52 protein-coding genes and 1 riboswitch (1 of these 53 only partly in view) are annotated in these 57,671 nt (G+C 34.9%); of the genes, 44 read left to right on the top strand and 8 right to left on the bottom strand.

Going from position 1 to position 57,671, the window contains the following annotated elements:
• From AC5LWL_RS10490 to AC5LWL_RS10500, 3 genes are all read left to right on the top strand, one after another.
• Positions 1-1,431 carry the 3' portion of a spore germination protein gene (locus AC5LWL_RS10490; RefSeq protein ID WP_493434258.1) on the top strand. The gene continues 54 nt to the left of window position 1, outside the view, so the window shows 1,431 of its 1,485 coding nt (coding positions 55-1,485); its start codon lies beyond the left edge, outside the window; the stop codon is at positions 1,429-1,431.
• A 255-nt stretch (positions 1,432-1,686) separates the two neighbouring features.
• On the top strand, positions 1,687-3,012 hold the full coding sequence (gene lysA / locus AC5LWL_RS10495) for a diaminopimelate decarboxylase (protein ID WP_493434259.1): 1,326 nt from the start codon (positions 1,687-1,689) through the stop codon (positions 3,010-3,012).
• A gap of 719 nt (positions 3,013-3,731) precedes the next feature.
• Complete coding sequence (locus AC5LWL_RS10500; protein ID WP_493434260.1) at positions 3,732-4,106, top strand: GNAT family N-acetyltransferase; 375 nt, start codon at positions 3,732-3,734, stop codon at positions 4,104-4,106.
• A 225-nt stretch (positions 4,107-4,331) separates the two neighbouring features.
• Here the strand turns inward: AC5LWL_RS10500 and AC5LWL_RS10505 are convergent, their stop codons facing one another.
• Complete coding sequence (locus tag AC5LWL_RS10505) at positions 4,332-4,856, bottom strand: DUF309 domain-containing protein (protein ID WP_493434261.1); 525 nt, start codon at positions 4,854-4,856, stop codon at positions 4,332-4,334.
• Positions 4,857-5,364: 508 nt separating this feature from the next.
• On the opposite strand from AC5LWL_RS10505, the gene AC5LWL_RS10510 reads away from it, so the two are divergent.
• On the top strand, positions 5,365-6,135 hold the full coding sequence (locus AC5LWL_RS10510; RefSeq protein ID WP_493434262.1) for a segregation/condensation protein A: 771 nt from the start codon (positions 5,365-5,367) through the stop codon (positions 6,133-6,135).
• Complete coding sequence (gene scpB / locus AC5LWL_RS10515) at positions 6,122-6,706, top strand: SMC-Scp complex subunit ScpB (RefSeq protein ID WP_493434263.1); 585 nt, start codon at positions 6,122-6,124, stop codon at positions 6,704-6,706. The genes AC5LWL_RS10510 and scpB overlap by 14 nt, the downstream gene beginning before the upstream one ends.
• Positions 6,707-6,983: 277 nt before the next feature.
• Here the strand turns inward: scpB and AC5LWL_RS10520 are convergent, their stop codons facing one another.
• A complete protein-coding gene (locus tag AC5LWL_RS10520; protein WP_493434264.1) occupies positions 6,984-7,469 on the bottom strand; it encodes a hypothetical protein in 486 nt (161 codons plus the stop codon).
• 197 nt (positions 7,470-7,666) lie between these two features.
• Between AC5LWL_RS10520 and AC5LWL_RS10525 the strand changes: the two genes are divergently transcribed.
• From AC5LWL_RS10525 to AC5LWL_RS10610, 18 genes are all read left to right on the top strand, one after another.
• Positions 7,667-8,560, top strand: coding sequence for a superoxide dismutase (locus tag AC5LWL_RS10525; RefSeq protein ID WP_493434265.1), 894 nt, complete (start codon positions 7,667-7,669; stop codon positions 8,558-8,560).
• Between the two features lie 175 nt (positions 8,561-8,735).
• Positions 8,736-9,884, top strand: coding sequence for a D-alanyl-D-alanine carboxypeptidase family protein (locus tag AC5LWL_RS10530; protein ID WP_493434266.1), 1,149 nt, complete (start codon positions 8,736-8,738; stop codon positions 9,882-9,884).
• Positions 9,877-10,467 carry a nucleoside recognition domain-containing protein gene (locus AC5LWL_RS10535; protein ID WP_493434267.1) on the top strand — a complete coding sequence of 197 codons (591 nt, stop codon included), beginning with the start codon at positions 9,877-9,879 and terminating at the stop codon, positions 10,465-10,467. Before AC5LWL_RS10530 ends, AC5LWL_RS10535 begins: the two co-directional genes overlap by 8 nt.
• A 2-nt stretch (positions 10,468-10,469) precedes the next feature.
• A complete protein-coding gene (locus tag AC5LWL_RS10540) occupies positions 10,470-11,003 on the top strand; it encodes a spore maturation protein (RefSeq protein WP_493434268.1) in 534 nt (177 codons plus the stop codon).
• A gap of 489 nt (positions 11,004-11,492) precedes the next feature.
• Entirely contained in the window at positions 11,493-12,224 is a 732-nt protein-coding gene (gene rluB / locus AC5LWL_RS10545) for a 23S rRNA pseudouridine(2605) synthase RluB (RefSeq protein WP_493434269.1), read from the top strand.
• A 485-nt stretch (positions 12,225-12,709) separates the two neighbouring features.
• Positions 12,710-13,234: a thiol-disulfide oxidoreductase ResA gene (resA, locus tag AC5LWL_RS10550; protein ID WP_493434270.1), complete on the top strand. Its 525-nt coding sequence runs from the start codon at positions 12,710-12,712 to the stop codon at positions 13,232-13,234.
• A 16-nt stretch (positions 13,235-13,250) separates the two neighbouring features.
• A complete protein-coding gene (gene resB, locus AC5LWL_RS10555; RefSeq protein ID WP_493434271.1) occupies positions 13,251-14,861 on the top strand; it encodes a cytochrome c biogenesis protein ResB in 1,611 nt (536 codons plus the stop codon).
• 15 nt (positions 14,862-14,876) lie between these two features.
• Positions 14,877-16,055 (top strand): c-type cytochrome biogenesis protein CcsB, encoded by a 1,179-nt coding sequence (ccsB, locus tag AC5LWL_RS10560; RefSeq protein ID WP_493434272.1) that lies wholly within the window; start codon positions 14,877-14,879, stop codon positions 16,053-16,055.
• Between the two features lie 171 nt (positions 16,056-16,226).
• The gene (locus tag AC5LWL_RS10565) at positions 16,227-16,943 is read left to right on the top strand and encodes a response regulator transcription factor (protein WP_493436594.1); all 717 of its coding nucleotides are present in this window, start codon (positions 16,227-16,229) and stop codon (positions 16,941-16,943) included.
• The gene (locus tag AC5LWL_RS10570) at positions 16,940-18,706 is read left to right on the top strand and encodes an ATP-binding protein (RefSeq protein ID WP_493434273.1); all 1,767 of its coding nucleotides are present in this window, start codon (positions 16,940-16,942) and stop codon (positions 18,704-18,706) included. Before AC5LWL_RS10565 ends, AC5LWL_RS10570 begins: the two co-directional genes overlap by 4 nt.
• Before the next feature lie 255 nt (positions 18,707-18,961).
• Positions 18,962-19,510: an RNA polymerase sigma factor SigX gene (sigX, locus tag AC5LWL_RS10575; RefSeq protein ID WP_493434274.1), complete on the top strand. Its 549-nt coding sequence runs from the start codon at positions 18,962-18,964 to the stop codon at positions 19,508-19,510.
• Positions 19,485-20,654: an RsiX family anti-sigma factor gene (locus tag AC5LWL_RS10580; protein WP_493434275.1), complete on the top strand. Its 1,170-nt coding sequence runs from the start codon at positions 19,485-19,487 to the stop codon at positions 20,652-20,654. Before sigX ends, AC5LWL_RS10580 begins: the two co-directional genes overlap by 26 nt.
• A 648-nt stretch (positions 20,655-21,302) precedes the next feature.
• The gene (locus tag AC5LWL_RS10585) at positions 21,303-22,436 is read left to right on the top strand and encodes a glycerate kinase family protein (protein ID WP_493434276.1); all 1,134 of its coding nucleotides are present in this window, start codon (positions 21,303-21,305) and stop codon (positions 22,434-22,436) included.
• Positions 22,437-22,773: 337 nt separating this feature from the next.
• Positions 22,774-23,340 carry a M23 family metallopeptidase gene (locus tag AC5LWL_RS10590; protein WP_493434277.1) on the top strand — a complete coding sequence of 189 codons (567 nt, stop codon included), beginning with the start codon at positions 22,774-22,776 and terminating at the stop codon, positions 23,338-23,340.
• A 402-nt stretch (positions 23,341-23,742) separates the two neighbouring features.
• Entirely contained in the window at positions 23,743-24,780 is a 1,038-nt protein-coding gene (locus AC5LWL_RS10595) for a sulfate ABC transporter substrate-binding protein (protein WP_493434278.1), read from the top strand.
• Positions 24,781-24,808: 28 nt separating this feature from the next.
• On the top strand, positions 24,809-25,651 hold the full coding sequence (gene cysT, locus AC5LWL_RS10600) for a sulfate ABC transporter permease subunit CysT (protein ID WP_493434279.1): 843 nt from the start codon (positions 24,809-24,811) through the stop codon (positions 25,649-25,651).
• A 12-nt stretch (positions 25,652-25,663) separates the two neighbouring features.
• Positions 25,664-26,536, top strand: coding sequence for a sulfate ABC transporter permease subunit CysW (gene cysW, locus AC5LWL_RS10605; RefSeq protein ID WP_493434280.1), 873 nt, complete (start codon positions 25,664-25,666; stop codon positions 26,534-26,536).
• Between the two features lie 11 nt (positions 26,537-26,547).
• Entirely contained in the window at positions 26,548-27,594 is a 1,047-nt protein-coding gene (locus tag AC5LWL_RS10610; protein WP_493434281.1) for a sulfate/molybdate ABC transporter ATP-binding protein, read from the top strand.
• 493 nt (positions 27,595-28,087) lie between these two features.
• Here AC5LWL_RS10610 and serA read toward each other — a convergent pair whose 3' ends face one another.
• Complete coding sequence (serA, locus tag AC5LWL_RS10615; RefSeq protein ID WP_493434282.1) at positions 28,088-29,665, bottom strand: phosphoglycerate dehydrogenase; 1,578 nt, start codon at positions 29,663-29,665, stop codon at positions 28,088-28,090.
• A gap of 904 nt (positions 29,666-30,569) precedes the next feature.
• Positions 30,570-30,706, top strand: a riboswitch (FMN riboswitch).
• 166 nt (positions 30,707-30,872) lie between these two features.
• On the opposite strand from serA, the gene AC5LWL_RS10620 reads away from it, so the two are divergent.
• Positions 30,873-31,445, top strand: a complete 573-nt coding sequence (locus tag AC5LWL_RS10620; RefSeq protein WP_493434283.1) for an ECF transporter S component — start codon at positions 30,873-30,875, stop codon at positions 31,443-31,445.
• 134 nt (positions 31,446-31,579) lie between these two features.
• On the opposite strand, the gene AC5LWL_RS10625 is transcribed toward AC5LWL_RS10620, so the two are convergent.
• On the bottom strand, positions 31,580-31,828 hold the full coding sequence (locus tag AC5LWL_RS10625; RefSeq protein WP_493434284.1) for a ferredoxin: 249 nt from the start codon (positions 31,826-31,828) through the stop codon (positions 31,580-31,582).
• Between the two features lie 252 nt (positions 31,829-32,080).
• Between AC5LWL_RS10625 and AC5LWL_RS10630 the strand changes: the two genes are divergently transcribed.
• The 5 genes from AC5LWL_RS10630 to AC5LWL_RS10650 all read left to right on the top strand — a co-directional run bounded on the left by AC5LWL_RS10630 (position 32,081) and on the right by AC5LWL_RS10650 (position 36,937).
• The gene (locus tag AC5LWL_RS10630; protein WP_493434285.1) at positions 32,081-33,130 is read left to right on the top strand and encodes a YpbB family protein; all 1,050 of its coding nucleotides are present in this window, start codon (positions 32,081-32,083) and stop codon (positions 33,128-33,130) included.
• Positions 33,124-34,623 (top strand): RecQ family ATP-dependent DNA helicase, encoded by a 1,500-nt coding sequence (locus AC5LWL_RS10635; protein ID WP_493434286.1) that lies wholly within the window; start codon positions 33,124-33,126, stop codon positions 34,621-34,623. Before AC5LWL_RS10630 ends, AC5LWL_RS10635 begins: the two co-directional genes overlap by 7 nt.
• 4 nt (positions 34,624-34,627) lie before the next feature.
• Positions 34,628-35,248 (top strand): CPBP family intramembrane glutamic endopeptidase, encoded by a 621-nt coding sequence (locus AC5LWL_RS10640; protein WP_493434287.1) that lies wholly within the window; start codon positions 34,628-34,630, stop codon positions 35,246-35,248.
• A gap of 139 nt (positions 35,249-35,387) precedes the next feature.
• On the top strand, positions 35,388-36,245 hold the full coding sequence (locus AC5LWL_RS10645; protein WP_493434288.1) for a LysM peptidoglycan-binding domain-containing protein: 858 nt from the start codon (positions 35,388-35,390) through the stop codon (positions 36,243-36,245).
• Positions 36,246-36,478: 233 nt separating this feature from the next.
• Entirely contained in the window at positions 36,479-36,937 is a 459-nt protein-coding gene (locus AC5LWL_RS10650; protein ID WP_493434289.1) for a YpbF family protein, read from the top strand.
• A gap of 64 nt (positions 36,938-37,001) precedes the next feature.
• On the opposite strand, the gene AC5LWL_RS10655 is transcribed toward AC5LWL_RS10650, so the two are convergent.
• The 3 genes from AC5LWL_RS10655 to AC5LWL_RS10665 all read right to left on the bottom strand — a co-directional run bounded on the left by AC5LWL_RS10655 (position 37,002) and on the right by AC5LWL_RS10665 (position 38,178).
• Positions 37,002-37,571 carry a manganese catalase family protein gene (locus AC5LWL_RS10655; protein ID WP_493434290.1) on the bottom strand — a complete coding sequence of 190 codons (570 nt, stop codon included), beginning with the start codon at positions 37,569-37,571 and terminating at the stop codon, positions 37,002-37,004.
• A gap of 119 nt (positions 37,572-37,690) precedes the next feature.
• Positions 37,691-37,951, bottom strand: coding sequence for a spore coat protein CotJB (locus AC5LWL_RS10660; RefSeq protein WP_493434291.1), 261 nt, complete (start codon positions 37,949-37,951; stop codon positions 37,691-37,693).
• Positions 37,948-38,178, bottom strand: a complete 231-nt coding sequence (locus AC5LWL_RS10665; RefSeq protein WP_493434292.1) for a spore coat associated protein CotJA — start codon at positions 38,176-38,178, stop codon at positions 37,948-37,950. Before AC5LWL_RS10665 ends, AC5LWL_RS10660 begins: the two co-directional genes overlap by 4 nt.
• 708 nt (positions 38,179-38,886) lie before the next feature.
• Between AC5LWL_RS10665 and AC5LWL_RS10670 the strand changes: the two genes are divergently transcribed.
• The 12 genes from AC5LWL_RS10670 (at position 38,887) to rpsA (ending at position 53,554) form a co-directional block, all read left to right on the top strand.
• Positions 38,887-39,681 carry a metallophosphoesterase gene (locus tag AC5LWL_RS10670; protein WP_493434293.1) on the top strand — a complete coding sequence of 265 codons (795 nt, stop codon included), beginning with the start codon at positions 38,887-38,889 and terminating at the stop codon, positions 39,679-39,681.
• Positions 39,682-39,870: 189 nt separating this feature from the next.
• The gene (locus AC5LWL_RS10675; protein WP_493434294.1) at positions 39,871-40,455 is read left to right on the top strand and encodes a genetic competence negative regulator; all 585 of its coding nucleotides are present in this window, start codon (positions 39,871-39,873) and stop codon (positions 40,453-40,455) included.
• Between the two features lie 198 nt (positions 40,456-40,653).
• A complete protein-coding gene (locus AC5LWL_RS10680) occupies positions 40,654-41,994 on the top strand; it encodes a transposase family protein (protein ID WP_493432582.1) in 1,341 nt (446 codons plus the stop codon).
• Positions 41,995-43,602: 1,608 nt separating this feature from the next.
• A complete protein-coding gene (locus AC5LWL_RS10685) occupies positions 43,603-44,880 on the top strand; it encodes a Glu/Leu/Phe/Val family dehydrogenase (protein ID WP_493434295.1) in 1,278 nt (425 codons plus the stop codon).
• Between the two features lie 453 nt (positions 44,881-45,333).
• Positions 45,334-46,302: a YpdA family putative bacillithiol disulfide reductase gene (locus AC5LWL_RS10690; protein ID WP_493434296.1), complete on the top strand. Its 969-nt coding sequence runs from the start codon at positions 45,334-45,336 to the stop codon at positions 46,300-46,302.
• A gap of 35 nt (positions 46,303-46,337) precedes the next feature.
• Entirely contained in the window at positions 46,338-47,009 is a 672-nt protein-coding gene (gene prsW, locus AC5LWL_RS10695; protein WP_493434297.1) for a glutamic-type intramembrane protease PrsW, read from the top strand.
• Between the two features lie 257 nt (positions 47,010-47,266).
• On the top strand, positions 47,267-48,184 hold the full coding sequence (gene sleB / locus AC5LWL_RS10700) for a spore cortex-lytic enzyme (RefSeq protein ID WP_493434298.1): 918 nt from the start codon (positions 47,267-47,269) through the stop codon (positions 48,182-48,184).
• Positions 48,185-48,197: 13 nt separating this feature from the next.
• The gene (gene ypeB, locus AC5LWL_RS10705) at positions 48,198-49,547 is read left to right on the top strand and encodes a germination protein YpeB (protein WP_493434299.1); all 1,350 of its coding nucleotides are present in this window, start codon (positions 48,198-48,200) and stop codon (positions 49,545-49,547) included.
• Between the two features lie 345 nt (positions 49,548-49,892).
• A complete protein-coding gene (locus tag AC5LWL_RS10710) occupies positions 49,893-50,552 on the top strand; it encodes a flagellar brake protein (RefSeq protein WP_493434300.1) in 660 nt (219 codons plus the stop codon).
• Positions 50,553-50,718: 166 nt separating this feature from the next.
• Positions 50,719-50,895: a YpfB family protein gene (locus tag AC5LWL_RS10715; protein ID WP_493434301.1), complete on the top strand. Its 177-nt coding sequence runs from the start codon at positions 50,719-50,721 to the stop codon at positions 50,893-50,895.
• 452 nt (positions 50,896-51,347) lie between these two features.
• Entirely contained in the window at positions 51,348-52,025 is a 678-nt protein-coding gene (cmk, locus tag AC5LWL_RS10720) for a (d)CMP kinase (RefSeq protein ID WP_493434302.1), read from the top strand.
• A 389-nt stretch (positions 52,026-52,414) separates the two neighbouring features.
• Entirely contained in the window at positions 52,415-53,554 is a 1,140-nt protein-coding gene (gene rpsA / locus AC5LWL_RS10725; protein WP_493434303.1) for a 30S ribosomal protein S1, read from the top strand.
• A gap of 369 nt (positions 53,555-53,923) precedes the next feature.
• Here the strand turns inward: rpsA and AC5LWL_RS10730 are convergent, their stop codons facing one another.
• Positions 53,924-54,061, bottom strand: coding sequence for a YpzI family protein (locus AC5LWL_RS10730; RefSeq protein ID WP_493434304.1), 138 nt, complete (start codon positions 54,059-54,061; stop codon positions 53,924-53,926).
• Positions 54,062-54,165: 104 nt separating this feature from the next.
• Between AC5LWL_RS10730 and AC5LWL_RS10735 the strand changes: the two genes are divergently transcribed.
• From AC5LWL_RS10735 to AC5LWL_RS10745, 3 genes are all read left to right on the top strand, one after another.
• The gene (locus tag AC5LWL_RS10735; protein ID WP_493434305.1) at positions 54,166-54,774 is read left to right on the top strand and encodes a YphA family membrane protein; all 609 of its coding nucleotides are present in this window, start codon (positions 54,166-54,168) and stop codon (positions 54,772-54,774) included.
• Between the two features lie 392 nt (positions 54,775-55,166).
• Entirely contained in the window at positions 55,167-56,477 is a 1,311-nt protein-coding gene (gene der, locus AC5LWL_RS10740; RefSeq protein WP_493434306.1) for a ribosome biogenesis GTPase Der, read from the top strand.
• Between the two features lie 13 nt (positions 56,478-56,490).
• Positions 56,491-57,543: an NAD(P)H-dependent glycerol-3-phosphate dehydrogenase gene (locus tag AC5LWL_RS10745; protein ID WP_493434307.1), complete on the top strand. Its 1,053-nt coding sequence runs from the start codon at positions 56,491-56,493 to the stop codon at positions 57,541-57,543.
• Positions 57,544-57,671: the final 128 nt, after the last annotated feature.

The following is a 57,671-nucleotide window of genomic DNA, read 5'->3' on the forward strand; positions in this document are numbered from 1 at the left end:
GAGAAATACATGCAAGATCGAGTAGGCTTAGGAACAAGCTTTGATCTAGGTGTACGAAAATTAAAGGTCTTAAAAAAAGAACTTCAATTATACTATGTAAATGGGTTGTGCGACAGTGTATTGATCGCTGAGCTTTTGGAACAGTTGCTTTTTCTTAATGATTCAGATAGAAAGCCACAGGGTAAAAATATATTCGAAATGGTAGAAAATCAATTGGTCAACCAATCTGTTCAACCGATTAAAACAATGGATGAGCTTGTGGACCAAGTACTTTCTGGGCTGATTGTACTAGTCGTTGATGGCTACGAAATCGGTCTTGCTGTTGATGTAAGAAGTTATCCAGGAAGAACACCTCAAGAACCAGACACAGAAAAAGTGGTAAGGGGTTCAAGAGATGGTTTTGTAGAGAATATTATTATTAATACAGCGATAACAAGAAGAAGAATTCGTGATGAGAGATTACGTTTTGAAATAATGAAAATTGGAGAACGTTCAAAAACAGATATTGCCATTGGATATTTAAAAGATGTTGCAGATCCCGATTTAATCGAAATTATTAGAAAAGAATTAAATGCTATTGAAACCGATGGAATTACGATGGCCGATAAAACCATCGAAGAATTTCTTTTAAAACAAGGGTATAACCCTTATCCTTTAGTAAGATATACAGAAAGAGCAGATGTTGCGGCAACGCATATACTAGAAGGACATGTCATTATTTATGTAGATACATCACCAAGTGTTATTATTACACCTGCTACTTTTTTTCATCACTTGCAGCATGCAGAAGAATATCGACAAGCACCAGTAGTAGGAACATTTATCAGATGGATTCGTTTTATTGGTGTTATTGCTTCTTTGTTTTTTTTGCCATTATGGTTTTTGGTTACATTAGAACCATCTTTATTGCCGGAACAATTGGCGTTTATTGGCCCGAATGACCGGACGAATATTCCAATTGTTGTTCAATTGTTTATTGCAGATTTAGGGCTGGAGTTTTTAAGGATAGCGGCCATTCATACCCCCACCCCGTTATCAACAGCAATGGGTTTAATTGCAGCGGTTATGATTGGTCAAATAGCTATTGATGTAGGTTTGTTTGTACCAGAAGTTATTCTATATGTTTCAATTGCTGCAATCGGAAACTTTGCGACACCGAGTTATGAACTGGGAATTGCCAATAAAATTGTCCGATTAGCATTACTAATAGTTGTGGCTATTTTCCATACGCCTGGATTGATTATCGGAATTACATTATATTTGCTGTATTTAATTCATATACGCACATTAAATGTACCATATTTATGGCCTTTTATTCCTTTTTATCCAAAGGCATTAGCTCAAATAATTGTACGTCGAACGGTTCCAGGAAGCAAAATAAGACCAAGTCATTTGCATCCTCAGAATCGATATAAGCAGCCTACAAAATAAAAAAATAGGATTGAGAATTCAAGAATTTTATGATACATTTGTTTAATTAAGTGCGCTGTTATAAATAATGAAAAATAGAAAAGACAGCTCTCTTAAATGAAGGCTGTCTTTTCTTGTAAAGTTAGATTAGATATGCTTTGATTTTAGATTAGTTATTAACGAAAGAAGAGTTTGTGCATTCTGAAAAAATAAGAGTATCCCATTAATAAGGGGAGTATTCATTTATTGATAATATAGGAGAATAGAGGGGAAAAGATGCATTATTATGGGACGTCTACTGTAAATGAACTTGGTCATTTAGAAATAGGTGGGGTGGATACTTTACGATTAGTCGAAAAATTTGGAACTCCATTGTATGTTTATGATGTTGCGTTAATTCGAGAAAGAGCAAGAGGATTTAAACAAACATTTGAAAAAATGGGTGTAACAGCACAAGTTGCTTATGCGAGCAAAGCTTTTTCTACGATTGCAATGGTTCAACTGGCTGGGGAAGAAGGACTGTCGCTGGATGTTGTTTCAGGTGGAGAACTGTATACGGCAATTGCCGCAAAATTTCCTGTTGAACGCATTCATTTTCATGGCAATAATAAAAGCCGAGAAGAATTAGAAATGGCAATAGAGCATAAAATTGGATGTATCGTTGTAGATAACTTTTATGAGCTGCAGCTGCTTCAAGAGTTATGTGAAACCAAACAAGAGAAAGTGAATATATTACTTCGTGTTACTCCAGGTATTGAAGCACATACACATGACTATATATTAACAGGACAAGAAGATTCTAAGTTTGGATTTGATCTTCAAAATGGCCAAGCGGAAGAAGCCTTGTTAAAAGGAATGGACTCCCCATGGTTAAATGTACTAGGATTACATTGTCATATCGGTTCACAAATTTTTGAAACGACTGGATTTGTGCTTGCAGCGAAGAAAATTATAGAGCATTTAAAAAAATGGAAGCAAAATCATTGTTTTGAAACAAAAGTGTTAAACTTAGGCGGCGGTTTCGGTATTCGCTATACAAGTGAAGATCAGCCGATACAACCTGAAAATTATGTAGAAGTTATTATTAAAGAGGTGCAAAACCAAATAGCTGATTCTCAAATGAAAATGCCAGAGATTTGGATTGAGCCAGGAAGATCTTTAGTTGGTGATGCAGGAACAACTCTATATAAAATTGGTTCACGTAAAGAAGTTCCAAGTGTTAGAAAATATTTAGCAATTGATGGAGGCATGACAGATAATATTCGTCCTTCCCTTTATCAAGCAAAATATGAAGCTGTTTTAGCGAATAAGCCGTTGCAAAAAACGGATGAAGTTGTTTCAATTGCAGGAAAATGCTGCGAATCTGGGGATATGCTGATATGGGACCTTCCTTTGCCAAAAGCAAATGAAGAAGATGTTTTAGCTGTATTTTGTACTGGAGCATACGGTTATTCTATGGCAAATAATTACAATAGAATTCCAAGACCACCAGTAGTATTTGTAGAAAATAAAGAAGTGACTCTTGTAGTAAAAAGAGAATCTTATGAAGATCTAATTAAATTAGATTTGCCTTTAAGGGAATCAGCTATGATAAAAAACTAAGCATAATTGCTTAGTTTTTTTCGATTTTAGCCAAAAGGCTCCCATGACCCAAGGAACACAAGAGCTAGATGAGAATAAATAGCTTTTTAAGGGAAAAGCGAAGTGTATTCAGACTGCGGACTAATAATTGAGAGAGCAATCCGCTTTTCAGGGTAGATAGGCAAACAAAAATTTGCACCTTGAAGAATGAAAATAGGCTAGTGTGATTGAGTTTGTTGTTATGTTGAAACAAGGAGCAGCCAGCATACACGAAGACTCCCGCGGGAATGCGAGAAAGACGAGACCCCGCAGGAAAGCGAAGTGTATGCTGGCTGCGGACTTATCGAGAGAGCAAAACCCTCTTATCAGGATAGCCTATATAAGCAAAAAAAAGCCTGTATTATTGCGAAAAAATAATTGCACAACTAAGTAGCTTATTTCTTTTACTTGCATATTTATATATGGAAAGAAACGATAATACCGTTGTTACAGGAAAAAGAACTCCAAGCTGTCTTTATTGCGATAAACTTAACGTGATAGGAATCTTTGCTAATGATTTGAAATAATTCACACATAACATTATCATTGAAGTATAGTAATAAATTCTGTATGATAAAAGAAATAACATAATTCGTCAAAGTTAGCTTATTTATGATATATTATGCTTAAACTTGTTTGGGAATTTTGGAATATGGAAAAAATGATAAGTAAATATGTTTTAATAATAATGAGGGATATAAATGATCATTCGATATAAAAAAACATTTGAAAAAATTGCCATGGGCCTTCTTTCTTTTATGCCAGCTGAAAAAGATTTAAAAGTACTGCAGCAAACGATTAAAGAGTATGAAACAAATGAAAAATGGCAGCTTTTATTATGGAAAGATGACGAAGACATTATTGGTTTGATCGGAGTCGTCTTCGCAGATGAAGATACAGTCCGTATTCAACATATTTCAGTTAATCCATCACATCGACAACAAGGGGTCGGCAAAGCGATTGTACAAGGAATTAAGGATGTATATCCAGGTAAAAATATAGAGGGTAATGAGTTAATCATAAGCTTTTTGTCTAAATGTAAAGATGTTGTCGGACAAGAAAATATAAATTTATAAAAAAGAGGCCATCTTGTTGCTCGTTTCGTTTAAACAGAAAACGCAGCTATCAACGAGATGGTTCTTCTTTGTTTATTAAAAATTTTTGAACCTACTTTTAACCAGCAAGTTTCTACACCAAAAATGGAGGGCAATCGAGAAAAACAGCTTGGAGAATTCGAAAAGATACAGTAAGAAAATCGCCATTTCTTTATAAAGTCATTCATTTCACTTTATGCAAGTAAGTTATGTTTTGCGATTCTTTCTTTTGGCCAATATTGCAGCATCTCTTTCCTGTATGACAATACTGCGATCTCTTGTGAGATGTCGATGAATAATTTCGTTAGCAACAGTCCCTTTATTTTTCCATGATAACCCCATTTTATTGCAGTATTGTTGGCATTGCTTCTCCAATTCTGCATCTTGTAATGGCAGATCAATCATTTTGTAAGGAACCATGTTTTCTATTCTTTTTGTATTATTTTCTAATAATGCAAGTAATAATACAGAATCAATGCCGTAAGAAGAGAGCATCTGTGTATTTTGTTTGAATAGGGAGAAACTTTTTTTTATTGTTTTCAATGCTCCAGGATAATTTCCTCTTCTATGGTGATAACAAGAAACAGCCAATAAAATAAAAGCAACCCATATCGATTTCTTATTACCTGCTTCAACTTCTTTCCAATATTCTTCTCCAATTTCGTGACATTCAAAATAATCCCGATCCCCATGAAAATGAACTAAAAAAAGAATAAATTCTTTTGGATACATATTTTTTCACACTTTCTTTTATTAGTAATAACTCTAAAACAATTATTAAAAAATAGCAGAATAGTAACCACTCACTTATTCTAAAAAGAATAACTGTTATTCATTCAAGTTTCAACTATATAGTCAGTTTATCTAAACTCACATAGATTAGGAAAGTTAACGAAAACACCCATGCAAACAAGAAATAGCACGAAGGCAAATGAAAAGAAGTAGCTTCATGAACTAACTTTGAAGCAGGGAGCAGCTGGACTACACGAAGACTTCTATGGGATAGCGGGACAGGAGAGATGCCGCAAGGAGCAAAGTTCCGAGGAAGCCTGTAGATGAGCAAGGTTTTCTAATAAAATCGTCAAAAAAAGTGAAATAATAGCACTTCCAAGCCGAATGGATTATTTTTCTGTTGGATAACGCTTTTAAATCAACTATACTAGTACTAGCATCTTTCAAAGACATACAGAAAATGGTGGAATATGCAATAATGTAATTTTATTAGGATTTTGGTGAGATAATGCAATATAATGTGAAAATTGATAGTTTTGAAGGACCATTAGATTTACTTCTTCATTTAATTAATAAATTAGAAATAGATATATATGATATAAATGTAGCAGAGATTACAGAACAATATTTAGAGTATATCCATGCAATGACAGAGCTGCAGCTCGATATTGCTAGTGAATTCCTTGTGATGGCTGCAACCTTGCTGGCAATTAAAAGTAAAATGCTATTGCCAAAACATGAGGAAGAATTATTTGATGAAGATTTATTGATGGAACCCGAAGAAGATTCAAGAGATGATCTAATTGAAAAATTAGTAGAGTATCGGAAGTTTAAAGAAGCGGCAGGAGATTTAAAAGCGATGGAGCAAGAACGTGGTTTAATTTATACAAAACCACCTAGTGATTTATCAGATTTTGCAGTAGAAGCAGAGGAAGCTTCAAAAAAAGAATTGGATGTTACATTATATGATATGTTAGCTGCTTTTCAAAAGCTAATAAAAAGAAAAAAACTTCAAGCGCCTTTATCTACAAAAATTACACGTCAAGAAATTCCGATTGAAAGTAGAATGGGTGAAATATTACAGATTGTACGAAATAGAAAAGGGAAAATTTCCTTTGAAGAACTTTTTCCTATTCATGATAAAACCCATATTGTGGTTACTTTTTTAGCTATATTAGAATTAATGAAGCGCCAACAAGTATTTGTGGAGCAAGAGCAAAACTTTGCAAATATTTTTGTTATTGGAAAGGAAGTTGAACAAGCAATTGAAAGCGAATAAATGGAAAGGAATCATCGAAGGCCTATTGTTTGCAGCTGGAGATGAAGGACTTACAATAAAGCAGTTGACCCATGTACTAACAATGGAAAGCAAGGCAGCAGAAAGTATTCTCCAACAGTTAAAAGATGATTATGCAACAAATCAAGATCGAGGCATCACGATTATAGAAATTGCTGGTACTTATCAAATGGCAACAAAAAAAGAACATTCTATGTACTTGAAAAAGCTCGTAGAATCTCCCCATGCTTCCACCTTGTCACAGGCTGCGTTAGAAACATTGGCAATTATTGCATACAAACAGCCAATAACACGAGCTGAAATTGAAGAAGTAAGAGGAGTAAAAACAGAAAGACCGCTTCATACCTTAGCTGCTAAAGCGCTGATTAAGGAAGTTGGCAGAGCAGAAGGTGCAGGAAGAGCGATATTACATGGAACAACAAAGGAATTTTTAGACCATTTTGGCTTAAAAGACTTAAAAGAACTGCCTCCGCTTGCTGATAACGAAGAAGAATTTAATCAAGAAGAAGCTGATTTGTTTTTTGAAACATTTCAGCAAAAAATGGAAGAATAGTTGATAAGCATGGGATGAAGTGATAAATAGGAAGATGACTTTTTATCACTGGGTTCCAATGCAGGAAAAAGCATAAGGTTTTAGTGTGGATTCACATAAAACCACATGCTTTTTTTTGCTTTAGTGGATAAAAACTTTTAGTAAGATATAAAATTGGGTGTGAAAAAAGTAAAGAAAGAATGTGTTAATAGTAACGGATAGGAGAAGGGGAGAATAAGGAAAAAAAACTAATTATTCCTATTTTTTAAAAAGGACTATTAGCTGAATCCATTAAAATTTATTGTCTAGTTAAGCGTTGAATATCTGTTTCAACAGCATAGATTCTTTTATTTAATGCTTCCGTTTTATCATCAACATGCTTAGCGATTTTCTCTGTGTACTGACCAAGACTTTCGATGATATTTTTCTGGAATCGTACTTGTCCATCTTTAAGTTCTTTTAATTCTTCTGAAAAAGTATCGAACCGTTGTTCAATTCCGCTAAACCGTTGCTCAAATCTACCGAGGTGTTGCTCAACTCCGCTAAACCGCTGCTCAAATCTACCGAGGTGTTGCTCAACTCCGCCAAATCGTTGTTCAATTCCACTAAAGCGTTTCTCAAATCTACCAAGACGTTGCTCAACTCCACCAAACTGTTGTTCAAACCCACCAAGTTGTTTTTCAACTCCGCTAAAACGTTGTTCAAATCCATCAAACCGTTTATTTATCGGTTCCAGCTCTTCTTTTAAAACGGCACGTAACATTTCTTTTAATTCGTTACCCATTAATTATTACCTCCTTTTCTCTCATTTTAGCATGAAATGTTAAGCTATGGTGAAAGAATAAAGTTCTTAAAAGCTTTTCATATGAAAAATTAAATGTAGGCGAGGATTCGTCCAATTTCCCATATAAAATTAACATGTTCTTGTAAGCTTCATCATATCATTTAAGGAAGAGTACTGTTGAAATGAGGTGTCAAAGATTGAGCAGCTACAATGAATATGTGAAAGAAGTCTTAGTATGGAATGAACAATTAAAGAAATTATTAGAATCAGAACAAGTTCAAAAAGAAGAACATATTTGGAAAAATATTGATAACTTTTCTAATTTAATGGATAATGTGCAACGGAAACCACTTGATACGGAAGAACTGATTAAAATTCAACATGAAGCAGAAGAGCTTCATGAAAAAATGGAACGGTATTTTTCAGATCGACAAAATTTGGGTACTATTTATATCAATGAACCGATTGTTCAAGCAGGAAAACATGTTTTGCCAAAATTACCTTATGCTTATAATGCGTTGGAGCCTTATATTATCACAGAAATTATGGAGCTTCATCATAAAAAACATCATCAGTCTTATGTGGATGGATTAAATAAAGCAGAATTGAAGCTAGTGCAAGCCCGGAAAGATGGGAATTATGAGCTTGTTAAACATTGGTCTAGAGAATTAGCATTTCATGGTTCAGGGCATTATTTACACACTATTTTTTGGAATAATATGAGCCCAAAAGGTGGAGGAATGCCAAAAGGCGCTTTGCTGGAAGAGATAAAAAAGTATTTTGGCAGTTTTGAAGCATTTAAAAAACATTTTACAGAAGCCGCAAAGGAAGTAGAAGGGGTAGGATGGGCTATCTTGGTATGGTCGCCTCGAGCACGTCATTTAGAAATCCTTCAATCAGAAAGACATATGCTTCTTACCCAATGGGATACGATTCCACTCTTGGTACTGGATGTTTGGGAACATGCTTATTATTTGCAATACAAAAATAAAAAAGCAGACTATGTGCAAAACTGGTGGAATATTGTCAACTGGAAGGATGTAGAACAAAGGTTTATGAAAGCCAGTGAATTAAAATGGAGACCTTATTAAATGGAAAAATGCATAATAGTTCGTGCAATGCTAGTATTTCATTGAGAATGCTGGCGTTTTTTTTTGGAGATAAGAAAGCTTGTAAATTTTGCAGATAGATTTTGTAATATTGTCATAAGGCTACTTGTCCTGCATAAACATGTACAAACCACTTAAGGAGACGAGGTAGTGTTAAATGAAATTATATAAATCGATTATACTTTCTCTTATCACTTCCATTTTAATACTAGCTATTCCTCATAATACAAATGCAGCGATGTATGTAAGTGCCAATAGTGCGGTATTAATGGAACAGAAATCAGGACGGGTTCTTTATGAAAAAGATGCTAATACCAAAAGAAGAATAGCAAGTATTACAAAAATAATGACTGCTATTCTAGCAATTGAATCAGGAAATTTAGACAAAAAAGTGACCATTAGTGAAAATGCCGTAAAAGCAGAAGGTTCATCCATCTATTTAAAAGCAGGTGAGAAAATTCCTCTGAGAGATTTAGTTTATGGATTAATGCTTCGTTCTGGCAATGATGCTGCTGTAGCGATTGCAGAAAGTGTTGGTGGGAGCTTGGACGGTTTTGTTTATTTAATGAACCAAAAGGCAGAGCAGATCGGAATGAGCAATACACATTTCGAAAATCCACACGGCCTCGATGACCATGAAAATCATTATTCAACAGCATACGATATGGCATTACTGACTCGTTATGCCATGAATAATGATACATATAAAAAAATTGCAGGAACAAAAAATTACAAGTCAGCAAATCCGTCTGAGAAATGGGATCGTGTATGGAAAAATAAAAACCGATTATTAACAGAGCGTTATGAATATTCTACTGGCGGAAAAACAGGGTTTACAAAAAGAGCAAAAAGAACACTTGTCAGTACGGCAAAAAAGGATGGGCTTGAGTTGATTGCCGTGACATTAAATGATCCAGATGATTGGAACGATCATATCAATATGTTTGAAACGTCCTTTAAAAAATATAAATTGGAACAAGTAATTGAAAATGGAAAATTAAAAGAAATAAACAATAATTTTTATAAAAATAAATTATATATAAAACAAGATTATCAATATCCAATTACTGCAGAAGAAAAGAATTTGATTGAAATCGAATATAAGTTGGCAAATGTAAAAGCAGAGTGGAAAAAGGATGAAAAAAAGACTCCAGACATTGTTGGGCAAGTGCAGATCTATTTTGATGATAAAATAGTGGATACGATTCCTATTTATTATCAGCATAATAAGAAAAAAAATAAATCCTTCCTTGAATATTTTAAGCAAATGTTTATCGCCATTAATGGAGTGGGCAGTGATGGTTAATATTATTTGGGTGCTTCTTACTGTCATCGGAATAGTGTTTGCAATGTTTAATGGCACAATGGATGAAGTGAATAAAGCAGTATTTTCGGGAGCAAAGGAAGCTGTAACGATATGTATTGGTTTAATAAGTGTATTAGTTTTTTGGTTGGGAATGATGAAAATTGCTGAACAAGCGGGATTGTTAAAAAAGCTGACCAATTTATTTAAACCTTTTATCGTTAAGTTATTTCCAGAGGTGCCAAAAGATCATCCAGCGATGGGGTATATACTATCGAATATGATGGCAAATTTATTCGGACTAGGCAATGCCGCAACCCCCCTCGGTATTAAAGCGATGGAAGAGCTGAAAAAATTAAATGGCGGAAAAAACACAGCAAGCAATAGTATGATTACCTTTCTGGCAATAAACACATCTAGTGTGACATTAATACCGACCACTGTTATCGCAATTAGAATGAATTATCACGCGGCATCACCAACAGATATTGTTGGCCCGACTTTAATTGCGACTATTTTTTCTGCTATTAGCGGTATCTTAATTGATCGCTTCTTTTATTATAGAAGATTAAAAAAGGGTGAATAAGAATGGAATTTGTTTCACTAATATCATTATGGATGATTCCTTCACTTATTGGTTTTATTCTATTATATGGAACGTATAAGCGGGTTCCCACATATGAAAGCTTTGTAGAAGGTGGGAAAGAAGGAATAAGTATTGCTTTTTCTATTATTCCCTTTTTAATTGGAATGCTAGTGGCTATTTCTGTTTTCCGTGCCTCTGGTGCATTAGAATATTTTATGGGATTTTTAAAGCCGGTATTAACAATTTTAGGAATTCCATCAGAAATAGCTCCTCTAGGAATTATTCGTCCGATTTCTGGTAATGCTGCTCTTGGAATGACGAGCGATTTAATCGCAACATATGGTCCTGACTCCTATATTGGCAGGCTTGCTGCAACCATTCAAGGGAGTACGGATACAACGTTTTATGTGCTTACTGTTTATTTTGGTGCGGTGGGCATTAAAAAAATGGGCGATGCTTTAAAGGTTGGTTTATTAGCTGATTTAGTAGGTTTTATTGTTGCAATCATCGTTGTTACACTGTTTTTTGGAAAATGAACAAATGGTTCTTAATATAAAGTGTTGAACACTACTAAAGCGGTAGTGTTTTTTTATCGTTTTCCTTGAAAATAGGGTTTCGCACACTCTCAATGGATCCGCAGCCGGAATACACTTCGTTTTCCTGCGGGCGGGCGCCGAGCCTCCTCGGAGCAGCTCCTGTGGGGTCTCGCCTGTCCCGCTAATCCCATAGGAGTCTTCGTGTATGCCTGCTGCTCTCAGCTTATCAATTAACTTGTTGGTCTTGTTCGCAGTTAGTTTCAGTGCTTTTGTTCTTTTTCCATATTCTTTATAAAATAATTGATATGAAAAGACTTTCTTTGAAAATTCATGATTTTATGTCATAATTCAAAAGGGTAATATTAAAAAATTTGTTTTTAGCATGTACTCGTTAATTGATCAAAGAAGGCGAAATAAATATAAGCTCTCTTTTTGAAATATTGAATAAAGAATACAAAAAAACAATGGAAAAGCGTAGAGGTGACATAGATGGAAAGATTACAAAAAGTAATTGCACATGCAGGAATTGCATCAAGAAGAAAAGCGGAAGAATTAATAGTAGATGGAAAGGTAAAAGTAAACGGTGTGACCGTAAAAGAGCTAGGTATTAAAGTAACTCCTTCAGATAAGGTAGAAGTGAACGGGATACCTGTTGAAAGAGAAGAACCTGTTTATTTTATTCTATACAAACCAAGAGGCGTTATATCAAGTGTAAATGATGATAAAGGAAGAAAAGTAGTGACAGATTTCTTTTCTGAAATTGACGCAAGAATTTATCCGATTGGCCGCCTTGATTACGATACATCTGGAATAATCTTATTAACAAATGACGGTGAATTCGCCAATGTAATGATGCATCCAAAAGGAGAAGTCGAAAAGGTATATGTTGCAAAGGTAAAAGGTATTCCTTCTCGAGAAAAGCTGAAGCTTTTAGAAAGAGGAATCGTCTTGGAGGACGGCAAAACTGCTCCTGCAAAAGTAAAACTCCTTTCATTAGATAAGAAAAAAGGAACCTCTATTATTGAGTTGAAAATTCATGAAGGAAAAAATCGTCAAGTAAGAAGAATGTTTGAGGCGATTGGAACGCCTGTTATGAAATTAAAACGGGAAAGATATGCATTTTTAAATTTAAGTGGATTACAGCCAGGGGATGCGAGAGAATTAACAGCACATGAAGTGAAATTACTTCGAACAACGGCAAATACAAATAAGAAAAAATAATGAACTTTAAGAGGTTGTTTAAAAAGTCCGGTAAAAATGACACATCGAATTTCTTCGTTGTCTTACTTTTCCGCTTCTCACGTATTAATACCATACGTTCCGATGCTCAAAGTTAAGACGCCTCGAACTTCTCGGTCCTTTTTATCCTCCTTTTTGAACACGCACTTAAAAAAACGTTCATAAAACGTTCACAGATGAATGAATAGGATTACAATATCTACAACATATAAATGATATAATAGTGGCGAAAGTTACTTGGTCGTCTAGGAATTTATCAACGAAATGGGATTATAGATAACTTGGCGGTCGTATCCGCATCTAGGCTTTGACGTATAGGACGAAGACGTAAGGACCGTGGTGCCTGTTTTAGGTCAACGCCTGGGTTGCCCTATGCCTCTAAAAGGAAAAATCTCTTTTTGAGTCATGTGAACATCTTTCTTCGGGGCTGAGCAAGGCGACCCGAGCTTTTCTTATTGGAGGATTAGATGAGAAAGAAACGATTATTGCTTCGAACTGCTGTTTTACTGCTTTTATTTGCTGCAGCTGTTTACACCATTTACGCAAGTGTAACAAATAATCAAGCGGATAAAATTCAAATTGGTCAACAAGCCCCTGATTTTGTGCTTATTGACCAAAAAGGGAAGCAGCAAAAGCTTTCAAATTATAAAGGCCAAGGTATTTTCTTAAACTTTTGGGCTACCTGGTGTAAACCATGTGAAAAGGAAATGCCTTTAATCAATGAATTATATAATCAATATAAACAGCATAAAGTACAGGTATTCTCTATAAATGTCGGAGAATCAACACTCACAGTCAATAGATTTATAGAAGAATATGGTTTAACCTTCCCAACCATGATTGACTCTGATGAATCAGTACAAGAAGCATATGCAATAAATCCACTTCCAGTAACATTTTTGATTGATAAAAATGGGGGAATTATAGATATCTATACTGGAGAATTAACCGAAAAAAAAATTCAAGAAATGATGGAGAAAATAAAACCGTAAACTTTAGGTGAAAAAAATGAAAACAATAGATTGTAGCTGTGGTCATAATAATCCATATGGAACAGAATTATGTGGTGCTTGTGGAAAAAAGTTACTCGTACATGAGACAGAAAATATTGATATGAGATACGAAGGAAGCGCCCGTCGATCACAAACATATAATAAAAATATCATTGATAAAGTATGGAATTTTTTTTCTTCCGTTAAAGTTGGCGTCAGTTTCATTCTGATTGTTTTGTTAGCATCCATCATAGGGACTATTTTACCGCAGGAAATGTATATTCCTGCGGAGATATCAGCATCTGATTACTACAAAGATACCTATGGATGGTTTGGCAGTGTTTATTATTATGTAGGTTTTGCCAATTTGTATCAGTCCTGGTGGTATCTTCTGCTTATTATCGCCTTGAGCTGCTCGTTAGTAATTGCCAGTATAGACAGATTCTTTCCGTTATATCGGGCGCTAAAACAGCAGCGTGTGATTAAACATCCGAGTTTTTATCGTAATCAGCGAATTTTTTTTCGATTGTCCCTTTTAGAGGAGAAGCCCCAATTAGAGGCAAAGCTCGGCCAATTACATTATGATGTCAAAAAGGATAAACAGCATTTATTAGCTGAAAAAGGGCGATTTTCAAGATGGGGTCCTTATATTAATCATCTTGGTTTAATTATTTTTTTATTTGCTGCAATGCTGCGGTTTATACCTGGTTTATATATTAATGAAGTAATGTGGATACGAGATGGACAAACAAAACAAATTCCTGGAACGGCTGGTCAATATTATTTAAAAAATAATCAATTTATAGTGGAAGTATATGATAAAGACAAAGAAAATAAAGTTTTTGAGCAGGCATTAGAGAAAAGAACGGTTATGGCTAAAAACTTTCAAACAAAAGTCACATTATTCCAAGCAGATGCAAATACAATTGCTGGAGAAAAAGCGGCAATGCAAAAATTAAAAGAAGCAACAATTAAAGTGAATAAACCTTTGAAATTCGATGGGTATACTATTTATCAAGGTGATTACAAATTAAATGAGACTTCAAGCATTCGTTATAAAGTCATCGACAAACAAACGAAAACGGAGCTTGATTCGATCCAAATTAATGTAAATAACCCTCAAGATAGCTATACATTAAAAAGTGGACAAACTTTAAGAATTTTGGACTATTATCCGGATGTCATTTTAAATAAAAATGGTCAACCTACTACAAAATCAAAAGTTCCGAATAATCCTGCTTTTGTTTTTGAAATTAGCGTTTCAGATCGACAGGAGAAAGAGCTTTCTTTTGTAACATTAAACCAAACAGTTGCTTCAAATAAAAACAATCAATGGGATATTCAAATAGAAGAGATAAAGACCCAAAATGTATCCGCATTAACGGTGCGTAAAGATCCGATGCTGTATTTCCTGTTTATTGGAGGGATTATCTTTATGATTGGTGTGATACAGGGTTCTTATTGGAATCACCGAAGAATTTGGATACATTGGTCAAATAAGGAACTATGGGTTGCGGCACATACAAATAAAAATTGGTTTGCGTTAAAGCGAGAGTTAAGACTAATTTTTGGAGACAAGATTCATTTAGAATCTGAAGATCATACTACATATCAAAAAAGAACATGAAAGAGGAGGGACTAGATGGTCAACATAAGTAGTAATTTTTTATATGCCGCTTTCCTCCTCTATATGGTTGCAACAGTGTTTTTTGCAGGTGCGATAAAACAAAAAAGAGGGGTGAAAAATAAACCTGTTGCTAAATCAGCGAAAATAGGGATATACGTAACAATACTTGCATTTTTTTGTCATTTTACTTATTTTGTATTAAGATGGGTTGCATCTCGACATGCTCCAGTCAGCAACTTATTTGAATTTATCTGCTTTTTTGCATTAGCTTTAGTTGCTGCCTTTCTATTGTTAAGTAAAATCTATCGAACATCAGCATTAGGTTTGTTTACCTTGCCGCTTGTTATTATAATAATTGCATATGCAAATATGTTTCCAAATGATGTCGCACCTTTAATACCTGCCTTGCAAAGCTCCTGGCTGCAAATTCATGTTATTACAGCCGCACTAGGAGAAGCCATATTATCCATTAGTTTTGCAGCAGCATTTATTTACTTAATAAAAGGAACAAATGAAAACACTTCAAATAAAAGTGCAAAAGGTATTGAAGTGATTATTGTTTTATTTTGCTCGTTGATTGGTTTTATCTTGCTATCTTGCTTTTTTTCCGCCATCGATTATAAGGAATCTATTTATTGGGTTGGAAAAGACGGACAAAAAAATGAAATGGAGTATCATTTACCAGTCATTATCGGTCCAACTGAGAACCAGTTGGCAGCAAAAGGTGATATCAATCCAATTTTAACGGTTCCAGCATCTATAAATAGTAATAAATTAAACAGTGTTTTTTTATCAGTAGCAGTGGGATGTGTCCTTTACCTTCTATTACGGTGTATATTCAGAAAAAGGATTGGCACTGTTTTAAAACCTTTTGTAAAAAATATTTCCCAAGATCTGTTGGATGAAATAAGCTATCGTTCCGTCTTGATTGGTTTTCCCATTTTTACATTGGGGGCATTGATATTTGCGATGATTTGGGCACAAATTGCTTGGTCAAGATTTTGGAATTGGGATCCAAAAGAGGTATGGGCTCTTATTACTTGGTTATTTTATGCTGCTTTTCTTCATTTAAGATTAACAAAGGATTGGCATGGGGAAAAATCTGCATGGCTAGCAGTTATCGGTTTTATCATCATCATGTTTAATTTAATTGCAGTAAATTTATTAATGGTCGGCCTTCATGCATATGCTTAAGATATATGCCAAAAAAATACCGCTAATAAAGCAGATTTGGTTCTTTATTTGCCGCCTTCACGGTTGGAATCTGCAGCATAAAATAGGAGTTTTTTATAGAAAAGCTACTTGAATCATAAAACATGTATCTATGGAGTGTTCTATAGATAGTTTGTATAGGAGGACTTTATGATGGAGAAGGAAATTAAAGTATTAGTAGTGGATGATGAAGAAAGAATTAGACGCTTGCTAAAGATGTATTTGGAAAGAGAAGATTTTATTGTTGATGAAGCTGAAGACGGCGAATCTGCTTTAACGAAGGCATTAGCAGTTGAATATGATGTTATTCTTCTTGATTTAATGATGCCAGGAAAAGATGGAATGGAAGTTTGCAAAGAATTGCGAGAAAAAAAGGCAACACCAGTTATTATGTTGACAGCAAAAGGGGAAGAAATAAATCGAGTACAAGGTTTTGAAGCAGGTACAGATGATTATATTGTTAAACCCTTTAGTCCAAGAGAAGTTGTACTAAGAGTAAAGGCTTTACTTAGAAGATCCATTACAACTACTTTTGTAAAAAACGAGAATGCTTCTAAAGATGTGATTGTCTTCCCATTTTTAACGATTGATCATGATGCTCACCGAGTATTGGCAGATGGGAAAGAAGTAAGCTTAACTCCAAAAGAATATGAGCTTCTTTATTTTCTAGCAAGATCTCCTGATAAAGTTTTTGATCGAGAGCTGTTGTTAAAAGAAGTATGGCATTATGAGTTTTTTGGAGATTTACGAACAGTGGATACGCACGTTAAGAGGCTAAGAGAAAAATTAAACAAAGTGTCAGAGGCGGCTGCAGCAATGATTGTAACAGTTTGGGGAGTAGGGTACAAGTTTGAGGTTAACAATGGATGATGTTTTGGAGAAGTGTAGTATTTAAACTTTGGTTTACTTTTTTACTGCTTATTTCGATTGTATTATTTATTTTAACGGTAATGTTATTGGAGTATTTTCAACAATATCACACAGATCAAACAAAAAAAGGGTTATCTAATACTGCAACAAAAATCGCTGGAATTATGGAGCAGTATGATTCAGACGTTGGGGTAGATATTGCGTGGAATCTCCTCGACCCGTCTACAGGCGCAGCAATTATGAAAACATCTAAGGAAATAGTTGTATCACCTAACACTAGCTCCAATAAGATTTCCACTGAATATTTATTGCAAAACAAAGAACTTTCTGAAGTTTTGACAAAAAGTAAAATAAAAGTAGCAACTGTAAATTCTCCGAAATCTTCTAATGATCAATTAGTTATTGTGGGAGCTCCAATTATAGAGAATGGCAAGGCTGCTGGAGCTGTTTTTATTTATCAATCGATCGATGTATTAAATGAAACGAAAAAATCAACGACTAAATTTATTATATTGGCCGCTGTTGTTGCAGTTATTTTAACTACTATTTTTGCATTTTTTCTTTTAACAAGAATTACTGCTCCGCTACGTAAAATGAGAGAAGCTGCCTTCGAATTAGCAAGAGGAAACTTTGATACAAAAGTCCCGATAATGACACAGGATGAAATTGGAGAATTATCGATTGCTTTTAATGAGATGGCTAAAAGATTAGATTTTAATATAAATGCATTAAGTGAAGAAAAAGAACAGCTCGGCAATATCCTTAGCGGGATGGCTGACGGTGTTATTACTTTTAATAAAAACGGAAGTCTTTTGATTACTAATCCTCCAGCGGAAAAATTTCTACAGCATTGGCATTATGAGCAAGATCATAATAAGTTAGTCGAACAAGTTCCGAGTCAGATAAAAGATTTATTTCATTTAGCCGTTACAACTGGTGATGAACAACTAGATGAAATTAAAGTGCAAGGACGCTATTGGGTTATTATTGTTAGTCCTCTATATAATAATGATCGAATTAGAGGAGCAATTGCTGTTATAAGAGATATGACAGAGGAACGAAAGCTTGATAAACTTCGTATTGATTTCATTGCTAATGTATCTCATGAACTGCGCACACCGATTAGCATGCTGCAAGGATACAGTGAGGCAATTGTTGATGGTATCGCTGAGTCAGAAGAAGAGAAAAAAGAGATGGCCCAAATCATTTATGATGAATCATTAAGAATGGGACGGCTTGTGAATGAACTATTGGATTTAGCTCGTATGGAAGCAGGTCATCTGGAATTAGTAAAAGAAGAGGTTGAGCTGCGTTCCTTTTTACAAAAGGTTGCAAGAAAATTTTATGCGCTAGCAAGAGAAAAACAAATCAATCTCTCTGTTCATCCTATTGAAACGGAGCAGTATTATTCCATGGATCCTGATCGAATGGAACAGGTGCTTACGAATATCATTGATAATTGCTTAAGACATACCCCAGCAAAAGGAAATGTCAGCATTGCTAGTAGAATAGATGAAAATGGAGTATATTGGGAAATAAAAGATACAGGTGTTGGTATTTCAGAAGAAGACTTGCCCTTTGTATTTGAACGTTTTTATAAAGCGGATAAAGCGAGAACTAGAGGAAATTCAGGTACAGGTTTAGGACTGGCCATTGCAAAAAATATAGTTGAGTCACATAAAGGGCAAATAACAGTCCACAGCAAATTTGGGCAAGGTACGACATTTTTTATCTATTTACCTCGAAATAGTGAAATTTATTAGAGAAAGTGCCGATTGTTCTTGATTCATGAGAAACAATTTAACATAATAGAACGTATGGAAGGAGAAATAATTTCCTTCCTTTTTTATTGGAAAAAGAATGATAAATTCAAAATGAACGTAATTTTGAGTATATAATCTGACTGCGGACTACCCAAGAGAGCCAAAGCCACTTTTCTTGGTAGAGAAAAGTATTAAAAAAAATGAAACTATTTTCACTTTTTATACGACTAATTTTACGAACGGGGAGGGGAAGAGATGAACTCCGTTTTTGATGAAATATATAATAAGTATCATCATGACGTTTTTCAATTTTTATTTTATATGGTTCAGCATAAAGAAACGGCTGAAGATTTAGTGCAAGAAGTATATATACGTGTGTTAAAATCTTATCACCGGTTTGAAGGAAAAAGCACCGAAAAAACTTGGTTATTCAGTATTGCGCGCAATGTTGCTATTGATCATTTTCGGAAAAATACTAATCTGAAAAGCAGAGTGATGGAAAAATTTGATTGGTCAAAGCAGCAAATTAAGGCAGATGACTTATTACCAGAAGAGATTACACTGCAATCTGAAGAAGTGCAGTACTTATATAAAGCGTTAAAAAAATGCACGGTCGATCAACGTTCAGTGATTATTATGCGATATATACAGGAACTTTCGATTGCAGAAACAGCGGAATCATTAGGATGGACGGAGAGCAAAGTAAAAACAACACAGCATCGGGCATTGAAGGCATTAAGAAAGCAGATGGAGAACACTTGCCGAGAGGAGGATACCAGTGAAAAAATCAAAATGGAACGATGAACAATTAGAAGGTTTAATAAAACAACTTCCTAAAGTAAAGGATAATCGACATCCGTCTACAATAAAAATGTGTGTTGAGGCAAAACAAAAGAAACAACTAAAACGACATTGGATCATACCTACTGTTGCAACATTGTGTTCGCTGTTTCTTTTTATTATCATTGTGAATAGTGTAATGAATAATGGAACAAGCATAAATGAGGAAAAGTCGAGCCTGCATGATCGGAATATGTTTGCCTTAATAAACACGGGTGATGATATACAAAAATCAGAAAATAAACAAGAAGCTAATTTTGCAGATAAGCTCGATGTTAGTATGGAAACAAACGTAATTTATCCAGAAGATATAAATGGAAAGGAAATTTTGACGTATCCAATTCCAGATAAAAATCTGCAAGTGGTAGTACCTGTTAGTGTTTTGGTGGATAAGGAATTAAACAGCACTAAATTTGATTTATATAAAGATCTTATGAACAAGTTAACAGAGGAAAAATGGGGGCTGATGGATTATTATCCTGTGAAGGCAGATTTATCTTTTGATGCCAATAAAAAAGAAGTACATGCAACTGTAACAAAGGATCCATCCGTTTTTCCATCGAATGGTGATAATTTTTATTACGCAATCATACAGGAACAAATGAAAGAAGTTAATGCAAAAAAAGTTTTGTTTTCCACGAATAATCAACCAGGGATTAACTTTGGCAATTTTGGAAAGGTAACATTTATTAATTACCGACAATTAGAAAAAAGAGGGTATTTCCTGTTTGATGCAGGGGAAGAACGAAAGAACGCTTATTATGTTCCTTCATTAGATTCCTATGAATCGATTGAGATGGCTTTTCATGATATGCAAAAAGATAATAAAGTATTAGGACTTTCTGCTTCTCTTCCTGATACTATTCACTTTGAAAAGATCGTTTCTAATCCATCAAAAAATCAATTGATTGTTGCATTAACAAAAGATAGTAAGTTAGAAGAAAATAATCGTACCTTACAAGCGATTGAATCCATTTTGTTAACGGCAAAAGATTTTCATTTTTCTACCGTCAAATTTGAAAATGCAAATATAAAACAAATAGGAAGATTTACATTAACCAAAGAAGTAAGTGTACCCGTTGCTGCGAATAAAAGAGATATTCATTAATATACTAAACTGTTCCATACTAGCACCAACCAGTCTAGAAGCATAGAAAGTTGAAATAACTTTCATGCATATAGAAAAGGTGATAAGGTCTTCCATTGGAACAGTTTTTTTAATCTAAAAAACCAAGCACAAGCAGCACTACATCCAATAGAAAAAATAAATTATTCCACTTTATCATGTAATGCACGCTCAAATAAATCCGCAGCCAGCATACACGAAGACACCCATGCAAACAAATTCACACCATGACACATGAAAAGAAGCAGATTTCTTAAATTTATAAGCAGTTAGCAGCCGGAATACATGAATACTCCCGTGGAAAAGCAAAGTGTATTCCACCTGAGGAACCCTTTTTTTAGGGCAGACCCCCATGCAAACAAAATTTACACCAGGCCGCACGAAAAGAAGCAGCATCCATTTTTTTTATCTAAGCTTGAAACAGGGAGCAGTCAGAATACACGAAGACTCCTGTGGGAATTGTGAGACAGGTGAGACCCCGCAGGCGCAAGCGCCGAGGAGGCTCACCGCTCGCCCCATGGAAAGCGAAGTGTATTCTGACTGCGGACTATTCGAGACAGCCAAGGCTTTTTTCAGGATAGCCTGTTAAAAAGCAATCTAATTATTATATAAAATAAGGAGGAATAAACAATGAGTAAAACATTTGTATTAGCCCCAGATTCATTTAAAGGAAGCATGACAGCGAAAGAAGTTTGTATAGCAATGGAAACAGGCATAAAAAAAGCAGATCCTTATGCTAAATGTATCCACGCTCCAATGGCAGATGGAGGAGAAGGAACAGTACAATCATTAATAGATGCTACAGGTGGAAAATTAATCTATACAGAAGTTACAGGACCTTTAGGCGAGAAGGTAAACGCTAAATTTGGAATATTGGGAGACGAAAAAACAGCAGTAATTGAAATGGCTGAGGCAAGTGGTATTCAATATGTTAATGAGCAAACAAAAAATCCACTGCTTACAACCAGTTATGGAACAGGCGAACTAATAAAAGAATGTTTAAATAAAGGACTAAAAAAAATCATTATCGGCGTTGGAGGAAGCGCTACCAATGATGGTGGAGCAGGAATGGCTGAGGCGCTTGGTGTTAAGTTTATCGATAGAGATGGAAAGATTTTGCAAAGAGGCGGAGGTTCATTGGATGAGTTGGGAAAAATAGACTTGTCAAACATCGATTTACGCTTAAAAGAAACGGAAATTTTTGTTGCTTGTGATGTAACAAATCCTTTATGTGGTGCAACAGGAGCATCTTATGTTTTTGGACCGCAAAAAGGAGCAACAAACGAAATGATCAGACTATTAGATAACAACTTGGAACATTATGCTAAAGTAGTAAAAGAGCAGTTAAATAAAGAGGTGAAGAATCTTCCAGGAGCAGGTGCGGCAGGGGGATTAGGTGCAGGGTTAATGATTTTTACGAAAGCAGTCTTAAAAAATGGCATTGATCTTGTTGTAGAATATTCTAATTTAAGAGATAAAATAAAACATGCAGATTATGTGATAACTGGGGAGGGAGGAATAGATTTTCAAACACAATTTGGAAAAACTCCATATGGTGTTGCAAAAGTTGCAAAAGAACAAAATATAAAAGTAATTGCTATTGCGGGCTTCATTGGAGAAGGGATAGATATCCTCTATGAAAAAGGAATTGATGCTATCTTTGGAATTATTCCAAAAGCGGATCAGTTGGACAGTCTGCTAAGTGAAGGCAGACAAAATGTGGAGAGAACATGTGAAAATATTGCTCGAGTGTTATTATTCTAATGTTCTTTCACTCGTACTGAAAATAATCCTATATGGATGGAGTTATGGCAAACAACAGTCAGCTAGTAAAGATTCTGTGTATAGTTTTTTAAACAATTGAAATAATAAACTTAGTCCTAGTCAGAGTATATAAAACACAGAATTTTTATTTTTTGTTCTAACTTTATATGTCTGAACATAAGGTGTGAGGAAGACTAAGGACAACAAGCAGATAATATGATTTTTGTTATTTCGAAATAACTTAATTTCATTTTTTTTACGAATTAAGAGAGAATAGCGGAGAAAATTAAGATAGGATTATATATGAAACAAGACTAAATTTGATAAGGAGGAGCAAATGGGAGACTACATCAGGAGACTGTTAATAGCAGCTATTATGCTTCTATTTATAAGTCTGTTATTTTTAGGTGGAAGACAATCTGAAGCGAGTTCATTCTCGATCTCAGAACGCACAAAGGATTGGATATGGCCGAGTGAAGGAGTTATATCTGATTTATATAATACAAGAAATGGACATCATAAAGGGATTGATATCGCAGGAGACGTCGGTTCCCCAATTTACGCGGTTGACGACGGCATAGTGACAAAATCGTATCTTTCACAATCATATGGGAATGTCATTTTTGTCAAGCATCATAATGGAATGGAAACGGTATATGCTCATTTATGTGAACGTGTTGTAAAGAAAAAAGAAATAGTAGAGAAAGGAGAAATCATTGGAAAGATGGGTAATACGGGAGATTCTACAGGTGTTCATTTGCATTTTGAAGTACATAATAAAAAGTGGACGGCATCGAAAGAAAATGCTGTTAACCCAATTGTAGCATTGGGAAAAGTAGTGGTCGGACAGACAGTACAAGTTAATCAAAAGAAAAGAGCCACAATAGCCTCCTACAAAAAATGATGAATACATAATTGGAAAGAAAAAAGAAGAGTAAACATAATTCGAAAATAGTATATGCAAGGAGAATCAGTTCAGGATTTCTAGTGTTTGAATTACTCGCTTGCTTCTATTCATAGCCTGAAGTCTCTCTGCAAATACTATTTTGTCTTCACACTTAAAACCATTTCACTAGAAAATGGTTTATTTTACATTTGCCCTTTTTTTTGTAATAGAAAAAATTTCAAAAAAAATTAATAACCTAGTTGACAACTATGAATAGTTTGGATTAATCTTAATGAAAGAAAATAAACAACTAGTAAATGCTAATTAGACAAACTAAAGGCATATTACCAACTATTATGGTGATATGTCTTTTTTTATGGCATTTAACTAGTAATTTCATAAAAATAGGGGGAATTAAAAATGAAAAAGAGCATTATTTTATTATTATCACTTGTTTTGCTAACGGGAATTTTATCAGCATGTGGAAAAGCAGAAGACACATCTTCGAAAGCAAATAAAGATAGTATAGAGTTATTAAATGTATCTTATGATCCAACTAGAGAACTTTACCAAGAATTTAATAAAGCATTTGCGAAGAATTGGAAAGAAGAAACTGGACAAACAGTTACTATTAAACAATCACATGGTGGATCTGGAAAGCAAGGACGAGCGGTAATAGATGGGTTAGAAGCAGATGTTGTCACTTTAGCACTTGCATATGATATTGATGAAATATCGAAAACCGCAAATCTTTTAGATAAAGACTGGCAGAAACGTTTACCAGACAATTCTACACCTTATACTTCTACAATTGTTTTTCTTGTGAAAAAAGGAAATCCTAAAGGAATTAAAGATTGGAATGACTTAACTAAAAAAGATGTATCTGTTATAACACCAAATCCGAAAACATCAGGTGGAGCAAGATGGAATTACTTGGCAGCTTGGGCTTATGCAGATAAATTATACGGTGGAGATGAAGCGAAAGTACAAGACTTCATAAAAAAACTTTATCAAAATGTAGAAGTTTTAGATTCTGGTGCAAGGGGTTCAACAACGACTTTTGTGGAAAGAGGAATAGGGGATGTACTTATTGCCTGGGAAAATGAAGCATATTTAACGTTAAAAGAATTTGGAGCAGATAAATTTGAAATCGTAAATCCGTCTCTAAGTATTTTAGCAGAACCACCTGTTTCAGTTGTAGATAAAGTGGTTGATAAAAAAGGTACCAAAAAAGTTGCAGAAGCTTATTTGAACTATTTGTATACAGATGAAGGGCAGGAAATAGCAGCAAAAAATTTCTATCGTCCACGAAATGAAGACGTATTAAAAAAATACAAAGATCAATTTGCTGATATTCAATTAGTAACAGTGGATGGAGAATTTGGCGGCTGGAAAAAGGCGCAGGAAACCCATTTTAATGATGGTGGAACATTTGATAAAATTTATCAACCAAAGTAAGTAGAAAAGATAAAAAAGTTGGTGTGAAATGGCACAATATGTAATAAAAAATAAACAAAAAAGAAAATCACATATTCCAGGTTTTGGATTCACGTTAGGATTCACCTTAATTTATTTATCTTTAATCGTGCTAATTCCATTATCGATGATATTTTTACATTCCTTTTCAAACGGTTTTAGCGAATTTTGGAGCATTGTTACAGAAAAACGTGTATTGGCATCGTATAAACTGAGCTTTTTAACAGCATTTACAGCAGCGTTCATTAATGCCATTTTTGGATTATTAATAGCTTGGGTGTTAACAAGATATCAATTTCCAGGAAAAAGAATAATAGATGGTTTGGTAGATTTGCCATTTGCCTTGCCGACTGCTGTAGCAGGCATCACATTAACGACACTTTATGCCAGTAATGGCTGGATTGGCCAATTTTTCAACTTTAGAATTGCTTTTACTCCAATTGGCATTATTATCGCATTAGTTTTTATTGGATTGCCGTTTGTTGTAAGAATGGTTCAGCCAGTATTGGAAAATATGGAAGCAGAAGTAGAAGAAGCTTCGGCAGCATTAGGAGCTGATAGATTTCAAACCTTCTTCAAAGTGATTTTGCCGGAGTTAATTCCGGCAATCTTAACTGGTTTTGCTCTTTCTTTTGCCAGGGCTTTAGGAGAATATGGGTCTGTCGTGTTTATATCTGGAAATATGCCGTTTAAGACAGAAATATCGCCGTTAATTATTATGACGAAGCTAGAGCAATATGATTATAAAGGTGCCACTGCAGTTGCAGCAGGAATGCTTATCTTTACGTTTATCATTTTGTTTTGTATTAATTTTCTTCAATGGTGGAGCAATCGGAAATATTTAAGCAAATAGAGGGGATAAGGAATGGATGCAAATGTACAACTTTCTACAAAGTCAGTAAGGAATACTGCAGGAGTAAAAAAAGACCCTGTCTATATAAAGTGGCTGTTAATAACGATTGTTCTCCTATTTTTAAGTCTGTTTTTAGTCGTTCCATTAGCGGCCATCTTTATAAAAGCATTTGATAAAGGAATTTCGGTATATGTAGAAGCGATATCAAATCCAGATTCACTTGCAGCGATAAAATTAACCTTTTTAGTTGTTCTTATTACTATACCGATTAATACCATTTTCGGAGTAATTGCAGCATGGGCTATCACAAAATACCAGTTTAAAGGAAAAAATCTGCTTTTAACATTAATGGATTTGCCGTTTGCTGTATCACCGGTTATTGCAGGATTAATTTTTGTTTTATTATTTGGTCTTCACGGTTTATTTGGACCATTTTTAATGGAGCATAATATAAAAATCATTTTTGCTGTTCCTGGTATTGTATTGGCAACACTTTTTGTTACATTCCCATTTATTGCACGGGAATTAATTCCTGTCATGCAAAATCAAGGTAGTTCAGAAGAAGAAGCATCGATTATATTAGGGGCTAGTGGAATAAAAACTTTTTTTTATGTGACGCTTCCCAATATAAAATGGGCTCTCATTTATGGGATTATTTTAGCGAATGCAAGAACAATTGGAGAGTTTGGAGCAGTTTCCGTTGTTTCCGGCCATATACGAGGCATGACAAATACGATGCCCTTGCATATAGAGATTTTATATAATGAGTATCAATTCTCTGCTTCATTTGCGGTTGCATCTCTTATGTCTATTTTTGCGATTATCACATTAATTATAAAAAGTTTAATTGAATCGAAAACAGAGAAACTTCCATCTAAGCACTAGGAGGGGTAAGTTTGAGCATTACAATTCAAGATATTTCAAAAAACTATGGAAGTTATGAAGCACTTAAAAATATTAACCTAGAAGTGAATACAGGTGAACTTGTCGCCTTATTAGGTCCATCAGGTTCAGGTAAGACTTCGCTGCTTCGTATTATTGCAGGATTAGAATATCAAGATAACGGCGGTATTTATATCCATAATGAAAATTTTTCTGATAAACATGTAAAGGACAGAAACGTCGGATTTGTTTTCCAGCATTATGCACTATTTCGCCATATGACGATATTTGAAAATGTTGCTTATGGATTAAAAGTTAAGCCGAAAAAAGCAAGAAAATCAAAAAAAGAAATAATAGAGAAAGTGAATGAATTATTGGATCTTGTTAAATTAAGCCACTATGCATCCAGATATCCTTCTCAGCTGTCTGGAGGACAAAGGCAGCGTGTAGCCTTAGCAAGAGCCCTTGCAGTGGAACCGAATATTTTATTGCTAGATGAACCATTTGGAGCTTTAGATGCGAAGGTTCGCAAGGAATTAAGAAGATGGCTGAGAAAATTACATGACGAATACAATATTACTAGTATTTTTGTAACACATGACCAAGAAGAAGCTTTAGATGTTGCAGATAGAGTTGTAATAATGAACGAAGGAAAGATTGAACAAATCGGTACACCAGAAGAAGTCTATGAATCTCCAGCTAATTCTTTTGTTTATGACTTCTTAGGAAGTGTGAATATATTTCAAGGGCGAATAGAGAAAGGGAAATTATCTTCAGGAGATGCACAGTTCGAAATACCACCTTCTATTACAGGTGGAAATGGAGTAGGTTATGTAAGACCGCATAATTTTATTATCGAACATAAATATTCTGATAGCAGCTCTATTGAGACTATTATTCAACATATTCAAAAAGTGGGAAGTGTTGTTCGTTTAGAAGTGGAAAGAACGGATTTAAAGGAAAGTTTAGAAATAGAGCTAACAAAGGAACAATTTAATGCTTTGCAAGTAGAAAAAGGAGACTTGGTGTATGTCAGACCAAGGGAAATAAAAGTCTTCTAAAAGAAAATCTATAAATAAAATCATCAGAAAAAAACACGAGGGTGAAAAAGCATCCTCGTGTTTTTAATGCAGCTCTTATTGACAAAAGCCCATTTTCATAAACTTTGCTGCTAACAAACAAATAAATAAATTGATTTCCATTCGATGAAGCCCCCCTCACTGCCCGCCCCATGGAAAGCGAAGTGAATTCCGGCTGCGGACTATTCGAGGGAGCCAAAGCCTCTTTTCAAGGTAGACACTTATGCAAAAAAAAATTTGCACCATGTCGTATGAAAAGAAGCGCGGCAACTCATTTTTTATGATCAAAGTTTGAAGCAGGTAGCAGTCAAAATACACAAAGACTCCCGCGGGAATGCGAGAAAGACGAGACCCCGCAGTGCAGCGAGGTGGCTCGACGCTCGCCCGCAGGAAAGCGAAGTATATTCTGACTGCGGACTAATTGAGAGTATAAGAAACCATCTTTCATACTAGCCTAAAATAAGCACTCCTCTGTTTAAGACAAAATCATCCGATTTAAAGAAGTAATATCATCTAACCTATTAATTGCTGCAAGCGAACTGTCATCAATTGTTTTATCAAAGGACAAAATCATAATTGCTTCCCCGCCAGCTTCCTTTCGACCAACCTGCATCGCCGCAATATTAATAGAACAGTCACCAAGAATTCTACCCACTCTGCCAATCACACCAGGTCTATCCATATGCTGAACATATAATAAATTTCCTTCTGGTTTAAAGTCAATATGAAATCCATTCAAGTACACAATGCGAGGTCCGTAGTTTTCAATATAAGTTCCTTTAACCGTAAAGCTAGTATGATCCCCTTTTGCTGTGACCGTAATCAAGTTAGAGTAGCCATGTGTATGATTAGCGATTTTTTCCCCTATCGTAATGCCGCGATCTTTTGCTGTTAACAATGCATTTACTTCATTAACAAATATATCTACACGGTTTGTGAAAAAGCCAGAAATCATCGCCTTTGAAAGATAAGTCGTTTCTAAGTCCGTAACAGAACCAGAATACGTAATCATTATTTCTTGAATCCCTTGTTTCAGGCATTGTGACAGAATAGCACCCATTTGTTTTGATAATTGATGAAATGGTTTTATTTTTTCAAAAATATCTTTTGATAATGCAGGTAGATTAATAGAGTTGGCAACGGGTTTTCCTTCAAGATACACTCTTACTTCTTGAGCGACCTGTGTTGCCACATTTAATTGTGCTTCTTTTGTTGATGCGCCTAAATGTGGTGTAACAATTACATTATCTAAGTTCACTAAAGGGTTATCAACCGGTGGTTCTACTTCAAATACATCAATTGCTGCTCCGGCGACATGACCATTTTCAATATATTGGGCAAGTGCTAACTCATCAATAATGCCGCCTCTGGCACAATTTAAGAAGTACACCCCTTTTTTCGTTTTGCGTAAAGCTTCGGCATTAATTAATCCTCTTGTTTCTGCTGTTAATGGAGTATGAACAGTAATAATATCAGCATTCAGAAGCAACTCATCTAAAGGACCGACTTTTACCCCTTGTTGTTCAGCTCGTTCTTTTGTTAAAAATGGATCGTAGACAGTTACATGCATTCCAAATACTTTTGCCCGCTTTGACAATTCAGAACCAATTCTGCCAAAGCCGATAATACCAAGCGTTTTTCCGTTTAATTCGGTTCCGACAAAGGCATTTCTTTTCCATTCTACATTTTTTACAGATGTATGGGCTTGAGGGATTTTTCTCATTAAGGCAGCCATCATAGCAAATGTATGCTCAGCGGTGGAAATAGTATTTCCATCTGGAGCGTTAACCACAATAACCCCTCTTTTGGTCGCTGCATCAATATCTACATTATCTACGCCAACACCTGCACGAGCAATTATTTTGAGATTAGGCATTTGTTGAAGCAACTCGTCGGTTACGGTAGTTGCACTTCTAATGAGCAAAGCATCTATCGAATGTAAATTCACATCTGGATCATCCGTCTTTTTTTGAATAATGTTTACTGATTGCATGTCTAATAAAGGCTGTAAACCGATTTCGCTAATGGCATCTGCTACTAATATTTGATACATATTCTACCTCCGCCTACTATAAAATGGTATTCTGTCTTTACAAGTAACATTGTTGTCTTTTATTATTGTTCATTTAAGCTAATTTCTCAAGAAAATTTGCATTTTTTTGAAAAGGGATACAAGAACAAATAAGAGAATTTTGTATTATTATAACTTAAACCTCGCATCATCAAATTCATTTGCATGTCTTGATATTACCAGCTTAGAACAATAAAATGGGAGGCTTGTTTTTTATTGTGGGGTTTGCTTTCCACTACGGGTTGCTTCGCTTTCCGCGGGGTGGGAGCTCTGAGCCTCCTCGGCGTTGCCTTGCGGGGTCTTTAACCTTCCCACATTTCCCGCAGGAGTCTTCGCACCCTCCGTTACAAGCAACCTGTTTTAGAATAAGTTCTTGTCTTCGAATTTCATTACAAGGTATCATTTCTAAATCATAGTAGCGTTGTTTTTTTATGTTATTATTCAACGTTGTTCTCCCAAAATGTGTACTTTTAGTCTATTTCTATAAGATGGATGTTATCACCAGTTCAACGACAGCAACTAACGAATCAAAACGGCTTGATTGGAGTGTAAGGTGCGAGACTCCTGTGGGATTTGCGGGTTAGATGAGACCCCGCAGGCGTTTGCGCCGAGGAGGCTCATCGCCCGCCCCACGGAAAGCGAGCATCCTGAAACGAGAATCTTGCCCCGATTTATAAGGAAGGAAGTTTGCAAAAAACACCCAAAAGATTAATCAATCACCCTTTTCTACTTGCTCTAAACCAAGTTATGCTAATACATGAAGAGGAATTTATAACTGCAAAGCTTGAGTTATAAAATTCCCACAAACAAAAATGCTAACATCTTCACAAAATGATTTTTATTTTGTATAATGATGAATGTATCATATTAAAAAAAATTAATATTGATCTATCTTCGGGGCAGGGTGAAATTCCCGACCGGCGGTGATGAAGGAAGACCTTCAAAGTCCGCGAACCTATTTCGATAGGTTGATTTGGTGAAAATCCAAAACCGACAGTACAGTCTGGATGGGAGAAGATGGAGGTTCCGCACCGTTCAAAAATCATATTTACGAACGTTTGTTTAGTATACCTTTAAACTACTCCCTCAAGTATATAACTACTTGGGGGTTTTTATTTCAGGTTGATAAACGTATGCTGGAATCTTTCTTCTTTAGGTGAGATGGATCCTAAAAAGGAGAAGAGAGAAAATGAAAAAAAAGATGAATGTAAGAACGTATGTAGCTGTTGGAATGTTAAGTGCGCTATCATATGTACTAATGATGCTGAATTTTCCACTTCCGGCATTTCCAACATGGCTGCAAATTGATTTTAGTGATGTACCTGCACTAATTGCTGCGATAATACTTGGACCTGCAGCAGGAATATTAGTAGAATTAATAAAAAATATGATTGATTATATGCTAACAGGAAGCGAAACGGGCATTCCAGTGGGACATATGGCAAACCTGCTTGCTGGTATATCTTTTATTCTGCCAACCTATTATATATATAATAAAATCAAGTCGAAACAAGGCATGGTTTTTGGACTGATTATCAGCACTGTGTTAATGAGTATTGTATTAAGTATTTTTAATTACTTTGTTCTTTTACCGGTATTTATAGAGTTAACTAAATTTCCAATGGATATAAAAGAAAATGTGCTGCAATTTATTCTGCCTTTTAACCTATTAAAAGGGGTTATGATTTCTGTTATCTTTATGCTTATCTTTACGAAAATGAATGCATGGATTCAAAAACAAATCCAGTATCGAAATGTTTGATCGATAAATAGGAAAGAAAGAAAAAACAGACCCGCATGCATAAGCGAAGGGGTCTGTTTTTTAGTGCTGAACATTATTTATTACTTAATGTCCATAAAAAAAGAACAGATAAGAACCTGTTCTTTTTTTATGGACTATTCAAATTTTAGTGCGTCGCCTTCAAATGGCTCGTCTGCCACTTTGATGGAATCTGTAGGGCATCCTTCAAAAGCATCTAACATATCATCTAATAACACGTCAGGAACTTCCACATTTCCTTCATTTTCATCTAAAGTAACAAAAGCAATGCCTTCATCATCATAATCATAAATGTCTGGTGCAGCTGCTCCACAAGCTCCACAAGCAATACATGTGTCTTTATCTACGATTGTATATTTTGCCATGAGTTAAATAACCTCCAATAATTTTCGTTAAGATATATACATTGTTTACAAATGATACTCCTCACTATTATCTTATTGTAAAACTGAATCTATAACTTTTCAATAAAAAATAACTAGTTCTTTTATAATGTAAGGTAAATTTCTATCAATTTCCTTGCATAAATAGACGATTAACGTGGTTTTCATGATAGAATATAGTATAACAAATTTCTACAAAATCAGTCATTCCCTGCTTTAAAGGAGAAGAAGTCCATGTCCTTTATCGAGACATTATTATTACACTGTTTGCAAAAAATAAATGGAGAAAGAACAATCTATTCTATCTTGCATGTGTTGAATGGGAAAAAAACTTCACAAACGATACAAGATATTCATCTTTTTCAATTAACTGCATTATTTCAGACTTTTCCCCAGTTAACACGAAAGGATCTCGAAACGATTATTATAAAACTTGTTGAAAAAGGTTGGATTGATCAAGTCGGTGAGCAGCGTTATCAAATAAAAAACAATAAAGAAATGAGTTTAGCTGGTTTATTGGAAAAACAGCCAATTCCAAAATTTTTAAAAGGATGGACATATCATCCATTAACAACTGCCGTTTGGGAAAGGTTTTCCTTATTGGTTCAAGTAGCTTCCCATCTTGAGGAGCATAAAGGCAGGTATTTTCCTGTTCAGCGTGATCGTTTTGTGCAAGAATGGCTGAAGGAAATGCTCTATTCCTTAAAAATACCACGAGATAAATTAAGTAGCACACTATATAAAGAAATAATAGAATGCCTTGATGAAAAAGAAATTCATCCACAGTTTTTGATTATAAGATTAACAGGGGTTCATTACATTGGTCTGACGACTGAACAGGCAGCAGCAGCGTTAAAAATGGATGTCGATTATTATCATTTGAATTTTTTAGCTACTTTACATTTTATGATGCAAAAAATTGTAGAAGCCGACAATCGGTTCCCACTGTTAAAGACAATGATCAAAACAAATGAGCAGTTTTTATCATTGACGAAATCTACTGCCAAGACATATGAATATATTCAATTAGGGTATTCTATAGAAGAAATTACGGCTATTCGCCAATTGAAAAAAAATACGATAGAAGATCATATTGTGGAGATGGTCTTGAATATTCCATCTTTATCGATTGAGGAGTTTGTTGATAAAGAAAAAATAAATCAAGTTAAAACTTGTGCTAAACAAACTTCCTCGAAATCATTAAAGCAATTAAAAGAAAAGTTAAGCCATATAAGTTATTTTGAAATCCGTATTGTTCTTGCAAAGTTTGGTGATAAATGGTGAATTTAGAAAAAGATTTAAAAAAATTATTTCATTTTGATACTTTTAGACCTGGGCAGAAAGAAGTGATTTCCTCTATATTAGATAGAAATCATACATTGGCTATGCTGCCCACGGGAACGGGGAAATCGTTGTGCTATCAATTTCCAGCTCTACAAATGGATGGGATCATTATCATAATTTCGCCGCTTTTATCATTAATGCAAGATCAAGTTGAACAGATGAAAATGAATGGGGAAAAAAGAGTTGTAGCCCTTAATTCCTTTTTATCGAGAACAGAAAAAAACTATGTGTTGGAAAATATACGGAACTATAAATTTTTGTTTATTTCTCCAGAAATGATTAGAAATACACAAGTACTTGAACTATTGAAAAAAATGACTATAGGTTTGTTTGTGATAGATGAAGCGCATTGTATCTCTCAATGGGGCTATGATTTCCGACCTGAATATCAAAAATTAGGAGAGGTAAGAAAAACGTTAGGTTCTCCGGTTACACTAGCATTAACGGCAACAGCAACAGAAGAAATTAGAAAAGACATAAAAAAGACATTGTTTCTTGAAGACGTAGTAGAAGTGATTTATTCCGTTGATCGTCCAAATATAGCACTTTGTGTCGAAAAAATACCCACTTCAAAAAAGAAAATGAGCAGACTGTTTCAATTGGTGGAAAATTTACAAGGACCAGGTATCATCTATTTCTCAAGTAAAAAAATGGCGGAACAAACGGCAGCATTTCTTCGCGAAAAAGTGAAAAAAAATTGTACAAGCTATCATGGGGGAATGTCTCAGGAAGATAGAATTCTCATTCAACAGCAATTTCTTAATGGACAACTTGATGTGATTTGTGCAACAAGTGCTTTTGGAATGGGTATTAATAAAGAAAATATTCGCTTTGTTATCCACTTTCATATGCCGTCCCAATTTGAATCGTATCTTCAGGAAATTGGCAGAGCAGGAAGAGATCAGCAGCCAAGCGTAGCTATCCTTTTATATGTGCAAGGAGATGAATTCCTTGCACACCAATTGGCAGAGATGGAATTGCCAACGGAACTGCAAATAAAACAGCTGGAATTGTCCTTGGCAGCATACAACAGGTACGAAGAATGGGAAATAGTGGAGAAGAATTGGTTAGAAAGTCATTTTTCTGAGACACAGTGGAGAGTTTTGCAGGCGTATATTTTTTCAGAAAGAAAGGACAGGCAGCTATTAATAAAAAAACTGCACTCTTTTAATCATCATCGCCGCATACGTTTGGAAAAAAAGAATCAAAAAATAGCTGATTTCTTACATTGGATACATGGGGAAACATGTAGAAGAAGAAAGATTACAGACTATTTTGCGGAAAAAAATAATCCGATAGCTCTGCAGAGATGCTGTGATAGATGCGGTTTGGAATTGTCCGACTATTTTGGGAAGCGATCGATGCCTTCAGAACCTGAAGGAAATGTTAATTGGAAAGAGTTATTAGGGCAAATTCTTTTGAAAAGTGAGTGAACGAATGAATAAAGAAAAGTATTTTGGAGTTATTAATCAGTTATCAGATAAAGAATTAGTGAAGCATTTATATTTAACACAAGCTTTTTTACTGCTTTTATCCATTTTGTTAAGTACAATTGTTTTTCCGTTCAACTGGTCACTTTTTCAATTTGATTTCCAACAGTTTTTAATTGGTATAGCAGCAGGTTTAATGGTTGTGTTCATAGATATTATATGGATGAAGGTTTTACCAGAGAAGTATCATGATGACGGTGGACTGAACCATCGGGTTTTTGCTAGCAGAAACCCGTTTCATATTGCGATTATTGCAGCAACGGTTGCTTTTAGCGAAGAGCTTTTGTTTCGTGGCATAATCCAAACAGAATTCGGCTTATTGATAAGCAGTGTTGTTTTTGCTCTTATTCATTATCGATATTTATTTAATTGGTTTTTATTTGCAAATATCATCCTATTAAGTTTATTGATTGGATACATCTTTCAATTAACCAATAACCTTTGGGTTACTATTATCATGCATTTTTTAATTGATTTTCTGTTAGGAATTATTATTAGATATAAATGGTTTGGATACAAAGTGAATAGAGATAACCATTCATTGTCTTCACCCGTTAAAAATGAATAAAGGTAAATGAATAAAGCATCATCCTTTTAAGATAAGGAACAAGTTGGCGAGGAATTATCGTGTATTTTTATTATGATGGTAAACCGCTGGAGATAGATAAACAGAATTAGAACAAATGAATAGTTAGGGAAGGGATGTTATGACGAGAGAAGATCCTTACAGAGTGCAGGCGGAAATACAAAAAAAGAGAATCCCTCGTATGGATAAGTCAATGGAACAAAAAACAGAAAATCTGGAGAAAACAATTGAGAAAGAAAAATTACCACCAAGAAGTAGTGTTCACCATAAAAAAAGAAAAAAGAAAAAGTTTAAAACACCGATTATTACCTTATTAGTATTTATTTTTATACTATTGCCAATTACTTTATTGCTTCTTAATAAAACCCTTTTTGAACGAGGAATTTCTAGTATTGTACCAGCTGATTCGTCCTCTAATCTGTTTGAAAAAGTAGATATTCAACAGGACCAGGATGCAGAAGTGGATACAGAAGAAACAGTAAAGACAGAGGATGATAACAAGACAACGAAATACAATGTAAATAAAGAAACAAATAAAAATCAAAACACAGAAACGGAAAACAACACCAGCGTTGACCAAAAACAGCAGAATGCAGAAGAAAAAGCCACTGAGAAGAGTGCTGACAAAACAGTTCAAAAAGAGCAAACAGCTCCTGTGAAAAAAACCACAACGGAAACAAAAGAAGTAAAAAGAGAACAAAACACAAAAAAGGAAACTATTACTTCCAATCAAAAATCGGGTAGCCAAAAGGAAGAGGAAACAAACAAAACATCACCAGAAGAAAAAGAAACGGAAAACAAAGAAACAAAACCAGAAGGAAAAGTTGTTTATCATACTGTAGCACAGGGTGAAACATTATTTCGAATTGCTATGAACTATTATCACTCCAATAAAGGGGTAGAAATAATAAAAGAAGCTAATCACTTAGCGAGCAATGAAATTCAGGCTGGCCAATCTTTAAAAATACCGCTTCCTTAAAAAAGCACATGTCGGTTCTTGTTTCCATATTTCTACAGTGAAAAGCCTAATCAAGCTAGGGTTGCTTTAAGTAATTTTTTTAAGTTTTTCATATCTAAAGGAGTGCAGCATTGTCTCTTTTTATCTAAAAAGGATGTCTAACTTGTCCTCTCTCTTCATATATTTATTTAGTGAATACATTATGTATATTTGTATTAAATCTAAAAAGGTATTTAGAAGGGAAGGCAGGAGGAATGGAAATTTCTATCCAAAAGTTAGACCGCTATACAGATGAAGCAACAAAAACGATGCTTGAAAAACTCGTGGCAAAGAAACGAAAGTATGATTTATTAAATAAGCGCCATTTATTAATAATGTGGTTAACTATTTTTTTAGCATTTGTTTATTCATACTGGTTATATAAGCAAATCGCTATACCATATGCTCATTCTTTTGCCGTTATGTTTTCGGAATTTGTACAAGGGAAGTTTAATTTATATGCGACGATAATCATTGTTGGATGTTTTGGCTTTATGAATATATTAAAGCAAAAAAAAGATAAAGCAGAAAAAGAATACCATCAACTTCGCTGTGAAATAATTGATAAAAGCAAGGATTTATGGAAAAAAGAAGAAGAGTGGAAAAATCGTCATAAAGTTTTTGAGATGATGAAACAGCAATATGATATTAATTTATTCCATGAAACAAAATAAAGAGAGACGTAAATTGTATCAATACATGCTGCTGTCTCTCTTTTTCGTCTCTTATTTCATTTGTTTAGAAGATTCTTTTCTGATTCCGTTCATCTTTTAAAATTTCTACAGCTTCTCGGAAACGTTGGGAATGAACAATCTCTCTTTCACGCAAAAAACGTAAACTATCATTTAAATCGGGATCATCACTCATATTAATAATCCATTGATAGGTAGCTCTTGCCTTTTCTTCTGCGGCAATATCTTCATATAAGTCAGTAATGGGATCTCCTTTTGCTGCGATGTATGTAGCAGTCCAGGGATTTCCGGCAGCATCATGATAAAATAATGCATGCTCATGGTTGACATAGTGATCACCAAGTCCTGCTGCTTTTAATTGGTCGGGAGTTGCGTCTTTTGTAAGTTTATAAATCATTGCAGCTATCATTTCGAGGTGGGCAAACTCTTCTGTCCCTATGTCTGTCAGTAATCCGATTACCCGGTCAGGTATAGAGTAGCGTTGATTGATATAACGGAGAGCGGCAGCTAGTTCGCCGTCAGCTCCCCCATATTGCTCAATAAGGAATTTAGCTAACATCGGGTTGCAGCTGCTGACTTTTACAGGATATTGTAATTTTTTTTCATATAACCACATAAGATACCAATCTCCTTTTTTTATAAAGTAAAGCAAAAAATTTACATATCAGACGTTAACTTTTGAGCTCTTATGTCTAGTTGTATCAACCAAATGCTTTTGACTGAAATTTTGTAATATCATACTTGCCAAGGCCATGGAGTTGAATCCCAATCCCAAGGGGAACTAGAATAACTATTACCGTATTGCAGCAAAGGTCCATATTTGCTTTCGTATATTTTTTTGAATTTTTCTCGTTCTTTTGCATAATGATTGAATTGATTGATGGCGTCTTTATCATGGTGGTGCGTATCTAAATACAATGTTAATTCAACAAGGACAAAATCTACTGCTTGCAGCTGTTCTAACAGTTGATAATATTCTGGCGGCAGCTGTTTCATCTTGTGCTCCCCCTTTCTGTTTTTTCATAGGGGCTATAATATGGATCATAAAATGCTTTCCATAATGTTCCTGCTTTTAGTGCTTCCATTGGAGAAAATTGGGGTAGATTTGGTGGCTGGAATCCCATATAAAGGTTGGGTGGAGTCGAATAGGTTTTTGTTTTTATAGGTGGACAAGGATCATTTGGGCTAATATAAGGTTGGTATTGTTTATAAAACGAACTCATGAAGTAAGTCCTCCTTTTTTTGTCTAATCTTTAAATAATATGAAATAATTTTTATTTCATGCTTTTGATTTTTTTTATAGTAAATGTTATTGAGACACGAATGTTTTTCGTTTTTTTGTTAAGTGAATTGGAGGATTGCTTCAGGTGTGTGTTTATGAAGACTACCTTGAAAAGAGGGTTCCTTACACTCTTAAATAGTCCGCAGCCTGCATACACTTCGCTTTCCTGCGGGCGAGCGCCGAGCCTCCTTCGTTTCATGAGCTACGGGGTCTCGTCTTTCTCGCATTCCCGCGGGAGTCTGCGTGTATTCTGACTGATCTCTGGTTATATAAGAAACCTGCTTCTTTTCATGTGCTGTGGTGCAAATTTTGGTTGTATGGGTGTCTACCCTAAAAAAACGTTTTGGTTCTCTCAATAAGTCCGCAGCCTGCATACACTTCGCTTTCCATGGGGCGGGCGCCGAGCCTCCTCGTTTCACTGCGGGGTCTCGCCTGTCCCGCTAATCCCATAGGAGTCTTCGTGTATTTCGGCTGCTCCTGGTTCAGACTAAGATCATAAAAAATGGAAACTGCCTCATTTCTTGCCTAAATGGTGCGAATTTAGTTTGCGGGGGTTAATTCTGGTAGATAGTGGCTTATTTTGTTTATAAATAATGTGCATGCTTTATAAAATGTCTTAAGTTAATTAGTGATTGAAAGGGAGAATTAAATGAAAATGTTACTTTTTCTACTGCTGTTTTTTATTATTGTTATTATTATCGGAGTACTTTTATTGATAAAAATGTACAAACTTGCAAATGAAAATAATGTGAAATATGAAGTGCTTTTTTTTCCGGATTTCCCACGTTCTTTTAAAGAAATTTCGATTTTTTTTATTTCGGATATTCATAGAAGGGTGATTGCAGATTCTATTATAGAGGAAGTAAAGGAAGTTGCTGATTTGGTATTTATTGGTGGGGATTTATTGGAAAAAGGAGTTAGTTTTGAGCAAGTAAAAGCTAATATTCAAAAGTTAAAACATATTGGTGCTGTATTTTTTATTTGGGGAAATAATGATTATGAAGTAGATACGGATACTTTACAAGCATTGTTGGCAGAGGAAGGAGTTACTGTTCTAGATAATAAAACAATAACCTTCAAATCGGAACAGGGCGAAGAGTGGAATTTAGTCGGTATTGAAGATTATTCGATGGAGCTGGATCGTTTAGAAGATGCATTGAAGGAAACCAAGCAGGATAATTTTAAGCTTTTATTAAGCCATAATCCGAAAATAATCTCAGAATTAAAAAGAGAAAATCATATCTCTGTTGTATTAAGTGGACATACACATGGCGGTCAAATTAGAATTTTTGGATTCGGCCCATATGAAATAGGCGGAACAAAGGTAGTTGGAAATACAACTCTTATAGTAAGTAATGGATATGGCACCACTTCAGTTCCCTTTCGATTAGGAGCAAAGCCGGAAACACATGTGATAAAAATAAAAAATACAAAAGATCGATAAAAGGTTTTTGTGTAATAACCTCAACTTTAATATATCTTTTTTAATTAAGCTTAATTACTTAAGCTTAATTACTTAAGTTTCGTCATTAATTATTTGCAATTTCACCTGCGAAAAGATTAAACTAAGCACCCTTTTCTTTCTGTTTCATAAGCTACAGTAAGAGTTTTTCATGGAGCAGGAGGCAATGTCATGCGCTTAGAAAGATTGAATTATAACAGAATAAAAATACATCTAACTTTTGATGATTTATATGAACGCGGCTTAACAAAAGAAGATATATGGAAAGACTCGATCAAATGGCAGTATTTTTTTCATGAAATGCTAGAAGAAGCAAATGATCAGTTTGGGTTAGAGATAAACGGTTCTGTTGCAGTAGAAATCTTTTCATTAAAAGCACAAGGTATGGTTATGATTTTGACAATGAGTGATGAAGAAGATGAAGAAGAAGAAGATCTTTTAAATGAGGGATTTTTGGAAATGCAAGTGACTGTTGAAGAAACAGTCGATATACTCTATGAATTTTTGGAGTTTGAAGATGTAATCCAAGTATGCAAACAGCTTGACTATGTTGGATTTAAAGGTGGAAATTTATATAACAAGGATGGCAAGTATTATTTATGTTTTGTGGATATAATCGCTCAAAGAGAAGATCAGATGGTAGCATTATTAGGGGAATACGGGGAATATTGCTTAACAAGTGTGCCAATCATACAAGAATATGGAAATACCATTTGTGAAAATAAAACAATTGAAACGGTCACTTCCTATTTTTAATTTACATTACTTAAGAAGGATGGGGAAGAACTCATCTAGTAAGGCGGCATACATACTTGCTGCTATACATCAAATATACGCTAGAACAGCTCTGAAGAGTAAAAGTTTTTCGAGATAATTCCACCTAACACTCGCCAAATATAGGATAATTAGGATATACAAAACCCTATTATATTGATATTTGGGAGGATTTTTTTTATGATAACTAGAAAAGACAAACGTGATAAAGAAAAAGGGATAAACTTTTTATTCGAGTTTCTGAAAACGCAGAAACACTTTTTTAAAGATTTTAATAAGTTGCTTAAAAAAGTAAAGGATCCAAGACACCAGGGCTATACCATTTATGACCCAGAAGTCCTTTTGATGATGGTTATTTTAAAAAACACCTGTAATCTAAAAAGCATGCGTGAAATGACGAATGAATTCAACAAGGACGAGTGCATTGAAAATATAGGAAAAATTTTAGGGATTGAACATTTGGAAGAATTACCCCACTATGACACAATCAATAATTTTCTTTCTCGGTTGAAACCAGCAGAACTTGAACATATCCGAACGTACATGATCAAAGAATTATTGAAAAAGAGGTGCTTTGATTCTTATCGGATTGAGGGGAAATATTGGGGCGTTATCATTGATGGTACAGGCATTTTCACGTTTAATGAAAAGCATTGTGACCACTGCTTGAGACGAAATTACAAGGAAAAGGATAAGGAAACGGGTGAAGAAAAAACAAAGACCATCTATATGCATCACGTCCTAGAAGCTAAATTGGTTGTTGGAGATATGGTGCTGAGTGTTGACTCAGAATTTATTGAAAATGAATCGGAAGACGTGGAGAAACAAGATTGTGAACTAAATGCTTTTTATCGATTGGCTACAAGACTTAAAGACACATTCAAACGGCTGCCCATCTGTATCATTGCCGATAGTCTTTATGCGTGTGAAAAGGTCTTTAACCAATGCAAGAAATATAAGTGGAACTATTTATTTCGATTCAAGGAAGATCGCATCAAAAGTATTGCCAGTGAGTTTCAGGTATTAAAAAATATGGAAGACAATGTCTTGAATATAAATGAAGATAGCCAACAAGGAAGAATTACTTGGGTGAACGGAATTGTTTATAGGGAACATCAACAAAGTGTGCTGGAATACGAAATGGAGACGAAAAAGGGAAAACAAAAGTTTCTTTTCCTTACCAACATAAAAATCACAAAAAAGAATGCCAAAAGGCTCGTTAACACTGGACGAAGCCGTTGGAAAATAGAAAACGAGGGATTTAACAGACAAAAAAACCTACGCTATCACATTCAACACGCAAGCAGTAAAAATTACAATGCCATGAAAAATCATTATTTATTGGCCCAGATTACAGAAATCATAATGGTGCTTCATGAGCAAGGGTCGAAAGCATTGAAGCGCGTCAAAAAAACGGTAAAAGAAATATCCTCGCGACTGTTAGAAGCCTTGCGCGGGCAAACACTAACAAACGAGGATATAGTACAACTGGGAAAACCAATGCAAATTAGATTTACCTAGTGCCATAATTATAACAAAAGGATGTGGTGTTGGGAAAGAGAAAAGTAGTTATCCACAATTTCACAATGGAAATGACGAAATTGGCTTGTCTTTTTTGGTAAAAAGGACGAAAATGACAATGGTAAATTTTTACATGTGAATAAGTTACTTTAACATCTTTCACATTTTTTTATCAAAGTTTACTCCTCGGAGCTGACGCTAGAAAGATAAAGTTGATTCTTTTTACTTTTTATTCTTTTTATAAAAAGCTTCTAACAAAACCTTTTCTATTTGCTCTATTTTGAGTCAAATTAAACGAAAGCAAAAGGAAACTGAAGCTTTTATAGAAGGACAATAAGTAACGAAGAAACTTTATCTTTTTATTTGGCTGTTTTTATATAGATTATTAAGTATTACAAGGACATAGACCACCATGCTAGTCAAGATCCTCATCATCGCACATGAAAAGAAGCAGTTTCTCTAGGTTTTTTGTTAGTTGAGATTAAGTCTGTATCATTGTGTAAAAAAGAAAGTTTAACCTAAATATAAATGATTTAAAAGCATTCGTTATGAATTCTGATATTGATACAGTAATAAAAGCATCCATTGTGTTGATGTTAAATGTATCAGCTGCAGACTATTCGAGAGAGCCAAACCTTTTTTTCAGAGTAGACACCCTTGTAACCAAAAATTTGCACCATTAAGAATAAAATAGGCGAGTGCGATTGAGTTTGTTGTTATGTTGAAGCAGAGAGCAGCCTGCAAACACGAAGACTCCCGCGGGAATGCGAGAAAGACGAGACCCCGCAGTGAAACGAGGAGGCTCGACGCTCGCCCGCAGGAAAGCGGAGTGTATGCAGGCTGCGAACCATTTTGAGAGCACCACTTCCCATGTAAACAAAATTTGCACCATGCTTGGTACATAAAAATAAGCAACATTCCATATGGTTTTATGACCTAAGTTTGAAGCAGGGAGCAGCCTGCAAACACGAAGACTCCCGCGGAAATGCGAGAAAGACGAGACCCCGCAGCGCAGCGAGGAGGCTCGACGCTCGCCCGCAGGAAAGCGGAGTGTATGCAGGCTGCGAACTCATTGAGAGAGCAACCCTTTTTTTAACGGTAGCCTAAATACACTTCGTTTTTCACAGACTACACCTAAGATGAGAAAATTTACATAATAAAAGAAGAAAAAGCATAAGTTTCATTGGTAAAACAATTTAAAAATGTTAAAATAAAAGCAAGATTTTCTATTGAAAAAAGGCAAGACGAATAGGAATTAATAGCAAACCTATTATTTTTTATCTTTTAATAATTACAGCAGGATGACGGACAAAGAGTATGTTTTTGGAATATACTGTTAGTGAAGTTGATTATCAACTAATAAACATCTATCCATAGTAATAACCGTAAAAAAGAAAAGAAACTTGAAATATTGAATAGTACTCTTGCAATAAAAACGCAAACGTGTATACTGATTTTGAAAATGATCAAATAAACAGAACAAAATCTTATTTATATAACAAAAATCTACAGTAAAATACAACAAAAGAATAGCACAACAATGGACTTGCTTCTTCTTTATTTGATAGAATAAAAAAATTATTTTGTAGTTTTTTAGGAGGATTTAGAATGGTAGCCAAAAAATCTAACGAGAAAAAACAAACGGAAGAGCAGCATGATGTTTTAAAGTCAACGCAAACAATTATTCACAAAGCGCTAAATAAATTGGGATATTCAGATGAAGTTTATGAACTCTTGAAAGAACCTATTCGAATGATGACTGTTAAGATTCCGATCAGGATGGATGATGGAAGCGTCAAAATATTTACTGGCTACCGGGCTCAGCATAATGATGCTGTTGGGCCAACAAAGGGAGGAATAAGATTTCATCCTCAAGTATCTGAAACTGAAGTTAAAGCATTATCGATTTGGATGAGCTTAAAATGTGGAATTGTAGATCTACCATATGGAGGCGGGAAGGGCGGAATTGTCTGTGACCCTCGTGATATGTCCTTTCGTGAATTAGAAAGACTTAGCCGTGGATATGTTCGTGCAATCAGCCAAATTGTTGGTCCAACAAAAGATATTCCTGCACCTGATGTGTTTACAAATTCGCAGATCATGGCATGGATGATGGATGAGTATAGCAGAATTGATGAATTTAATTCTCCAGGATTTATAACTGGAAAACCCCTCGTTTTAGGGGGTTCACATGGGCGAGAAACAGCTACCGCCAAAGGGGTAACCATTTGTATTAGAGAAGCAGCTAAACGAAAAGGCATTTCAATTGAAGGTGCTCGTGTTGTGGTACAAGGCTTCGGTAATGCTGGAAGCTTTCTAGCGAAATTTATGCATGATGCTGGAGCAAAAATAATTGGCATTTCTGATGCGTATGGCGCTCTTCATGATCCAAATGGCTTGGATATTGATTATTTATTAGATAGACGAGATAGTTTTGGAACTGTGACGAATTTATTTAACAAAACGATTACTAATCAAGAATTGCTAGAATTAGAGTGCGATATATTAGTACCTGCTGCTATTGAGAATCAAATAACAGAACAAAATGCAGATAAAATAAAAGCAAGTATTGTTGTTGAAGCTGCAAATGGACCAACTACTATGGAAGCAACTCGAATTCTTTCCGAAAAAGGAGTACTGTTGGTACCAGATGTGTTAGCATCAGCTGGCGGAGTGACAGTTTCTTATTTTGAATGGGTGCAAAATAACCAAGGCTTTTATTGGACAGAAGAAGAAGTAGAAGAAAGACTAGAAAAAGTGATGAGCAAATCATTTCAAAACATTTACGAAACTGCTCAAACAAGAAGAGTGGATATGAGGTTGGCTGCTTATATGGTAGGTGTCAGAAAAATGGCCGAAGCTTCCAGATTCAGGGGATGGATTTAAAATCGTCATTTACTATTGTATATTTTCGGAAAATCTCCTATGCTAATTTTAGGAGATTTTTTTTAGGGTAAGAAAGTATAAGATTTTTGAACTTAGATCAGTGTCTAGCGCAAGCAGCTAGCCGCTGTGAAGGAGAACATTTTTCTTCGGAGCTGAACAAGGCGCTTGCGCTTTTCTTAATAAAGCACTGTTAAAACTGTTTCGTTTTTATGTTGAAGCAGCGAGCAGTCAGAATGCACGAAGACTCCCGTGGGAATGCGAGAAAAACGAGAGATCCCGCATTGAAGCGAGGAGTCTCGAAGATGAACCCACAGGAAAGCGAAGAGTATTCTGACTGCGGATTTATTGAGAGTGTAAGGAACGCTTTTTTCAGGGTAGCTAATAAAAAATAAAATAAAGTCAAATGTTTTTCATCTTTAAAGGATGGATGAACGAAGTTAGGAGTGTATAAAGATGAAAAAAGAAGACGCTATAATTATAGGCGGAGGTCCATGTGGATTAGCTGCTGCAATTGCTTTAAAAAAATTGAATCTAAACCCAGTTATTATTGAAAAAGGAAATGTTGTAAATGCTATTCATGGGTATCCTACCCACCAAACTTTCTTTAGCACAAGTGAAAAACTAGAAATTGGCGACGTGCCATTTCTAACAGAACAGTATAAACCAAACCGCAATCAGGCTTTAGTATATTATCGAGAAGTGGTAAAAAGAAAACAGCTTCGTATACATGCATTTGAAGAAGTAATAAGTGTCGAAAAAACAGCAACCGATGAATTAATCGTAAAAAGTACAAAAGAAGAATACATAACTCCCTATCTTGTAGTTGCAACAGGTTATTATGATCATCCAAACTATATGAATGTGCCAGGAGAAAACCTTCCTAAAGTTATGCATTACTTTAAGGAAGCACATCCATATTTTAATCATGATGTGGCAGTAATTGGTGGCAAAAACTCAAGTGTAGATGCTGCTATTGAACTTGTGAAAGCAGGAGCAAGGGTAACGGTGTTATATAGAGGCACGGAATATTCAACAAGCATCAAACCATGGATTCTTCCTGAATTTGAATCATTAGTGCGCAACGGTATAATAAAAATGGAATTTAATGCAAACGTTGTTGAGATTGAAGAAAAATCATTGCGTTATCAAGTGAATGGAAAATCATTTGAAATAAAAAATGATTTTGTATTTGCAATGACGGGGTATCATCCGGATCATACTTTTTTGAAAAGAATGGGTGTTGAGGTAGAAGAATTAACCGGAAGACCAGTTTATGACCCTGAAACGATGGAAACAAATGTAAAGGGGATTTTTATTGCTGGAGTGTTGGCAGCAGGAAACAATGCAAATGAAATTTTTATAGAAAATGGCCGTTTCCATGGGGGACAAATAGCAGAGGCTATTTCAAGTCGCGGCAATTAATCGAAGTTGGATAAAAAGGGAAATGAGGTTGGAACATGTTGGCGATTTTATCTGCTGGGATTGCTCCTGGTTTAGCACTGTTAAGTTATTTCTATTTAAAAGATCAATATGATTCTGAACCTATTTCCCTTGTGTTTAGAGCATTTATTTCTGGTGCATTACTAGTTTTTCCAATTATGTTTATTCAATATGTATTAGATGTAGAAATGATTTTGCCAAATGGAATATGGAGTTCGTTGTTATCAACAAGCTTATTAGAAGAATTTTTTAAATGGTTTATTTTATATTATGCTGCCTATCAGCATGTGGAATTTGATGAACCTTATGACGGCATTATATATGGTGCTTCCGTTTCTTTAGGGTTTGCGACCGTTGAAAATATTTTATATTTAGTGGCAAATGGGGTCGGGCATGCTTTGGGAAGAGCCTTATTGCCTGTTTCGAGCCATGCTTTGTTTGGTGTAATTATGGGATATTATTTAGGAAAAGGAAAGTTCACGAATCCTCGAGGGAAATGGGTGTTTTATTCCTTATTTATTCCTTTTTTGCTACATGGTATATATGATTATATTGTAACTCTGCAGAAAAACTGGCTGCTAGTTATTACCCCATTTATGCTTTTTTTATGGTGGACAGGATTGCGAAAGGTAAGAATGGCAAGGGAATTAAGCAAAGAGCATTATCAAAAGTATGCTAATATTAATTAGCGTTTAGATAAATTACTGGAAAATAGAAAAAGGAATTAATTACCGATAACTTCTTGTTTATTTTAATGAAGAAATAAAAAAGGGCAGAACCCTTTGTTGCATTAAGGTATTTGGACTGTTGGGGCATAGTAAATGGAATACGATAATGAAAGAAACAGAATGAAACTCACTCATTCTGTTTTTTTATTGTATAAAAATCCATTTGCTACAAAAAATAGAGTTAATGTTAATAGTATTTACTTCTGGGGGTAACAATCGTGAAAAAAAAATTATTACTCACAAAAATTACAATCATTTTTTCTCTATGCCTTATATTGGCGCCTTTGCAAGAGGCAAAACATCATGCATATGCATTTTCAAATCAAGTTATACAGCATGGTGCTGTTGGTGATGATGTCATTGAGCTACAGGCAAGACTACAATATGTAGGCTTTTATAATGGGAAAATTGATGGAGTTTTTGGATGGCAGACATATTGGGCGTTAAGAAACTTTCAATATGAATTTGGATTACCAATTGATGGAATGGCAGGCTGGAAAACAAAATTAAAGCTTGCTGATGCATCGAAATATAATGAAAATTTTGTCAAAGAACAAATTAATAAAGGAACTAAATTTAGTCATTATGGAGGAGTGGATGTTAATAAACAAAAATCTCCTTCAGCTTCAAAAAAACCAGCGAATGATAGTGCAAAAGGTGGAGGTTCTCAAGGCAGTAGCAGTGGGGATAATGCTAAAAAATCAACCAGCAATAATACGGCAAACTCAGGACAGTCTGCTACTCAAAATAAACCGACTGCTGCAAATGTTCCAAATGGATTTTCACAAAATGATATTCAATTAATGGCAAATGCAGTATATGGGGAAGCGCGTGGAGAACCTTATACAGGTCAAGTTGCCGTTGCAGCAGTAATTTTAAACCGAGTTAATAGTGCTTCTTTTCCAAATACAGCTTCAGGGGTAATTTTTGAACCTGGTGCTTTTACAGCAGTGGCTGATGGGCAAATTTGGCTAACACCAAATGAAAAAGCGAAAGAAGCGGTATTGGATGCAATCAATGGATGGGATCCTACAGGCAATGCTTTGTATTACTTTAATCCGGATACAGCAACAAGTGCATGGATTTGGACAAGACCACAAATTAAACAAATAGGAAAACATATTTTCTGTAAATAAAGAGGTGAGAAAATTGCTAAGAGGAATATTAATAGCAGTACTAGTGATAGGAGTTGCAGGAGTCGGATTCTGGGGCTACCAAGAACATAAAGAAAAAAATGCGATTCTAATGAATGCAGAAAATAATTATCAAAGAGCTTTTCATGATTTAACGTATCAAGTTGATTTATTGCATGACCAAATAGGAACTACTTTAGCAATGAATTCTCAAGAGTCTTTATCGCCGGCTTTAGCAGATGTTTGGAGAATAACATCTGAAGCGCATAGTGATGTAGGGCAATTGCCGCTGACATTATTACCATTTAATAAAACGGAAGAATTTTTGGCGAATATTGGAGACTTCAGCTATCGAACGGCAGTAAGAGATTTAAACAAAGAACCATTATCGGATAAAGAATATAGCTCATTAAAAAAATTATATGGGCAGGCAGGAGAAATTCAGAATGAATTGCGAAATGTTCAACATGTCGTCCTTAAAAACAATTTACGTTGGATGGACGTTGAAATGGCGATTGCTACTGGAAATGAAGCAAAAGACAATACGATTGTAGATGGTTTAAAAACAGTTGAACAAAAAGTAGAAGGTTATGAAGAATCTTCTTTTGGTCCCACATATGTGAACATGGAGAAAAAGGATGAGAACTTTAAAAATTTAGAAGGCTCTACCATCTCTAAAGAAGAAGCAATTAAAATAGCGAAAAAATATGCAGGTTTTAAAGGGGATATTGAACAGAAAATAACCGCAAATGGAAAAGGGTCTAACTATGGGTTTTATAGTGTAACATTATTGGAAAAAGATTCAAAATTAGAAGCGAGTATGGATATTACGAAAAAAGGAGGATATCCAATCTGGTATATTCTTTCAAGAGACGTGAACAAACAAAAGATAAGCTTAAATGAAGCAGGAAATAATGCGGTGAAATTTTTGAAAGACAATAATTTTAAAGATCTCGCTCTGTTTGAAAGTATGCAATATGATAATATCGGTGTATTTTCATTTGTAACAGAAGTCGATGGAGTAAAAATATATCCAGACAGCATTAAAATAAAAGTTGCCCTTGATAATGGAAATATTGTTGGCTTTGCTGCTGAGGATTATTTGCAGGCCCATAAACAAAGAGAAATTGCTGATCCTACGATTTCCAAAGGAGATGCACAGAAAAAAATTAATAAGCAAGTAAAAATTATGGATGACGGGCTTGCCATTATTATTAATGATATTAATGAAGAAGTCCTTTGTTATGAGTTTATTGGAACATTAGGAGAAGACACATACAGAATATATATTAACGCTAAAAATGGTATAGAGGAGAAAGTGGAGAAGCTTAAAAATGCTGAACCAGTATATGAAGAAGTGGTATAAGTAAGTATCAGCATATTTAGACAGAGGCGAAAGATGTTATAAAAAAGCTATCAGCACATGTAATCGAACTTCTCATAAATCTCGATATAACGAAGATTTATGAAAAAGGATACACATGCTGATAGCTTTCTTTTTTGAAAGATAAGAAAGCATAAGTTTACGAAAGTTTGAAGGCTATCTAGCTCCGGCGCTTTTCTTTTTGTTTTTCTATTGAAAGAAAATAGGATTATTTACTCTGTACTATTGCTTAAAAGGAAAGTTCCATGCCATAATAAAAGAAAAAAATGGAATATATCAGTGATTTTGCATGTTCTATTTTGAATGAAAAGAAAGAGTGGTTACACGGTGATAAATATAGGAGATACATTAATCCTCGAGCCTGTTGATACAGATAGCGCAGAGCAATATAAATGCCGCCTTGTAGAAATCGGAGAGAAAGAAATATATATAGATTATCCTATTCATTTAGCAACAAACAAAACAGTTTTTTTATTAAATGGAACGCAATTAAGAGTTAATTTTGTGACAAATGAAGGATCAGTCTTTATGTTTCAAACTGAAATATTAGGAAGAAAAAAAGAGAATATTCCTATGCTTAAACTACATTTACCTCCAAAAGAGCAAATGATTAAAATACAGAGAAGACAGTATGTTCGTGTAGATGCGAATTTAGATATTGCCATTCATCCAGTAAACAATGATTTTTTGCCATTTACCACGATAACAACGGATATCAGTGCAGGTGGAACAGCAGTCATTGTTTCAAAAACATCTACTTTACAAGAAGGTTATGAGGTAGAAGTTTATTTAGTTTTGCATCTGCAAAATGGAGAGTACTATTATCCTAGATTAAAAGGCAGTGTTATTAGAATATTTGATCATACTGAAACACATAACAAAGTATCGCTGCAGTTTTTTAATATGTCGCCAAGTGATCGACAATTTATTTTGCGTTTTTGTTATGATGTACAATTATCCCTTAAGAAAAAAGGATTGGAAAATTGAATAAAGGACCGAAATTACTCCGATAATAGGAAGAACGAAGTAAGAGAAATGGCTATTTGCAAAAGGAAAGCGTTCGTTAAAAGACAAACGGACTGAAAAGAATTTTGTGCTGCAGCTGAAAAAAGGAAATGCGATGTATAAGCAATTAATTATTGGAGTGGGTCTAATGAAAACGTTTGAAAGGCTGTTAGTAAAATTAATTGTCATCCAGTTGGTATTTTTGGGAATAAGCCAGCTAATACATACATGGGATCTTTTTCCCCAGCTATATGAGTTAGCACAATATGAAGGAGTTTCTAAATCAAATTTTTCAAAAATATTAGAAACGATTCAACAGAAATAAGCATATACTATTGATAACTGATACTATTTGTCCACGTCTTGTACAGCTTATCATTTCCGGCGAGAAACAACTTTTAAAGCTGTTTGTTTCGTCTTATTCGCCGTTCTATTAATCGTTTATCCTAATAATCTAAAGAAGGAGAAGATGGTTCTTCTTCGTAAGATTATTTCGTCGAAATTAGGCATAAAAATATGTTAAAATAAAGTTTGAAGGAATACATTTTCTAATTCTAAGCATTTATTAATTGTTCATTGGTTTAAAAGAAGGATGTTTTCCAAAAGTTTGGGTTTAAAGGTAAGAAAGCCTATATTCTGACTGTGGGTTAGATAACAATAATCTATACAAATAGCCCCTAAAAGAATAAAATATTCGAGGGTAAACGGTTATCTAGCTTAAAATCTGATCAAAAGCGTCAATGCCTTTCTATTAAAACCAATAGTTCAGGAGGATTTATGAGTAAAAAAATTAGTATTGCAATAGATGGACCAGCTGCGGCAGGTAAAAGTACAGTTGCAAAGATTGTTGCAGAAAAGCTAGGCTATATTTATATTGACACGGGTGCTATGTATCGTGCACTAACATTCAAAGCGTTAAAGAATGAACTGAACCTTGAAGATGAACAAGCATTGATCAAAATGCTTGATAATACGTTGATTGAACTTTTTCCAGGTGAAAAGGGGCAATTAATCTTTTTAGATAATAATAACGTAACAGAAGAAATTAGGACAAGTCCTGTAACAAATACTGTTTCTATAGTAGCTAAACATAAGCTCGTTCGAGAAGAAATGGTTCGGCGTCAGCAGATGTTTGCAACTACCGGCGGAGTGGTAATGGATGGTAGAGACATTGGAACACATGTGATTCCATCTGCGGAAGTAAAAGTATTTTTATTAGCATCCGTAGACGAGCGGGCAATGCGTCGCCATACAGAAAATGTTAACAAAGGATTTCCTTCTGATTTAGAATTGTTAAAACAAGAAATAGCTACAAGAGATAAATTAGACTCAGAACGGAAAGTTGCACCATTAAGAAAAGCTGCGGATGCAACGGAAATAGATACAACTTCTCTTACTATTATGGATGTTGTTAATCGAATAATGGAACTAACTGTTGAGAAAATTGCTCATTAATTAAAAAGGAATACTTTCATAGGAATAGAATAACGATTAGCTGTTTAGACTTTTTGGCAAACGGCTTTTAATAACTATTCCTTTGAAGTTTTCTACTTGACAAAAGCCGTTATTTATAAGAAGTTAAATAAAAGGAATAAATTTTGCAGTATTCTAATAATTTGAAATCTTACTAATCTGAATTAAACAGATTAGTAAGATTGTAGATAAAGTATAAACCTGCAATCTTTCAAGCTATTTGGCAATGAATGTTCTAAACTGAGAAAGATTCTTTATTGTTAAGTGTCCAATAAGGAAGTATAACGGTGAAAAACAGGCATTTGCCGATAGCCTGGCTAATATGTTTAAAGCAGATTAGTTTATATAGTGAAGCTTAAGGAGGAGTACATATGTCTGAAGAGTTAAATGATATTGTGGTAAATAATTTTGAAGTTGGGGATAACGTAATTGGACAAGTTACAAAAGTAGAAGAAAAACAAGTAATTGTTGCAATTCGCAATAGTAAATTGGATGGATTAATTCCAATCAGCGAGCTTTCCAGTTTGCATATTGAAAAAGCGAGCGATGTAGTTTCAGAAGGTGATGAATTGGAGCTTCAAGTTACGAAAGTGGAAGAAGAGGCACTAGTTTTATCAAAACGAAAAGTGGATGCTGAGAAGGCTTGGGACAGTTTAGAGGAAAAGTTTCAGTCAGGAGAAGTATTTGAAGCCGAAGTAAAAGATGTAGTAAAAGGCGGCTTAGTAGTTGATCTTGGTGTACGCGGTTTTGTTCCAGCATCTTTAGTAGAAGCACATTATGTGGAAGATTTTTCTGATTATCAAGGCAAAACAATTGCTTTTAAAATTGTGGAGTTGGAAAAAGATAAAAACCGTTTAATTCTATCCCACCGAGCAGTTGTGGAAGATGAAAAAAGTAAACAAAAGCAAAATCTGTTAGATTCAATTGAAGTTGGTCAAACAGTATCAGGCGTTGTGCAAAGAATTACAAATTTTGGCGCGTTTGTAGATTTAGGTGGAATCGACGGATTAGTTCATATTTCGCAATTATCTCATGAACATATATCGAACCCTGCTGATGTTGTGGAGGAAGGACAAGAAGTAAATGTTAAGGTGTTAAGTGTTGATCGGGATAACGATCGCATTTCCTTATCGATTAAGGACACTTTGCCAGGACCATGGGCGAATATTGCAGATAAAGCTGGGGTAGGTAGTATTCTTGATGGCACCGTAAAAAGAATCGTGTCATATGGTGCATTTATTGAAGTCCTTCCAGGTGTAGAAGGCCTTGTCCATATTTCCCAAATTGCCCACAAACACATTGGCACACCACATGAAGTGCTAAAAGAAGGGCAAGAAGTTCAAGTGAAAGTGTTAGATGTAAATGAACAAGATCAACGTCTATCATTAAGCATTAAAGAGCTGACAGAAAAGGAACACAATGAAGAAGATAACTATGAGCTGCCAGAAGAATCAAAAGGTTTCCAACTAGGAGATATGATTGGCGATCAGCTGAAGAAACTAAGAAAATAATCAATATTAAAAAAAGAGAGCAAGCGATAAAATGATCGCTGCTCTCTTTTTTTGTTTAATCAGGAAAGCAAAGTACATTCCACCCACGGAACCCTTTTTCCAGGGGAGGCATCCATGCTAATAAAAATTCGCACCATGGCACACAAAACAAAGCAGCAATCTACTTAGTTTTATGAACTAAGCTTTAATCAGGGAGCAGCCGGAATACACGAAGACTCCTTCGGGATTAGCGGGACAGGCGAGAGCCCACAGGAGTTTACTCCGAGGAGGCTCGGCGCCCGCCCCGCGGAAAGCGAAGTAAATTCCGGCTGCGGACTTATTGAGAGAGCAAACCTTTTTCATAGTAGCCATAAAAACAGCAACCAAGTTTTATTTATTGTTATTTAATCTTCTAGCTTCCTCAGGACTTTGCATCTCAGTTGCACCAGAAAAATGTAATGCCTGATCACGATCAGATTCTACACGTTTACTCTTTTTTAATTTTTTCTCTTGTCTGTCTTTACTCATTTCTACACCTCCTGCTCTTATCATGAGAAAAATGCAGAAGATTATTCATTTCCCGTTTAAAGAAAGTTAGGAAAAGCCATAATGAAAAGTAGGAGAGTGAAAAGATGGATGGAGCATTATTTTATTGGTTCACATGGATGCTATGGATTGTTACCACATTTTTTATGAAAAAAGAAAATAAATATCGTTGTGTTTATTCTATTAGTTTATTATTAGCCATTATTACATCACCATATCAATTAACCTTTTTAGGCTTTACTGTTTCTTGGCTGCTAGTAATCATGTTAGCTTCTGCATTTGTTTACACCGCATTTTTAAGAAAAGGGTCACTGATTTATTTTTCTGCTTCCGTTTTTTTTACTATGCTTGCTTATTGTACCTTTCATTTATTAGCAATTCTTGATCCTGTATGGATCCTTTTTGATCAAAAGTGGATGCTTGCTATCGTTTTGATGATTATTGCGAGACTATTATACAGTAACCCTCTTCAGCAAATAATGCTGATTATGTTTGGAAGTATCAATGGAGAAATAATGTATGGCTTGATCTTGAAAAAGTACGAGTTTACTTACATAATTGGTGATTTACACTATTTTGATTGTCTGCTTATAAGCATAACCGTAATGACAACTATATACGTTGTAAAAGGATTTCTTTCAAAATGGGAACAGCATGTTTACATTATGGAAAAGGAGAAGCAAAAACTTTCATGAATACCTTTACATACCCAATCATTTCTGGTGTCGTAATTGATACAATGCTGAGAACATTATGTTAAGTACGGATTATCGGCAGTATTCTCCCTAGAGTTTCTTGTTTTATAACTAGTTAAATTCGCTTATTATATTTTAATCTTGCTAGTCATATAGCACTTTGATAAAATAAATAAGTTAGAGGGTGTCCTAGCATCATCGGTTAAATCCAACTTTCTAAAAAGAAAGAGGGAGATGGTCCGTTGGGGGACGCCTTTAAATGTTTGATAAAAGGGAAATTCCATTGATGCGGCATACTGTCTGTAATGAAGGAGAATGGATAGTAAATAAATTCTACTTTAGATAAGAGAATATACTAGCGAATGATAGTGTAAAAGAAAGGGTTGAAACAGATGGCAAAACCAGTAATTGCAATAGTTGGAAGGCCGAATGTCGGCAAGTCCACTATTTTTAATAGAATTGTGGGAGAGCGTATTTCCATAGTAGAAGATATTCCAGGAGTAACAAGAGATCGGATATATAGTTCAGCAGAATGGCTAAATCATGATTTTAATTTAATTGATACAGGCGGAATCGATATAGGGGACGAACCATTTTTGGAACAAATCAGATTACAAGCAGAAATTGCAATCGATGAAGCAGATGTTATTATCTTTTTAACAAATGGTAGAGAAGGCGTAACCTCCGCAGATGAAGAAGTAGCGAAAATATTATATCGAGCAAAAAAACCTGTTGTGCTTGCGGTAAACAAAATTGATAATCCGGAAATGAGAGAACAAATTTATGATTTCTATGCATTAGGATTTGGTGAGCCATTCCCAATATCAGGTTCTCATGGATTAGGATTAGGTGATTTATTGGATGAAGCAGCCAAAAATTTCCCGAAAAGAGATACAAAGGAATACGGCGATGATGTTATCAAGTTTTCTTTAATTGGTAGACCAAATGTTGGTAAATCTTCCTTAGTAAATGCTATACTTGGAGAGGATCGTGTAATTGTAAGCAATATTGCTGGAACAACAAGAGATGCGATTGACTCGGAAGTTACTGTAAATGGAGACCCGTATGTCATTATTGATACTGCTGGTATGAGAAAAAAAGGAAAAGTATATGAAAGCACTGAAAAATATAGTGTGCTTCGTGCTTTAAGAGCTATTGAAAGATCGGACGTTGTTTTAGTAGTTATCGATGGAGAAGAAGGCATTATTGAACAAGATAAAAAGATTGCAGGTTATGCTCATGAAGCAGGACGAGCTATTATTATTGTTGTAAACAAATGGGATGCTGTGGAAAAAGATGAAAAAACGATGAAAGCATTTGAACAGAATATTCGTGAGCATTTCTTATTTTTAGATTATGCACCGATTGTATTCTTATCTGCAAAAACAAAAAAACGTATTCATACACTTATACCGATGATTAATATCGCAAGTGATAATCACACGAGACGAATAGAAACAAGTGTATTAAATGATGTGATTATGGATGCAATTGCTATGAACCCGACACCAACGGACAAAGGAAAACGATTAAGAATTTACTATGCTACACAAGTTGCTGTTGGTCCGCCGACATTTGTTGTTTTTGTAAATGATCCAGAATTGCTTCACTTCTCTTACGAACGTTTCTTAGAAAATCGAATAAGAGATGCCTTTGGTTTTGAAGGAACACCAATTAAAATCTTTGCTAGAGAACGAAAATAAAAGAGGTGTTAAAATGGCTGATAGTAAAAATAAAATTGCCATGATTGGTGCTGGGAGCTGGGGTACAGCCCTCTCCTTAGTACTTGCAGATAATGGGCATATTGTCCATATATGGGGAAAAAATCAGCAAACAATTGATGAAATAAATCAGCATCATGAAAATAAAAAATATTTGCCTAATATTATTCTTCCAAATGAAGTGAATGGTTTCACTTCTATGGAAGAGGCTTTACAAGATGTTTCTTATATTGTGCTATCGGTCCCAACAAAAGCAATGCGAGAAGTAATAAAACAAATACTTCCTTTTGTGAATACGCCAAAAACATTTATTCATGTCAGCAAAGGCATTGAACCAGAGACATTGCTTAGAATTTCAGAAATTATGGAAGAGGAAATACCTTCTGACCTGATAAAAAGCATTGTTGTGCTTTCTGGACCAAGTCACGCAGAAGAAGTTAGCCTGCGTCATCCTACTACGGTTACTGTTTCTTCAAAAAATATGGAGGAAGCAGGAAAAGTCCAAGATTTATTCATCAATTCTAATTTTAGGGTGTATACAAATCCTGATCTTATTGGTGTGGAAATAGGTGGAGCGTTAAAAAATATAATCGCTGTTTGTGCTGGAATTACCGATGGTTTAGGGTACGGAGACAATGCCAAAGCAGCCTTAATTACTAGAGGATTAGCTGAAATGGCAAGACTTGGAACGAAGATGGGTGCTAACCCATTAACGTTTGCAGGACTAACAGGAATTGGCGATTTGATCGTTACTTGTACAAGTGCTCATTCACGAAACTGGAGAGCAGGCAATCTTTTAGGAAAAGGTTGTCCTCTTGAAGAAGTATTGGAAAATATGGGAATGGTTGTGGAAGGAATACGAACAACAAAGGCCGGATATCAGCTCGCACAAAAATATGATGTTGAAATGCCAATTACGACAGCATTATATAATGTGCTGTTTAATGGTGGAAATGCAAAGGATGCAGTGGATAGTTTAATGGAAAGAGGCAAAACACATGAAATGGAAGACTTATTAAACATCCTAGCATCTCAATACATAGAATAAGAAACACACATGATTTCACACTCACACCCCGGCATGAAAATTTTTTCTAAGCCGGGGTTTTACTTTTTTGTCCATTTTTCCATACTGATTAATGCTATGGGAAGTAATCTTTACGTGCGCTTTTGTGG

Source organism: Niallia sp. WK069_GA_01 (assembly GCF_983173855.1).

Bases quoted from the DNA above. Each gene is read 5' to 3' on its own strand.
- AC5LWL_RS10660 (WP_493434291.1), bottom strand. From the start codon at position 37,951: ATGAAACAGCTGCCGCCAGAATATTATCAACTGTTAGAACAGCTGCAA.
- AC5LWL_RS10675 (WP_493434294.1), top strand. From the start codon at position 39,871: ATGCGCTTAGAAAGATTGAATTATAACAGAATAAAAATACATCTAACT.
- AC5LWL_RS10500 (WP_493434260.1), top strand. From the start codon at position 3,732: ATGATCATTCGATATAAAAAAACATTTGAAAAAATTGCCATGGGCCTT.
- AC5LWL_RS10620 (WP_493434283.1), top strand. From the start codon at position 30,873: ATGAAAAAAAAGATGAATGTAAGAACGTATGTAGCTGTTGGAATGTTA.
- AC5LWL_RS10745 (WP_493434307.1), top strand. From the start codon at position 56,491: ATGGCTGATAGTAAAAATAAAATTGCCATGATTGGTGCTGGGAGCTGG.
- AC5LWL_RS10585 (WP_493434276.1), top strand. From the start codon at position 21,303: ATGAGTAAAACATTTGTATTAGCCCCAGATTCATTTAAAGGAAGCATG.
- sigX (WP_493434274.1), top strand. From the start codon at position 18,962: ATGAACTCCGTTTTTGATGAAATATATAATAAGTATCATCATGACGTT.
- AC5LWL_RS10595 (WP_493434278.1), top strand. From the start codon at position 23,743: ATGAAAAAGAGCATTATTTTATTATTATCACTTGTTTTGCTAACGGGA.
- AC5LWL_RS10730 (WP_493434304.1), bottom strand. From the start codon at position 54,061: ATGAGTAAAGACAGACAAGAGAAAAAATTAAAAAAGAGTAAACGTGTA.
- AC5LWL_RS10625 (WP_493434284.1), bottom strand. From the start codon at position 31,828: ATGGCAAAATATACAATCGTAGATAAAGACACATGTATTGCTTGTGGA.
- AC5LWL_RS10535 (WP_493434267.1), top strand. From the start codon at position 9,877: ATGGTTAATATTATTTGGGTGCTTCTTACTGTCATCGGAATAGTGTTT.
- resB (WP_493434271.1), top strand. From the start codon at position 13,251: ATGAAAACAATAGATTGTAGCTGTGGTCATAATAATCCATATGGAACA.
- AC5LWL_RS10645 (WP_493434288.1), top strand. From the start codon at position 35,388: ATGACGAGAGAAGATCCTTACAGAGTGCAGGCGGAAATACAAAAAAAG.
- AC5LWL_RS10520 (WP_493434264.1), bottom strand. From the start codon at position 7,469: ATGGGTAACGAATTAAAAGAAATGTTACGTGCCGTTTTAAAAGAAGAG.
- AC5LWL_RS10565 (WP_493436594.1), top strand. From the start codon at position 16,227: ATGGAGAAGGAAATTAAAGTATTAGTAGTGGATGATGAAGAAAGAATT.
- AC5LWL_RS10530 (WP_493434266.1), top strand. From the start codon at position 8,736: ATGAAATTATATAAATCGATTATACTTTCTCTTATCACTTCCATTTTA.
- AC5LWL_RS10570 (WP_493434273.1), top strand. From the start codon at position 16,940: ATGATGTTTTGGAGAAGTGTAGTATTTAAACTTTGGTTTACTTTTTTA.
- rpsA (WP_493434303.1), top strand. From the start codon at position 52,415: ATGTCTGAAGAGTTAAATGATATTGTGGTAAATAATTTTGAAGTTGGG.
- AC5LWL_RS10510 (WP_493434262.1), top strand. From the start codon at position 5,365: ATGCAATATAATGTGAAAATTGATAGTTTTGAAGGACCATTAGATTTA.
- AC5LWL_RS10680 (WP_493432582.1), top strand. From the start codon at position 40,654: ATGATAACTAGAAAAGACAAACGTGATAAAGAAAAAGGGATAAACTTT.
- AC5LWL_RS10690 (WP_493434296.1), top strand. From the start codon at position 45,334: ATGAAAAAAGAAGACGCTATAATTATAGGCGGAGGTCCATGTGGATTA.
- rluB (WP_493434269.1), top strand. From the start codon at position 11,493: ATGGAAAGATTACAAAAAGTAATTGCACATGCAGGAATTGCATCAAGA.
- AC5LWL_RS10640 (WP_493434287.1), top strand. From the start codon at position 34,628: ATGAATAAAGAAAAGTATTTTGGAGTTATTAATCAGTTATCAGATAAA.
- cmk (WP_493434302.1), top strand. From the start codon at position 51,348: ATGAGTAAAAAAATTAGTATTGCAATAGATGGACCAGCTGCGGCAGGT.
- AC5LWL_RS10665 (WP_493434292.1), bottom strand. From the start codon at position 38,178: ATGAGTTCGTTTTATAAACAATACCAACCTTATATTAGCCCAAATGAT.
- AC5LWL_RS10635 (WP_493434286.1), top strand. From the start codon at position 33,124: ATGGTGAATTTAGAAAAAGATTTAAAAAAATTATTTCATTTTGATACT.
- AC5LWL_RS10735 (WP_493434305.1), top strand. From the start codon at position 54,166: ATGGATGGAGCATTATTTTATTGGTTCACATGGATGCTATGGATTGTT.
- AC5LWL_RS10655 (WP_493434290.1), bottom strand. From the start codon at position 37,571: ATGTGGTTATATGAAAAAAAATTACAATATCCTGTAAAAGTCAGCAGC.
- AC5LWL_RS10540 (WP_493434268.1), top strand. From the start codon at position 10,470: ATGGAATTTGTTTCACTAATATCATTATGGATGATTCCTTCACTTATT.
- AC5LWL_RS10590 (WP_493434277.1), top strand. From the start codon at position 22,774: ATGGGAGACTACATCAGGAGACTGTTAATAGCAGCTATTATGCTTCTA.
- der (WP_493434306.1), top strand. From the start codon at position 55,167: ATGGCAAAACCAGTAATTGCAATAGTTGGAAGGCCGAATGTCGGCAAG.
- cysW (WP_493434280.1), top strand. From the start codon at position 25,664: ATGGATGCAAATGTACAACTTTCTACAAAGTCAGTAAGGAATACTGCA.
- resA (WP_493434270.1), top strand. From the start codon at position 12,710: ATGAGAAAGAAACGATTATTGCTTCGAACTGCTGTTTTACTGCTTTTA.
- AC5LWL_RS10715 (WP_493434301.1), top strand. From the start codon at position 50,719: ATGAAAACGTTTGAAAGGCTGTTAGTAAAATTAATTGTCATCCAGTTG.
- serA (WP_493434282.1), bottom strand. From the start codon at position 29,665: ATGTATCAAATATTAGTAGCAGATGCCATTAGCGAAATCGGTTTACAG.
- AC5LWL_RS10505 (WP_493434261.1), bottom strand. From the start codon at position 4,856: ATGTATCCAAAAGAATTTATTCTTTTTTTAGTTCATTTTCATGGGGAT.
- lysA (WP_493434259.1), top strand. From the start codon at position 1,687: ATGCATTATTATGGGACGTCTACTGTAAATGAACTTGGTCATTTAGAA.
- AC5LWL_RS10670 (WP_493434293.1), top strand. From the start codon at position 38,887: ATGAAAATGTTACTTTTTCTACTGCTGTTTTTTATTATTGTTATTATT.
- AC5LWL_RS10650 (WP_493434289.1), top strand. From the start codon at position 36,479: ATGGAAATTTCTATCCAAAAGTTAGACCGCTATACAGATGAAGCAACA.
- cysT (WP_493434279.1), top strand. From the start codon at position 24,809: ATGGCACAATATGTAATAAAAAATAAACAAAAAAGAAAATCACATATT.
- AC5LWL_RS10630 (WP_493434285.1), top strand. From the start codon at position 32,081: ATGTCCTTTATCGAGACATTATTATTACACTGTTTGCAAAAAATAAAT.
- prsW (WP_493434297.1), top strand. From the start codon at position 46,338: ATGTTGGCGATTTTATCTGCTGGGATTGCTCCTGGTTTAGCACTGTTA.
- ccsB (WP_493434272.1), top strand. From the start codon at position 14,877: ATGGTCAACATAAGTAGTAATTTTTTATATGCCGCTTTCCTCCTCTAT.
- AC5LWL_RS10685 (WP_493434295.1), top strand. From the start codon at position 43,603: ATGGTAGCCAAAAAATCTAACGAGAAAAAACAAACGGAAGAGCAGCAT.